This window comes from Rhodococcus oryzae, from assembly GCF_005049235.1.
In the GTDB taxonomy this organism is placed as follows: Bacteria; Actinomycetota; Actinomycetes; order Mycobacteriales; family Mycobacteriaceae; genus Rhodococcus_G; species Rhodococcus_G oryzae.
The window spans coordinates 227,681-283,260 of record NZ_SUMD01000006.1 but is presented as its reverse complement, the minus strand read 5'-3'; the positions used below and the strand labels follow the sequence as shown (position 1 = coordinate 283,260).

General features: G+C 69.5%; 58 protein-coding genes and 1 pseudogene (2 of these 59 running past the window's edge). 22 read left to right on the top strand and 37 right to left on the bottom strand.

What is annotated here, in order from left to right; all coding sequences use genetic code 11:
- Positions 1 to 414, bottom strand: the 5' portion of a protein-coding gene (locus FCG67_RS14970) for an NADP-dependent oxidoreductase (RefSeq protein WP_136910522.1). The gene continues 621 nt to the left of window position 1, outside the view; 414 of the gene's 1,035 nt are visible here — the first part of the coding sequence; the start codon lies at positions 412 to 414; its stop codon lies off the left edge, out of view.
- 98 nt (positions 415 to 512) lie between these two features.
- Between FCG67_RS14970 and FCG67_RS14965 the strand changes: the two genes are divergently transcribed.
- On the top strand, positions 513 to 1,394 hold the full coding sequence (locus tag FCG67_RS14965) for a polysaccharide deacetylase family protein (RefSeq protein WP_169310535.1): 882 nt from the start codon (positions 513 to 515) through the stop codon (positions 1,392 to 1,394).
- 11 nt (positions 1,395 to 1,405) lie between these two features.
- Here the strand turns inward: FCG67_RS14965 and FCG67_RS14960 are convergent, their stop codons facing one another.
- Entirely contained in the window at positions 1,406 to 2,803 is a 1,398-nt protein-coding gene (locus FCG67_RS14960; RefSeq protein ID WP_136910521.1) for an acyl-CoA synthetase, read from the bottom strand.
- Between the two features lie 104 nt (positions 2,804 to 2,907).
- Between FCG67_RS14960 and FCG67_RS14955 the strand changes: the two genes are divergently transcribed.
- Positions 2,908 to 3,414 (top strand): DUF6790 family protein, encoded by a 507-nt coding sequence (locus tag FCG67_RS14955; RefSeq protein WP_136910520.1) that lies wholly within the window; start codon positions 2,908 to 2,910, stop codon positions 3,412 to 3,414.
- Positions 3,415 to 3,438: 24 nt separating this feature from the next.
- On the opposite strand, the gene FCG67_RS14950 is transcribed toward FCG67_RS14955, so the two are convergent.
- The 10 genes from FCG67_RS14950 to FCG67_RS14905 all read right to left on the bottom strand — a co-directional run bounded on the left by FCG67_RS14950 (position 3,439) and on the right by FCG67_RS14905 (position 13,533).
- Positions 3,439 to 3,891 carry a hypothetical protein gene (locus FCG67_RS14950; protein WP_136910519.1) on the bottom strand — a complete coding sequence of 151 codons (453 nt, stop codon included), beginning with the start codon at positions 3,889 to 3,891 and terminating at the stop codon, positions 3,439 to 3,441.
- Between the two features lie 104 nt (positions 3,892 to 3,995).
- A complete protein-coding gene (locus FCG67_RS14945) occupies positions 3,996 to 4,223 on the bottom strand; it encodes a hypothetical protein (RefSeq protein ID WP_136910518.1) in 228 nt (75 codons plus the stop codon).
- The gene (locus FCG67_RS14940) at positions 4,223 to 5,377 is read right to left on the bottom strand and encodes a 3-ketosteroid-9-alpha-monooxygenase, oxygenase component (RefSeq protein ID WP_136910517.1); all 1,155 of its coding nucleotides are present in this window, start codon (positions 5,375 to 5,377) and stop codon (positions 4,223 to 4,225) included. The genes FCG67_RS14945 and FCG67_RS14940 overlap by 1 nt, the downstream gene beginning before the upstream one ends.
- Positions 5,378 to 5,501: 124 nt before the next feature.
- Entirely contained in the window at positions 5,502 to 6,473 is a 972-nt protein-coding gene (locus FCG67_RS14935) for a proline dehydrogenase family protein (protein WP_136910516.1), read from the bottom strand.
- Positions 6,474 to 6,475: 2 nt separating this feature from the next.
- Positions 6,476 to 8,119, bottom strand: a complete 1,644-nt coding sequence (pruA, locus tag FCG67_RS14930) for an L-glutamate gamma-semialdehyde dehydrogenase (RefSeq protein ID WP_136910515.1) — start codon at positions 8,117 to 8,119, stop codon at positions 6,476 to 6,478.
- A gap of 105 nt (positions 8,120 to 8,224) precedes the next feature.
- Complete coding sequence (gene dapC, locus FCG67_RS14925) at positions 8,225 to 9,337, bottom strand: succinyldiaminopimelate transaminase (protein WP_136910514.1); 1,113 nt, start codon at positions 9,335 to 9,337, stop codon at positions 8,225 to 8,227.
- A gap of 16 nt (positions 9,338 to 9,353) precedes the next feature.
- Positions 9,354 to 9,677 carry a ferredoxin gene (fdxA, locus tag FCG67_RS14920; protein WP_097212554.1) on the bottom strand — a complete coding sequence of 108 codons (324 nt, stop codon included), beginning with the start codon at positions 9,675 to 9,677 and terminating at the stop codon, positions 9,354 to 9,356.
- A 188-nt stretch (positions 9,678 to 9,865) separates the two neighbouring features.
- Complete coding sequence (locus tag FCG67_RS14915) at positions 9,866 to 10,648, bottom strand: hypothetical protein (RefSeq protein ID WP_136910513.1); 783 nt, start codon at positions 10,646 to 10,648, stop codon at positions 9,866 to 9,868.
- Positions 10,645 to 13,230, bottom strand: coding sequence for a bifunctional FO biosynthesis protein CofGH (locus FCG67_RS14910; protein ID WP_097212624.1), 2,586 nt, complete (start codon positions 13,228 to 13,230; stop codon positions 10,645 to 10,647). The genes FCG67_RS14915 and FCG67_RS14910 overlap by 4 nt, the downstream gene beginning before the upstream one ends.
- 108 nt (positions 13,231 to 13,338) lie before the next feature.
- Positions 13,339 to 13,533 (bottom strand): hypothetical protein, encoded by a 195-nt coding sequence (locus tag FCG67_RS14905; protein WP_136910512.1) that lies wholly within the window; start codon positions 13,531 to 13,533, stop codon positions 13,339 to 13,341.
- A 154-nt stretch (positions 13,534 to 13,687) separates the two neighbouring features.
- Between FCG67_RS14905 and FCG67_RS14900 the strand changes: the two genes are divergently transcribed.
- The 5 genes from FCG67_RS14900 (at position 13,688) to FCG67_RS14880 (ending at position 20,616) form a co-directional block, all read left to right on the top strand.
- A complete protein-coding gene (locus FCG67_RS14900; protein WP_136910620.1) occupies positions 13,688 to 14,167 on the top strand; it encodes a PH domain-containing protein in 480 nt (159 codons plus the stop codon).
- Between the two features lie 134 nt (positions 14,168 to 14,301).
- Positions 14,302 to 15,765: a PH domain-containing protein gene (locus FCG67_RS14895; protein ID WP_136910619.1), complete on the top strand. Its 1,464-nt coding sequence runs from the start codon at positions 14,302 to 14,304 to the stop codon at positions 15,763 to 15,765.
- A gap of 33 nt (positions 15,766 to 15,798) precedes the next feature.
- The gene (locus FCG67_RS14890) at positions 15,799 to 18,810 is read left to right on the top strand and encodes an alpha-mannosidase (RefSeq protein ID WP_136910511.1); all 3,012 of its coding nucleotides are present in this window, start codon (positions 15,799 to 15,801) and stop codon (positions 18,808 to 18,810) included.
- A 147-nt stretch (positions 18,811 to 18,957) separates the two neighbouring features.
- The gene (locus tag FCG67_RS14885; RefSeq protein WP_246045086.1) at positions 18,958 to 19,830 is read left to right on the top strand and encodes an esterase/lipase family protein; all 873 of its coding nucleotides are present in this window, start codon (positions 18,958 to 18,960) and stop codon (positions 19,828 to 19,830) included.
- A gap of 93 nt (positions 19,831 to 19,923) precedes the next feature.
- Positions 19,924 to 20,616: a uracil-DNA glycosylase gene (locus tag FCG67_RS14880; protein ID WP_136910617.1), complete on the top strand. Its 693-nt coding sequence runs from the start codon at positions 19,924 to 19,926 to the stop codon at positions 20,614 to 20,616.
- Between the two features lie 28 nt (positions 20,617 to 20,644).
- Here FCG67_RS14880 and FCG67_RS14875 read toward each other — a convergent pair whose 3' ends face one another.
- The 6 genes from FCG67_RS14875 to typA form a co-directional block, all read right to left on the bottom strand.
- Positions 20,645 to 21,064 (bottom strand): hypothetical protein, encoded by a 420-nt coding sequence (locus tag FCG67_RS14875; protein ID WP_136910510.1) that lies wholly within the window; start codon positions 21,062 to 21,064, stop codon positions 20,645 to 20,647.
- A gap of 23 nt (positions 21,065 to 21,087) precedes the next feature.
- Entirely contained in the window at positions 21,088 to 21,246 is a 159-nt protein-coding gene (locus tag FCG67_RS25025; RefSeq protein WP_169310534.1) for a hypothetical protein, read from the bottom strand.
- A gap of 107 nt (positions 21,247 to 21,353) precedes the next feature.
- The gene (gene gad, locus FCG67_RS14870; RefSeq protein ID WP_136910509.1) at positions 21,354 to 22,730 is read right to left on the bottom strand and encodes a glutamate decarboxylase; all 1,377 of its coding nucleotides are present in this window, start codon (positions 22,728 to 22,730) and stop codon (positions 21,354 to 21,356) included.
- Between the two features lie 147 nt (positions 22,731 to 22,877).
- Positions 22,878 to 23,756: an N-acetyl-1-D-myo-inositol-2-amino-2-deoxy-alpha-D-glucopyranoside deacetylase gene (gene mshB / locus FCG67_RS14865; RefSeq protein ID WP_136910508.1), complete on the bottom strand. Its 879-nt coding sequence runs from the start codon at positions 23,754 to 23,756 to the stop codon at positions 22,878 to 22,880.
- Positions 23,753 to 25,537: an ABC transporter family substrate-binding protein gene (locus tag FCG67_RS14860; protein WP_136910507.1), complete on the bottom strand. Its 1,785-nt coding sequence runs from the start codon at positions 25,535 to 25,537 to the stop codon at positions 23,753 to 23,755. The genes mshB and FCG67_RS14860 overlap by 4 nt, the downstream gene beginning before the upstream one ends.
- A gap of 87 nt (positions 25,538 to 25,624) precedes the next feature.
- A complete protein-coding gene (typA, locus tag FCG67_RS14855) occupies positions 25,625 to 27,532 on the bottom strand; it encodes a translational GTPase TypA (protein ID WP_136910506.1) in 1,908 nt (635 codons plus the stop codon).
- A gap of 338 nt (positions 27,533 to 27,870) precedes the next feature.
- Between typA and FCG67_RS25020 the strand changes: the two genes are divergently transcribed.
- Positions 27,871 to 28,047: a hypothetical protein gene (locus FCG67_RS25020; RefSeq protein ID WP_097212563.1), complete on the top strand. Its 177-nt coding sequence runs from the start codon at positions 27,871 to 27,873 to the stop codon at positions 28,045 to 28,047.
- 27 nt (positions 28,048 to 28,074) lie between these two features.
- Here the strand turns inward: FCG67_RS25020 and FCG67_RS14850 are convergent, their stop codons facing one another.
- Complete coding sequence (locus tag FCG67_RS14850) at positions 28,075 to 29,286, bottom strand: lipase family protein (RefSeq protein WP_136910505.1); 1,212 nt, start codon at positions 29,284 to 29,286, stop codon at positions 28,075 to 28,077.
- A gap of 113 nt (positions 29,287 to 29,399) precedes the next feature.
- Positions 29,400 to 29,801: a (deoxy)nucleoside triphosphate pyrophosphohydrolase gene (locus FCG67_RS14845; RefSeq protein WP_425467837.1), complete on the bottom strand. Its 402-nt coding sequence runs from the start codon at positions 29,799 to 29,801 to the stop codon at positions 29,400 to 29,402.
- 30 nt (positions 29,802 to 29,831) lie between these two features.
- Here FCG67_RS14845 and FCG67_RS14840 point away from each other — a divergent pair, with 30 nt between their 5' ends.
- On the top strand, positions 29,832 to 30,122 hold the full coding sequence (locus tag FCG67_RS14840; protein ID WP_136910616.1) for a 4a-hydroxytetrahydrobiopterin dehydratase: 291 nt from the start codon (positions 29,832 to 29,834) through the stop codon (positions 30,120 to 30,122).
- Here FCG67_RS14840 and FCG67_RS14835 read toward each other — a convergent pair.
- Positions 30,064 to 31,326: a mannosyltransferase gene (locus FCG67_RS14835; protein ID WP_136910615.1), complete on the bottom strand. Its 1,263-nt coding sequence runs from the start codon at positions 31,324 to 31,326 to the stop codon at positions 30,064 to 30,066. The two genes, FCG67_RS14840 and FCG67_RS14835, sit on opposite strands and share 59 nt — an antisense overlap.
- A 361-nt stretch (positions 31,327 to 31,687) precedes the next feature.
- Between FCG67_RS14835 and FCG67_RS14830 the strand changes: the two genes are divergently transcribed.
- From FCG67_RS14830 to FCG67_RS14820, 3 genes are all read left to right on the top strand, one after another.
- The gene (locus FCG67_RS14830; RefSeq protein ID WP_097212566.1) at positions 31,688 to 32,446 is read left to right on the top strand and encodes an Rv1157c family protein; all 759 of its coding nucleotides are present in this window, start codon (positions 31,688 to 31,690) and stop codon (positions 32,444 to 32,446) included.
- A gap of 81 nt (positions 32,447 to 32,527) precedes the next feature.
- Positions 32,528 to 32,863 (top strand): hypothetical protein, encoded by a 336-nt coding sequence (locus tag FCG67_RS14825; protein ID WP_136910503.1) that lies wholly within the window; start codon positions 32,528 to 32,530, stop codon positions 32,861 to 32,863.
- 61 nt (positions 32,864 to 32,924) lie between these two features.
- Positions 32,925 to 33,446 carry a nuclear transport factor 2 family protein gene (locus FCG67_RS14820; protein WP_246045085.1) on the top strand — a complete coding sequence of 174 codons (522 nt, stop codon included), beginning with the start codon at positions 32,925 to 32,927 and terminating at the stop codon, positions 33,444 to 33,446.
- Between the two features lie 172 nt (positions 33,447 to 33,618).
- Here the strand turns inward: FCG67_RS14820 and FCG67_RS14815 are convergent, their stop codons facing one another.
- Positions 33,619 to 34,860 (bottom strand): MFS transporter, encoded by a 1,242-nt coding sequence (locus FCG67_RS14815; RefSeq protein WP_136910501.1) that lies wholly within the window; start codon positions 34,858 to 34,860, stop codon positions 33,619 to 33,621.
- A gap of 82 nt (positions 34,861 to 34,942) precedes the next feature.
- Between FCG67_RS14815 and FCG67_RS14810 the strand changes: the two genes are divergently transcribed.
- Positions 34,943 to 35,428, top strand: coding sequence for a hypothetical protein (locus tag FCG67_RS14810; protein ID WP_136910500.1), 486 nt, complete (start codon positions 34,943 to 34,945; stop codon positions 35,426 to 35,428).
- A 49-nt stretch (positions 35,429 to 35,477) separates the two neighbouring features.
- Here FCG67_RS14810 and FCG67_RS14805 read toward each other — a convergent pair whose 3' ends face one another.
- Positions 35,478 to 36,203 (bottom strand): DUF1906 domain-containing protein, encoded by a 726-nt coding sequence (locus tag FCG67_RS14805; protein ID WP_136910499.1) that lies wholly within the window; start codon positions 36,201 to 36,203, stop codon positions 35,478 to 35,480.
- 244 nt (positions 36,204 to 36,447) lie between these two features.
- Between FCG67_RS14805 and FCG67_RS14800 the strand changes: the two genes are divergently transcribed.
- The 3 genes from FCG67_RS14800 to FCG67_RS14790 all read left to right on the top strand — a co-directional run bounded on the left by FCG67_RS14800 (position 36,448) and on the right by FCG67_RS14790 (position 38,403).
- Complete coding sequence (locus tag FCG67_RS14800; RefSeq protein WP_246045084.1) at positions 36,448 to 36,690, top strand: maltose regulon activator MalT; 243 nt, start codon at positions 36,448 to 36,450, stop codon at positions 36,688 to 36,690.
- A gap of 149 nt (positions 36,691 to 36,839) precedes the next feature.
- Positions 36,840 to 37,211, top strand: a complete 372-nt coding sequence (locus FCG67_RS14795) for a PLD nuclease N-terminal domain-containing protein (RefSeq protein ID WP_136910498.1) — start codon at positions 36,840 to 36,842, stop codon at positions 37,209 to 37,211.
- A gap of 55 nt (positions 37,212 to 37,266) precedes the next feature.
- Positions 37,267 to 38,403, top strand: a complete 1,137-nt coding sequence (locus FCG67_RS14790; RefSeq protein WP_136910497.1) for an NADH:flavin oxidoreductase — start codon at positions 37,267 to 37,269, stop codon at positions 38,401 to 38,403.
- A 77-nt stretch (positions 38,404 to 38,480) separates the two neighbouring features.
- Here the strand turns inward: FCG67_RS14790 and FCG67_RS14785 are convergent, their stop codons facing one another.
- The 4 genes and pseudogenes from FCG67_RS14785 to FCG67_RS14775 form a co-directional block, all read right to left on the bottom strand.
- A complete protein-coding gene (locus FCG67_RS14785; RefSeq protein ID WP_136910496.1) occupies positions 38,481 to 39,428 on the bottom strand; it encodes an antibiotic biosynthesis monooxygenase in 948 nt (315 codons plus the stop codon).
- Positions 39,425 to 40,042, bottom strand: coding sequence for a CBS domain-containing protein (locus FCG67_RS25380; RefSeq protein WP_246045097.1), 618 nt, complete (start codon positions 40,040 to 40,042; stop codon positions 39,425 to 39,427). The genes FCG67_RS14785 and FCG67_RS25380 overlap by 4 nt, the downstream gene beginning before the upstream one ends.
- A gap of 51 nt (positions 40,043 to 40,093) precedes the next feature.
- A pseudogene (locus tag FCG67_RS14780) lies at positions 40,094 to 41,497 on the bottom strand (chloride channel protein); the annotation flags it as partial.
- Positions 41,498 to 41,562: 65 nt separating this feature from the next.
- Entirely contained in the window at positions 41,563 to 42,279 is a 717-nt protein-coding gene (locus FCG67_RS14775; RefSeq protein WP_136910494.1) for a CPBP family intramembrane glutamic endopeptidase, read from the bottom strand.
- A gap of 120 nt (positions 42,280 to 42,399) precedes the next feature.
- Here FCG67_RS14775 and FCG67_RS14770 point away from each other — a divergent pair, with 120 nt between their 5' ends.
- Together FCG67_RS14770 and FCG67_RS14765 are read left to right on the top strand one after the other, a co-directional pair.
- Positions 42,400 to 44,097, top strand: a complete 1,698-nt coding sequence (locus tag FCG67_RS14770; RefSeq protein WP_136910493.1) for a fumarate hydratase — start codon at positions 42,400 to 42,402, stop codon at positions 44,095 to 44,097.
- A 162-nt stretch (positions 44,098 to 44,259) separates the two neighbouring features.
- Entirely contained in the window at positions 44,260 to 44,883 is a 624-nt protein-coding gene (locus tag FCG67_RS14765; protein ID WP_136910613.1) for a hypothetical protein, read from the top strand.
- 16 nt (positions 44,884 to 44,899) lie between these two features.
- On the opposite strand, the gene FCG67_RS14760 is transcribed toward FCG67_RS14765, so the two are convergent.
- The 5 genes from FCG67_RS14760 to FCG67_RS14740 all read right to left on the bottom strand — a co-directional run bounded on the left by FCG67_RS14760 (position 44,900) and on the right by FCG67_RS14740 (position 50,929).
- Positions 44,900 to 46,258, bottom strand: coding sequence for an MFS transporter (locus tag FCG67_RS14760; protein WP_136910492.1), 1,359 nt, complete (start codon positions 46,256 to 46,258; stop codon positions 44,900 to 44,902).
- A 34-nt stretch (positions 46,259 to 46,292) separates the two neighbouring features.
- Entirely contained in the window at positions 46,293 to 46,643 is a 351-nt protein-coding gene (locus tag FCG67_RS14755; protein WP_097212578.1) for a hypothetical protein, read from the bottom strand.
- An 86-nt stretch (positions 46,644 to 46,729) separates the two neighbouring features.
- Entirely contained in the window at positions 46,730 to 48,676 is a 1,947-nt protein-coding gene (gene htpG, locus FCG67_RS14750) for a molecular chaperone HtpG (RefSeq protein WP_136910491.1), read from the bottom strand.
- Between the two features lie 307 nt (positions 48,677 to 48,983).
- Positions 48,984 to 50,384, bottom strand: coding sequence for a WS/DGAT domain-containing protein (locus FCG67_RS14745; protein ID WP_136910490.1), 1,401 nt, complete (start codon positions 50,382 to 50,384; stop codon positions 48,984 to 48,986).
- A 68-nt stretch (positions 50,385 to 50,452) separates the two neighbouring features.
- Positions 50,453 to 50,929, bottom strand: coding sequence for an SRPBCC family protein (locus FCG67_RS14740; RefSeq protein WP_136910489.1), 477 nt, complete (start codon positions 50,927 to 50,929; stop codon positions 50,453 to 50,455).
- A gap of 167 nt (positions 50,930 to 51,096) precedes the next feature.
- Between FCG67_RS14740 and FCG67_RS14735 the strand changes: the two genes are divergently transcribed.
- A complete protein-coding gene (locus FCG67_RS14735) occupies positions 51,097 to 51,471 on the top strand; it encodes a helix-turn-helix domain-containing protein (RefSeq protein WP_136910488.1) in 375 nt (124 codons plus the stop codon).
- 17 nt (positions 51,472 to 51,488) lie between these two features.
- On the opposite strand, the gene FCG67_RS14730 is transcribed toward FCG67_RS14735, so the two are convergent.
- The 4 genes from FCG67_RS14730 to FCG67_RS14715 are packed head-to-tail and all read right to left on the bottom strand — an operon-like array spanning position 51,489 to position 53,598.
- Positions 51,489 to 52,085 (bottom strand): ATP-dependent Clp protease proteolytic subunit, encoded by a 597-nt coding sequence (locus FCG67_RS14730; protein WP_136910487.1) that lies wholly within the window; start codon positions 52,083 to 52,085, stop codon positions 51,489 to 51,491.
- 2 nt (positions 52,086 to 52,087) lie between these two features.
- Positions 52,088 to 52,729 carry a ClpP family protease gene (locus FCG67_RS14725; RefSeq protein ID WP_269589479.1) on the bottom strand — a complete coding sequence of 214 codons (642 nt, stop codon included), beginning with the start codon at positions 52,727 to 52,729 and terminating at the stop codon, positions 52,088 to 52,090.
- Between the two features lie 34 nt (positions 52,730 to 52,763).
- Entirely contained in the window at positions 52,764 to 53,351 is a 588-nt protein-coding gene (locus tag FCG67_RS14720) for a methyltransferase family protein (protein ID WP_246045083.1), read from the bottom strand.
- 34 nt (positions 53,352 to 53,385) lie between these two features.
- Entirely contained in the window at positions 53,386 to 53,598 is a 213-nt protein-coding gene (locus FCG67_RS14715) for a DUF4287 domain-containing protein (RefSeq protein WP_136910485.1), read from the bottom strand.
- 76 nt (positions 53,599 to 53,674) lie between these two features.
- On the opposite strand from FCG67_RS14715, the gene FCG67_RS14710 reads away from it, so the two are divergent.
- Complete coding sequence (locus tag FCG67_RS14710; protein ID WP_136910484.1) at positions 53,675 to 54,001, top strand: ArsR/SmtB family transcription factor; 327 nt, start codon at positions 53,675 to 53,677, stop codon at positions 53,999 to 54,001.
- Between the two features lie 2 nt (positions 54,002 to 54,003).
- Positions 54,004 to 54,489 (top strand): SRPBCC family protein, encoded by a 486-nt coding sequence (locus tag FCG67_RS14705; protein WP_136910483.1) that lies wholly within the window; start codon positions 54,004 to 54,006, stop codon positions 54,487 to 54,489.
- A 10-nt stretch (positions 54,490 to 54,499) separates the two neighbouring features.
- On the opposite strand, the gene FCG67_RS14700 is transcribed toward FCG67_RS14705, so the two are convergent.
- Positions 54,500 to 54,865 carry a VOC family protein gene (locus FCG67_RS14700; protein ID WP_136910482.1) on the bottom strand — a complete coding sequence of 122 codons (366 nt, stop codon included), beginning with the start codon at positions 54,863 to 54,865 and terminating at the stop codon, positions 54,500 to 54,502.
- Positions 54,866 to 54,958: 93 nt separating this feature from the next.
- Here FCG67_RS14700 and FCG67_RS14695 point away from each other — a divergent pair, with 93 nt between their 5' ends.
- Positions 54,959 to 55,580, top strand: the 5' portion of a protein-coding gene (locus FCG67_RS14695; RefSeq protein ID WP_136910481.1) for a PE-PPE domain-containing protein. It continues 251 nt past the right edge of the window; 622 of the gene's 873 nt are visible here — the first part of the coding sequence; the start codon lies at positions 54,959 to 54,961; the stop codon falls past the right edge of the window.

The window sequence follows — 55,580 nt, the reverse complement described above, 5'->3', positions numbered from 1 at the left end:
GGCGTACCCAGTGAAGCCGGGCATCCCCAGCACGCCCAACCAGCTCTGCACCGGCGCGGCCTCCGGATCGAGCTTGCGCACGTGGTGTGCGTCGATCACCGAGTGCGTCTGCCAGCCCGAGAAGGACAGCACCACATCGCCCTCATGGAAGGCGGGGTCCTTCGATTCGACCACCTCGCACACGGTGCCGCCGACCATCACGTCGCCGAGCTCGACCGGATCGGCGTACGACTTCGCCGCGCTCATCCGGCCCCGCATGTACGGATCGAGGGAGAGGTAGAGGGTCTTGAGCAGCAGCTGCCCGTCGCCGGGAACCGGCACCGGGACGGTCTCGATCCGGAAATCGGACGGCTGGGGTTCGCCGACGGGGCGTGACGCGAGCACGATACGGGTGTTCTCGGCTGGCTTGGTCATGGTTATCGAGGTTAGTCGCGTCGGGCCCAAAAGGAGCCGTCTCCGCCCACGGTTCGCCTCGACGCGCGAGATCGCCTCAGCTGTCATAGCGTGTCGCCGTGCGCGCGCCCCTCACCCGCCGGTCCCTGCTGCTCGGCCTCGCCGGTGGCGTCGCGGTCGCCGCGCACCGGTTCGCCGTTGTCAGCGGGCCCACCGTCGCCAGTTCCGAGCCGCTCCCTGTCGGGCCTGCCGAGAGCCCCACCGACTACCCGTTGTTGAGTCCGGTCCGGCCCGCCGTGGCGACGGTGCAGGCCAGGTACGCGGGCGCGGTCCCCCGGGAATGGGGTGTCGCCGTCAGCGGGACCAGGACCCGGCTCGCGCTGCCCGACCGCAGGCTCGCCCTCACCTTCGATGCGTGCGGCGGCCCGGGCGGTACCGCGGTGGACTCCGATCTGCTGGGCCTGCTGGAGCGGGAAAGGCTGCCCGCCACGCTGTTCCTCAACGGCCGCTGGATCGACGCCAATCCGGCGCTGGCGGTACGCCTCGCGGACAACCCGTTGATCGAGCTCGGCAACCACGGGACGCAGCACCTCCCGCTGTCGGTGACCGGGCGATCGGCGTACGGGATCGCCGGCACCCGTTCCGTGGCGGAGGTCATCGACGAGGTACTGGTCAATCACCGAAGGCTTCAGGAGATCACCGGCGTCGCGCCGCGATGGTTCCGGCCGGGCACCGCACACTGCGACGAGGTCGCGGCCGCCATCGTCCGGGATCTCGGCGAAGAGGTCGTCGGTTTCACGCTGAACGGCGACTCCGGCGCGACCATGCCCACCTCGAAGGTCCAGGGCGCGCTGACCTCCGCTGTGCCCGGGTCGATCGTGATCGTGCACATGAACCGCCCCACGGGTGACACCGCGGAGGGACTGGCCGCCGCCCTGCCCGCGCTGCGGGCGCAGGGCCGCGAGTTCGTCACGCTCGGTGGTGCGGGCGCGTTGGCCTAGGGCCAGCCTGTTCAGCCGAGCTGGTTTTTCTGCACCTTGCCGAGTGCGTTGCGCGGCAACGAATCCACCACCCGGATCTCGCGGGGCCGCTTGTGCGCGGACAGCTCCGCCACCACGTGCTCGATCAGGTCCTCGGGCGAGGGCACCTCTCCGACCACGTAGGCGACCAGCCGCTGACCGAGGTCGGCGTCCGGCACCCCGACCACCGCGACCTCGCGGACCGCCGGGTGCCCCAACAGCGAGGCCTCCACCTCCCCCGCCCCGATCCGGTACCCACCGGACTTGATCAGGTCGGTCGATTCGCGGCCGACGATGCGATGGAATCCGTGCTCGTCGATCACCGCGACATCCCCGGTCTTGAACCAGCCGTCCTCGGTCCACGACGCCGCGGTCGCGTCCGGGCGGTTCAGATACCCGTCGAACAGCATCGGCCCCCGCACCTGCAGTCCGCCGATGCTCTCGCCGTCGTGCGGGACCGGGGTCCCGTCCTCGTCGATCAGCCGGGTCTCCGCGCCCGCCACCGGCAGCCCCACCCAACCGGGGCGGTGCTCGCCGCCGACGCGGGTGCTGACCGTGATCATGGTCTCGCTCATGCCATATCGCTCGATCGGCACCAGCCCGGTCAGGTCCGCGAGCCGCTCGAACACCGGCACCGGGAGCGGGGCGCTGCCGGAAACCAGCAGCCGGGCGCCGCTCAGCGCCTTGGCCGACACCTCGTCCTCGACGATCCGCGACCACACCGTCGGCACGCCGAAGTAGAGCGATCCGTTGGCCTGCGCATACGCCTCGGGCGTGGGCCGCACGGTGTGGACCAGCCTGCTGCCGACCCGCAGCGGGCCGAGCAGCCCCAGGATCAGCCCGTGCACGTGGAACAGCGGAAGTCCGTGCACCAGTGTGTCGTTCGCGGTCCATTTCCAGGCATCCGCGAGCGCGTCGAGGCCGGCGGCGATGGCGCCCCTGCTCAGCAGCACGCCCTTCGGTGGCCCCGTGGTGCCCGAGGTGTACAGCACGAAGGCGATCGAGGACGGGGCCGGCTCGGGATGAGAGTGCCAGTCACGGGTGTGCAACCGAACCGGCACGACAGGCAGCTCGCTCCCTTCGGGAGCCTGCCCGAGCCACGCCTGCGCCCCCGAATCGGACAGAATGTGCACCAACTCGGCCTGACCGGCGTCCGGCGGCACCGGTACGACCGTGACGCCCGCGAGCAGGCAACCGACCACCGCGATCACCGTCGACGCGGTCGGCGTTGCGAGGACGGCGACCCTCTCGGCGCCGCCGATACGTTTGGCGAGCGCTCCGGCTGCGCCGAGGAGATCGCTGCGCGAGAGTGTGGTGTCGCCGATCCGGACGGCGTCGGGGAGGTCGTCGCCGCGGGCGACAGCGAGGGCGTCTAGCGATCGAAGCAGCACCAGCCCAGCGTCTCACACGGAGCGTTCACCAAAAGGGCAACACGACGATGCCCGAGCCGCAACCATGGAATCGACGCCCGTGACGGTCCATCCGAGGAGGTCCCGTGACCACTGTGATCGCCGTTGTGCTGGCGTTGATCGTCGCCGCGATACAGGCCCGCAGGCATCGGACGGACACCGGGCCCGCGGCGGTGATCGACACCTACCTCGTGTGGTGGCTGGTGCTGGCGATCGGGCTGAGCTCGGTGGTCGGCGCCGCCTTCCACGTGTTCGACGGCCCGGCCATCGCCGAGATGATCGGATACACCAGGGGCGACGGCGGATTCCAGTTCGAGAACGCGATGGGTGACCTCGCGATCGGTGTCGCCGGCATCCTGTGCTTCTGGTTCCGCGGTTACTTCTGGCTGGCACTGCTGACCGTCACCGCGATCCAGTACTTCGGGGACGCGGCGGGACACGTCTACTTCTGGATCGCCGAGGACAACACCAAGTCGGGCAACATCGGCGCACCGCTGTGGTTCGACATCATCCTGCCCGTCGTCGGGTTCACGCTCTACGCGCTGTCCTACCGCCGTGGCGGCGACGCACGGCCGGTCGGCGCCCGACCCTGATCGCTACGCCGTGGGGCTACCCGCTCACTGCTCGGACAGCTCGGTCACCGTGACGGAGAACTGCCCGGCGCCGACCGGGAACACGGTGCATTCGAAGGTGCTGCGGACACTCGCCCCGGAACTGTCTTGCGATTCGACCACGCCACGGACCTCGTGGCCGAGCCCCGCGAGACTCGTCTCGTGTGCCTCCGGGAAGTCCGGGTTCGCAGGCGAATTCAATCGCTCTGCCACGGCTTGCTCACAGTGCGTTTCCGCATCTCGGGCGGCCTGCGCCGCAGAGGCGCGATCGCGTGCGTCCGCCGCCGGCGGGGCGGCCAACTCCTCGGCGGTCGGCTGCGGTGTTTCCTCGCCGCGGATGACTGGAGTGATGACCACATAGCCGACGACGGCCCCGACGACGACACCGAGGACACTCAGGACTCGGCTCTTCCGTTTCCGGGGCGCCGCGACGTCTTGGACTTGCTGGGGTGCACTCATACACAAGAAATATCAGACAATCCCGGCAATCCAGGAATCCGATGCAGGCCTGCGAAACTCGCCGGGCGCGGCGTGCTCACGCCGCGCCCGGCGAGGGCGGTAGGTCATTCCGGAACGGGAATGCGTCCGTCCAGGACGGCCTTGCGGATCGATTCGCGCAACGCCGAACAGCGACCGACCCGCGCACCGCGCTGGGTCAGCGACGGGTCCTGCTGGTACTCCTCGCAGATGACCTCGGGGTGATCGGTGCTCCACTGGACAGTGGTGTGCTCCCAGCTGCTCTTCTCGACGAGCACCCGGTTGCCGCAGCGTTGGCAATCGACCGGCTCCATCAGGCCGAGGCCTCCGCGTCGGCCTTGCGGGCGATGTTGTCGGCCACTTCCTGCTTCCACGCCTCCACCGGCCTTGTGGTGTCGAGCTCGAACTCGAAGCGGTCAACCATCTCCGGCTTGACGTCCGAGACGTCCACATAGAACTGCTCGTACCAGCGGCGCAGCTGGTAGACGGGGCCGTCCTCGTTGGTGAGCAGCGGGTTGTCGATCCGGGTCTTGTTCTTCCAGATCTCGATGTCCTGCTCGAAGCCGATGCCGATGTAGCCGATCATCGCCTGCACCATCTGGTCGGCGATCTCCGCCGGGACCTCCGCGGTCTTCTTGACCTTGATGCCGTACATCAGCACGAACTGGTCCGGGCCGACCGGGTAGTGGCAGTTGATGAGGATCGACTCGGCCTTGAAGTGCTCGTAGTGGTACGTCAGGTCGTCGATCATGAACGACGGGCCGTGGTACGCCGCCGTCGAGGTGGTCGAGACCAGCTGCGGGACGTCCGGGTCGTCCCACTCGGTGATGTCCTCGCGGCCGACGCCCTCGTACTCCTGGATCGCGACGTGTCCCTCGAAGATGTTCTTGAAGTACGTCGGGAACGAGTAGTGCACATAGAAGAAGTGCGCCATGTCGACGACGTTGTCGATGATCTCGCGGCAGTTGGTGTCGATGACGATCGACTTCCACACCCAGTCGGTCCACTCCGTGCCCTCGGGGCACATCTGCGGGATCGTCACGTCCGCAGGCGGCGGGTTGCCCTCCGGGTCGTTCCAGACGAACAGCAGCTCGTCCTGCTCCATGATCTTCCATGCGCGGGTGCGGGCCAGCGGCGGGACGCGGCGGGCGTAGGGGATGCCGGTGCACTTACCGTTGCCGCCCCAGCGCCAGTCGTGGAACGGGCAGGCGATGGAGTCGCCCTTGACGGTGCCCTGACTCAGGTCGCCGCCCATGTGCCTGCAGAAGGCGTCGAGGATCTTGATCTCGCCGTTGCTGTCGGAGAACACGACGAGCTTGGTCCCGAAGGCCTCGATGGAGTGCGGCTTCCCGTCGCGGAACTCCTCCGCCAGCCCCAGGCAGTGCCAGCCACGTGCGAAGCGAGCGGGCGGGGTGCCCTGGTCGATGACGCGAACCTCATCGGTTATCTCGGTTTCCACGTTGGTCATGAAGCGTCCTCTCGTTCAGCGGCCCCGGGTGACCGCAGTGATACCGGTCACAGCTCCCTTCAATCTCCTTGGCCGAGAACCCGTTCTCCATAGCTGTTCCCACCCACCGGGCGGTTGCCCCTCCTCAGTCCCTCGTGAAGACCGAACGGACGAAGAAGCCGAGGTTGGCGGGCCGCTCCGCGAGCCTGCGCATGAAATAGCCGTACCACTGACCGCCGTACGGCAGGTAGACCCGCATCTGGGCGCCGAGCCCGGCCAGGCGGAGCTGTTCGCCGTCCCTGATCCCGTAGAGCATCTGGTGTTCGAAGTCCGCCGCGTCCCGCCCCGTGCCCGACGCCATCGAGTCGGTCTCCGCGATGATCGCCGGGTCGTGGGAGGCCACCATCGGGTAGCCGCCGCCCTCCATCAGCACCCGCAGGCAGCGCAGGTAGGAGGCGTCCACGTCGGCCTTGGCCTGGAAGGCGACCAAGTCCGGTTCCCGGTAGGCGCCCTTGCACAGCCGGATCCGCGAATCCGGGCCCGCCAGGGCGCGGCAGTCCGTTTCGGCACGGCGCAGGTACGACTGCAGCACCGCGCCCAGCCACGGATAGTCGGCGCGCAGTTCACGGACGATGGACAGGGTCGAGTCGGTGGTGGTGTGGTCCTCGGCGTCGACGGTGATCCAGACCCCGCTCCGCTCCGCGGCTGCGCAGAGCGTCCGCGCGTTCGCCAGCGCGATCTCGCGGCCGTCGACCGGCAGCGCCTGCCCCAGCGCGGACAGCTTCACCGACACCTCGAGTGGGCGTACCCCGCCGGGCTCCCTGGCCTCCGGCAGCGCCGCCAGGTCGGAGAGCAGGGCCAGGTACTCGGCGACGGCGGCCCCCGCCTGGGCCTCGTCGGTGGTGTCCTCGCCGAGGTGATCGATGCTGATCAGCCGGCCGGTGTCGAGGATCGCGCGCGCGGCCGTCAATGCGGCTGCCCTGGTCTCCCCCGCGATGAACCGTTTGACGATGGATCGGGTGACGGGCGCCCTGGTGATCGCCGCCTTGAGCGTCGTCGATCGGGCGGCCGCCAGGATCGCGGGCCGCAGCGGGTTCTCGAACACCTGAGCCACCACGGCTACTCTTCCGGCTCCATGTGCGGATAGCGGTGGTCCGTCGGCGGGACGAAGGTCTCCTTGATGGTCCGGGCGGACGTCCAGCGCAGCAGGTTGATCGGCGAGCCCGCCTTGTCGTTGGTGCCGGACGCGCGGGCCCCACCGAAGGGTTGCTGTCCGACCACGGCACCGGTCGGTTTGTCGTTGATGTAGAAGTTGCCGGCCGCGAATCGCAGTGCCGCGGCCGCCGTGTCGACCGCAACCCGGTCGTCCGCGATGATCGATCCGGTGAGCGCGTAGGGGGCGCTCGCGTCCACCACCGCGAGCAGGTCCTCGAAGGCGTCGGGCTTGTCGTCGTCGTAGACGTGCACCGACAGGATCGGACCGAAATACTCTGTGGAGAAGGCCTCGTCGTTCGGATCCTCGGCGAGCAGCACCGTCGGCCGGACGAAGTATCCCTCGCTGTCGTCGTATTTCCCGCCGACCGCGATCTGCACCCCGGCGGCGTCCCGCGCACGCTCGATCGCGGCGACGTTCTTGTCGTAGGCCGCGCGGTCGATGAGTGCCCCGCCGAAGTTCGACAGGTCCGTCACGTCGCCGTAGCTGAGCTGATCGACCTCGGCCAGGAACGACTCTCCCATCCTGTGCCACACCGACTTCGGCACGTAGGCACGGGACGCCGCGGAGCACTTCTGGCCCTGGTACTCGAAGGCGCCGCGCACCAGTGCGGTGCTCAGCACCTCGGGATTCGCCGAGGAGTGCGCGACCACGAAGTCCTTGCCGCCGGTCTCGCCGACCAACCGCGGATAGCCGCGGTAAGAGCCGATATTGGCCCCCACCTCCCGCCAGAGATGTTGGAAGGTCCTGGTCGAGCCGGTGAAGTGGATGCCGGCCAGGCGCGGATCGCTCAGCGCCACATCGGAAACCGCGGCGCCCGAGCCGGTGACCAGGTTGATGACGCCCGGCGGCAGCCCCGCCTCCTCGAGCAGCTTCATCGTCCAGTAGGCGGCGACGGTCTGCGTGGTCGACGGTTTCCAGACGACGGTGTTGCCCATCAGCGCGGGCGCGGTCGGCAGATTGCCCGCGATGGCGGAGAAATTGAACGGCGTGATCGCGTAGACGAATCCCTCGAGAGGCCGGTACTCGAGCCGGTTCCACACCCCCGGACCGGAGACCGGCTGGTCGGCCAGGATCTGCCGGGCGAAGTGCACGTTGAACCGCCAGAAGTCGATCAGCTCGCACGGCGCGTCGATCTCGGCCTGCTGGACCGACTTGGACTGACCGAGCATGGTCGCGGCGGCCAGCGTCTCCCGCCAGGGACCGGAGAGCAGGTCCGCGGCCCGCAGCAGCACGGCGGCCCGGTCGTCGAAGGACAGGGCCCGCCAGCCGGGCGCGGCGGCGACCGCGGCCTCGATGGCCGCGTCCGCATCCTCGTGGGTGGCGTTGGTGAGCGTCCCGAGCACGGCCGAATGCCGATGCGGTTGAACGACGTCCACCCGCTCACCCGCGCCCTGACGGTGCACGCCGCCGATCACGTGCGGCAGCTCGAGCGGATCCGAGGCCAGCACGGTGAGCTTGGCGGTGAGCAACAGCCGCTCGCGGCTACCCGGTGCGTACGAGTACACCGGTTCGTTGCTGGGCGAAGGAACCCGAGTGACGGCGTCCATGCTGCCTCCTGCCCGCGGGGGGACGCTGCAGGGGCGGTACCCCGGCAACGAGGAACTCCGCCCCCAGGCTAGCGCCGTGGCGGGTCCGCGGCCAGGTAACGAGGGTCAGGCAGTGAGTCGCGTCGCGGCGGCGGCAATCCGCTCGTCGGTCGCGGTGAGCGCGATCCGCACGTGCCGCCTGCTGCCGGGACCGTAGAAGTCGCCGGGCGCGACCAGGATGCCGCGGTCCGCGAACCAGTCCACGGTGTCCCGGCAGGCCTCCTCGCGGGTGGCCCACAGGTACAGGCCGGCCTCCGAGTTGTCGACGGTGAACCCGGCGGCGCGCACGGCGGGCAGCAGCACCTCGCGGCGCGCGCGGTACCGCTCGCGCTGCTCGTTCTCGTGCGCGTCGTCGTTCAGCGCCGCGGTCATCGCGGCCTGCACGGGGAACGGCATGATCATCCCGGCATGCTTGCGCACCTCCAGCAGCTCCGCGACCAGGGCGGCGTCACCGGTGATGAAGCCGGCCCGGTAGCTGGCCAGATTCGAGGTCTTCGACAGCGAGTGCACCGCCAGCAGTCCGGTGTGGTCGCCGTCGCAGACGCGGGGGTCGAGGATCGAGTACGCCTCGGCCTCCCAGGTCAGGCCCAGGTAGCACTCGTCGGAGACGACGATCGCGCCGCGCTGCCGGGCGAAGTCGACGACCTTGCGCAGGTGGTCGATGCCGAGCACCTTGCCGGTCGGGTTCGACGGCGAGTTGATGAAGATCAGCGCGGGACTCTCGGGGCCGAGCCGCATGGTGCCGTCGGCGCGCAGCACCCTGGCGCCGGCGAGCAGCGCGCCCACCTCGTAGGTGGGGTAGGCGACCTCGGGGATCACGACCAGGTCATCAGCGCCCAACCCCAGCAGACGCGGCAGCCAGGCGATCGCCTCCTTGGTGCCGATCGCGGGCAGCACGGCCGCCGGATCGAGCCCGGTGACCCCGTACCGCCGGGCCAGTGCACCGACCGCGGCCGCGCGCAGCTCTGGGGTGCCGTGCGTGGTCGGGTATCCCGGCACCTCCGACACGGAGGCCAGCGCCTCGCGGATCAGCGGGTCCACCGGATCGACCGGGGTACCGACCGAGAGGTTGACGATCCCGTCGGGATGGGACTCGGCCTTGGCCTTGGCCTCTGCCAACGAGTCCCAGGGGAAGTCGGGCAGCCCCGCGGAAACGGGGACCCGGGTGCGACCGGTCACGGTGGTACCGAACAACTCAGTGCTCGCCCATCGGCGGCAGCGCCTTGATGAACGGCGGGTCGTAATCGACCTTGCCGAGCTTGGCGGCGCCACCGGGCGATCCGAGCTCGACGAAGAAGTCGACGTTCGCGCTCACGTAGGCGTTCCACTGATCCGGCACGTCGTCTTCGTAGAAGATCGCCTCGACGGGGCAGACGGGCTCGCAGGCGCCGCAGTCCACGCACTCATCGGGGTGGATGTAGAGCATGCGGCCACCCTCGTAGATACAGTCGACAGGGCATTCCTCGATGCACGCCTTGTCGAGAACATCCACGCACGGTTCAGCAATCGTGTAGGGCACTGCTGCTCTCCCTGCCTTTCGTCAAAAACCATCACGCCGGGCGAACCCCCATGTCCGCCCAGGAGTTACCAGTATCTCCTCCCCGAGCCGGGCACACCCGCTTAGGGTGCCCTGACCGCCGGATTCGGCGCGAAACCGGGGAGCACCAACAGACTACTGGGGAGCGGCCCGCGGCACCGGGTCGAAAGTCAGACGCTCGACAGGCCCTGTACGCCCGATCTGCCCGTCGCCGTCCGCACCGTGTGGCCGTCGATCCACCGTTGGCCCTGCGCGGCCGCCCTGGCGAGGGCGCCCCGCTCACCGAAGTAGTCCGCCACCGCGCCGACCAGGGGCAGCTTCCCGAGGGTCCGATAGGGCTGGCCCGGCCTCGGCCGCTTCCCGAGCTCGTCGGGGATCGCCCGGAGCATCCGGGAGGTGGTCCACATCGCGCCGAGCAGGGCGAACGGCCGCCAGGACGAGCCGGCCCCTGGGGGCGTCGCATCCGGGTGCGCGAGCAGCGTCCTGGCGTCGGTCTGCCTGCGGCAGAGCACCGAGGCGAGCAGATCCACCTGGGCGCTGCGATCGGCGACCCCGAGCTCCCTTGCCACCGCGACCAGCACCAGCGTCTGATTCGCGAACGCCAGCAGGTCCTGGATCGGCAGCCGCCGGACGAGCGGACCGAACACGCCGGGAAAGGCCACCGCGATGGTGTTCAGCGCGCCGAGCCGGGTCACCCACCACCGGGCGCGGCGCTCGTCGCTGGCCCGTTCCCACGCCGCGGTGCCGGGCACCTCGGCGACATCGAGCAGCCAGGCCGCCGCGTCGAGCACCTTCTCGGCGATCGAGCGCTGCTCGGCGGTCGGCGTGAACGTCCGAGCCTTGATCCGCAGCGGGTCGGTGCTCATCAGGTCGAGGACCGGGTTGATCCCCCAGGCCGCGCGGTCGAGCACAGCGACGACCCTGCCGTCGCCGATCCGATCCTTCTCGCTCATGCCACTCCCACCCTCTCGGCATAACCCGTCGTGCGCTGCCGGGCCGGGCGTCCGATCCCCTCGGCGATCGCCCGCAGCTCCGCCACCGTCATCTCCGATCCGTGCTGCGAACCGGCCATCCGCGAGATGGTCTCCTCCATCAAGGTGCCGCCCAGGTCGTTGGCGCCGCCCTGGAGCATCGCCTGGGTCCCCGCGACCCCGAGCTTGACCCAGCTGGTCTGGATGTTGTGGATCCGCCCGTGCAGCATGATCCGCGCCAGCGCGTGCGCGGCCCGGTTGTCGCGCTGCGTCGGCCCCGGCCTCGACGCCCCCGCCAGGTACAGCGGCGAACTCTGGTGCACGAACGGCAGCAGCACGAACTCGGTGAATCCGCCGGTGCGGTCCTGGATTCCGCGCAGCACGTTGAGGTGCCCCACCCAGTGGTGCGGCTGATCGACGTGTCCGTACATCATCGTCGAGCTGGATCGCAGGCCCACCTCGTGCGCGGTGGTGACCACGTCGATCCAGGTGCTCGTCGGCAGCTTGCCCTTGGTGAGCACCCAGCGCACCTCGTCGTCGAGGATCTCCGCCGCGGTGCCGGGGATCGAGTCCAGGCCCGCCGCGCGCAGGTCGGTCAGCCAGTCCCGCACGCTCTGCCCGCCGCGGGAGGCGCCGTTGACGATCTCCATCGGGCTGAAGGCGTGCACGTGCATCGACGGCACCCGCGCCTTGACCGCGCGGACCAGGTCCGCGTAGCCGGTGACGGGCAGCTCGGGATCGATGCCGCCCTGCATGCAGACCTCGGTGGCCCCGGCGACGTGCGCCTCCCAGGCCCGGTCGGCCACCTCGGCGGTGGACAGGGTGAACGCGTCGGCGTCGCCCTTGCGCTGCGCGAAGGCGCAGAACCGGCAGCCGGTGTAGCAGATGTTGGTGAAGTTGATGTTCCGGTTCACCACGTAGGTGACGTCGTCCCCGACGGCGTCGCGGCGCAGGGCGTCGGCCAACGCGACCATCGCCTCGAGGCCCTCGCCGTCGGCGGTGGCCAGGGCCCGGTACTCGTCGTCGGTGCAGGCGCCGGGGTCGCGCTCGGCGCTGCGCAGCGCCGCCAGCACCTCGGAGTCGAGCCGCACGGGCGCGCCCTGGTTGGACAGCTCGAGGACCTGCTCGCGGACCGAGTCCCAGTCCCCGAACGCGCTGCCGAGGTCGCTGCGGGTCTCGGTGTTGCGACCCTCGGTGTCGATCGCGGTGTTCAGGTCGATGCGCCCGGCCGACACCCACGCCTCGTCCGGCTCCTGCCAGGGCAGGCCGGTCGGCCGGGTGTCCGGCCTGGCCAGCCCGGTCACCGGGTCGGCGAGGGCCTGGACATGCGCGGAGATGCGGGGGTCGATCCACGGCGAGCCTGCGAGCACGTACGGCGGCTGCGCGGCCGTCCGCTCGGTGAGCGTGTAGCCCGCCTCGGCTGTGATCGCGGCCAGCGTGTCGAGGTTCGGCCACGGCCGCTCCGGGTTGACGTGGTCCGGGGTGAGCGGCGAGACGCCGCCCCAGTCGTCGACGCCGGCGGCGATCAGGGCGAGGCACTCGTCGGCCGACACCAGGTTCGGCGGTGACTGGATCCGCATGCCGGGGCCGAGCAGCAGCCGGGCGACGGCGATGGCTGCCCGGAACTCCTCGATGCCGGCGTCCGGCGCGTCGCGCATCGCGGTGTCGTCCTTGGCCAGGAAGTTCTGGATGATGACTTCCTGGATGTGACCGAACGCCTTGTGGGACTTGCGGATCGCGAGAATGGACTCGGCACGTTCGGTCATCGTCTCGCCGATGCCGACCAGGATGCCGGTGGTGAACGGAACCGAGAGCCTGCCCGCGTCGGTGAGGGTGCGCAGCCGCACGGCCGGATCCTTGTCGGGGCTGCCGTAGTGGCATTCACCCTTTTCGGTGAAGAGCCGGGTGGAGGTGGTCTCGAGCATCATGCCCATCGACGGCGCGACCGGCTTGAGCCGTGAGATCTCCTCCCAGCTCATCACGCCCGGGTTCAGGTGCGGCAGCAGTCCGGTCTCCTCGAGCACCCGGATCGACATCGCTCGCACGTAATCCAGGGTGGAGTCGTAGCCCCGGGACTCGAGCCACTCCTGTGCTTCCGGCCACCGTTCCTCGGGCCGGTCGCCGAGGGTGAACAGCGCCTCCTTGCAGCCGAGTTCGGCGCCCCGGCGGGCGATGTCGAGCACCTCGTCCGGGTCCAGGTACATCCCCCGCCCCTCGGCCCGCAGCTTGCCGGGGACGGTGACGAAGGTGCAGTAGTGGCACTTGTCGCGGCACAGCCGGGTCAGCGGGATGAACACCTTGCGCGAGTAGCTGACCGTCTTCGGCCGCCCCGCCGCCTCGAGGCCGGCGTCACGGACCCGTGCCGCCGAGGTGCACAGATCCTCGAGGTCGGCGCCGCGGGCGTGCAGCAGCACCGTCGCCTCGTCGACGTTGAGGGTGGCGCCGTCGCGGGCGCGGCGCAGCGCCCTGCGCATCGCGGACGCCGACGGGGCCGCCAGACCTGCGGGCGGAGCCGGTGCACCCACCTGCGCGGATCCCGACGGCATCGCGGGATCGGGCAGCATCGCGGGCGTGGTCGAGGGGGCGTCGTCAGTGCTCACGCGTTCGATCATGCGCCATCACCCGTTGGACCTGCCAGGGGGAGGCCTCCCCACCGCAGCAAACGCGCCCGCTCACCCGTGCGGATACTCGTCGTCGTCCGGCACGACACGCGCCTGTTCGGCCGCGTCGGCGTCGTTGACCTCGAGCGAGCCCGGCGACTCTTCGGCCGTGGTGTCCGCGTCGTCCTGCTCGACGACGGGGGTCTCCTGCTCGGCCCGGTCGGCCTCGGGGACCTCGGGTCCGGAGGCGGGATCGAATCGGTCCATGGTCGTTCCTTCCCTCGCCTCTCCCAGGCTAACCCTCCCGCGGACCCGTGGGAGGGTTGGCGACATCGACCGAAACCGGCGGATGATCGCACTGTGACGGCACCGGATCGGGCAGGCTGGAGAGGTGAGCACTCCCCCGCCCCCCGTCGTCACCATGGCCGACCCCCAGTGGCGACCCAGCACCCGCGCCCCGCAGCTGTGGGCGATCAACGCCGCGCTGATGTGGATCCCGGTCTTCATCGCCCAGATCGTCTGGGGATCCGTCGACGGGCGCTGGACCACGTGGCCGCACGTCGCGGTGTTCGTCGTCAGCCTCGTGGTTGCGGCGACGCACGTCCTGGTCGTCCCGCAGTGGCGGTACCGCGTGCACCGCTGGGAGATCAGCGCCGACGCGGTGTACACGAAGACCGGATGGTTCACCCAGGAGCGCCGCATCGCGCCGATCTCCCGGGTGCAGACCGTCGACACCGAGCGCGGACCGATCGACCGGATGCTCGGCCTCGCCACGGTCACCGTCACCACCGCCTCGTCCGCGGGCGCGGTCACCATCACCGCGCTCGACCGCGAGGTCGCGGACCGGACCGTCGCGCAGCTCACCGAGATCGCGGGCCGCAACGTCGGGGACGCGACGTGAACGCACCAGGGCATCCGGCCCCGACTCACTACGCGACACCGCACCCCGCGCCCGGTACCGCCCCACCGGAGGCCTCTGGCGCCGCCGCGTTGGCGGCCGAGCAGGAACAGCCGTGGCTGCGGCTCGACAAGCGGATGCTGCTCGTCCATCCGGTCGACGAGGTCGTCAAACTGCTACCGGTGCTGCTGATCTCACTGGTCGTCGGCACCCAGAGCGGCAACCACACGTTCGGTCTGATCGTCGTCGTCGTCCTGGTGGCGTACGCGCTGCTGCGCTGGTTCACCACCAGTTACCGGATCGGCCCGGTCCACGTGCAGCTGCGCACCGGGGTGTTCCAGAAGAACCTGCTCTCGGTCCCGCGCAACAGGATCCGCTCGGTCGACGTGGAATCCGGTGTGCTGCACAGGGTTCTGGGCCTATCTGTCGTCCGGATCGGCACCGGCCAGCAGTCCGGACACGGCGACTCCAAGAGGTTCGAGCTGAACGCGCTCGATTCCGCCCTTGTCCCCGCCCTGCGCGCGGCCCTGCTGGCCGGGCACCGGGAACCGGCAGCGCCTGTTGCCGATGCCGAGGCGGCGCCGGTGGGAGCGGACGCGGGCACCCCGCGCCCAGAAACGGAGATCGCGCACTGGACACCCGCCTGGGTCCGCTACGCACCGTTCTCCGTCACCGGGGTGCTGACGGTTGCCGCGGCGATCGGCCTCGCCTTCCAGTACGGGCTCGGCAAGTGGATCGCCGACTCCTCGGCGGTGAGCCGGGGGGTCGACTCCATGCAGCACCTCGGCATCGCCGCCGCCGTCGTGCTCGGGCTGGTCACGCTCCTCGTCGTGGCGAGCGGGCTCTCGTGCGTGCGCTACCTGATCGCGTTCGGCAACCTCCGGGTCACCGACAACGGCAAGGTGTTGCACGTCAGCCACGGCCTGCTCAAGACCAGGCAGACCACCCTGGACCGGGCCCGGCTGCGCGGGACCTCGCTGCGCGAGCCGCTGCTGCTGCGGGCCGCGGGCGGTGCCCACCTCGACGCGATCATGACGGGGATCAGCGCAGGCAAGGGACAGTCCACCCTGCTGATGCCGCAGTCGCCGCGGGCCGAGGCCGAGCGGGTGGCGGCCGTGGTCCTCGGCGGCGACCACTCCCCCGTGGCGCTCGCCCCACACGGCCCGGCGGCCAGGCGCAGGCGGTACACCCGGGCACTGCTCCCGGTGGCGGCTTTGGCCGTCGCGACCGCGGTCGCGACGGCGCTGGGCGTGCCGCTGCGGTGGCAGGCGTGGGCCGGCCTCGCGGTCCTGGCAGTGGCCGCCACCGCGCTGGCCTGGGACCGCTATCGGGGCCTCGGTCACGCCGCACCGCCCGGATGGCTCATCACCAGCAGTGGCTCGCTGGACCGCAGCCGGGCCAGCCTCGAGGCCGACGGCATCATCGGGTGGACCGTGCGGCAGAGCTGGTTCCAGCGGCGCGCCGGGGTCGCCACCGTGGTGGCGGCAACCCCGGCCGGTGCCGGCCACTACGAGGTCCTCGATCTGCCCGCCGACCGCGCCTGGGCCCTGATCGAGACGGTGACCCCTGGCGCGGGCGACATCTGGACCCGCACCACCTGAGCCGATCCCCTCATCGACGCACGGAGGACACCGATGCACGACGATCGCGAAATCGTGGAGGAGCGGCTGCGGCGGTTCGTCGATCAGCGGCTCGGCGGGGCGCTCTACCGGGACACCACCCCTGCCGAGATCACGGCGTGGCAGGTGCCCGGCGAGCCGGTGCCCGTTGCGGAGGCAGTGCGGCAGGAGTTCGCGCCCATCGCAGTCGGGACCCGCTGGGGCAGGCCGTGGGGGACGATGTGGCTCCACGTGACCGGGCACGTGCCGGATCGCTGGCAGGGCCTGGGCGACGACGTCGAGGTGGAGCTGGTGGTCGATCCCGGGTTCACGGGCGGCCCCGGTTTCAACGCCGAGGCGCTCGCCTACCGCCCCGACGGCACCGTCATCAAGGCGATCTCCCCGTTCAACACCTACCTACCGGTTGACCCGCACCGGCCGGTCGACCTGTACCTCGAGCTGGCCGCGAATCCCGATGTGGCACGGAGTTTCGGCTTCCAGCCCACTGCGCTCGGCGCCCCGGAGACCGCAGGCGAGGAACCGATCTACCAGCTCCGCCAGGTCGACTTCGCGCTTCGTGACCGCACGGTGTGGGAGCTGACCCAGGACATCGCGGCGCTCAGCGGCCTGATGCACGCGCTGCCGTTCGACCTGCCGCGCAGGCACGAGATCCTGCGCGCCCTCGAGCGGATGCTCGACACCGTCGACCCGGACGACATCGCAGGCACCGCCGCGGCCGGCCGCAAGCAACTGCGCGAGGTGCTCGCTCGACCGGCCTACGCCAGCGCACACAACCTGATCGCCGTCGGGCACGCGCACATCGATTCTGCCTGGCTGTGGCCGGTGCGCGAGACCATCCGAAAATGCGCCCGCACCTTCTCCAATGTCGTTGCGTTGATGGACGATCACCCGGACTTCCGGTTCGCCTGCTCGTCCGCGCAACAGCTCGCCTGGGTCAGGGACGGCTATCCGGAGCTGTTCGAACGGATCCGGGACAAGGTCGCGGCCGGCCAGTTCGTCCCGGTCGGCGGCATGTGGGTGGAGGCCGATACCAACATGCCCGGTGGCGAGGCCATGGCGCGGCAGTTCGTGGCGGGAAAGCGGTTCTTCCTCGACGAGTTCGGCGTCGACACCCCCGAGGTCTGGCTGCCCGATTCGTTCGGCTATTCGGCCGCGCTGCCCCAATTGGTCCGGCTGTCGGGGTCGCAGTACTTCCTCACCCAGAAGATCTCCTGGAACACGACGAACCGGATGCCGCACCACACCTTCCGATGGGAGGGCATCGACGGCACCCAGGTCTTCACCCACTTTCCTCCGGTCGACAAGTACAACTCGGACCTGTCCGGACACGACCTCGGTCACGCCCAGCGCAACTACCGGGAGCAGGGCGCGGGGACGGTGTCCCTGGTCCCGTTCGGGTGGGGCGACGGCGGCGGCGGGCCGACCCGCGAGATGCTGGCCGCGGCCGAGCGGACCCGTTCGCTTGAGGGCTCACCCACCGTGACGCTGGACTCGCCCGTGAACTTCTTCCGCCGGGCCGAGGCCGAGTACCCCACCCCGCCCGTGTGGTCCGGCGAGCTGTACCTGGAGTTGCACCGCGGGACCTATACCTCGCAGGCCAGGACCAAGCAGGGCAACCGGCGCAGCGAGCACCTCCTGCGCGAGGCGGAACTGTGGGCGACCACGGCCGCCGTGCGGGCCGGGGCGCACTATCCGTACGACGAGCTCGAGCGGCTCTGGCATCTGGTGCTGCTGCAGCAGTTCCACGACATCCTGCCGGGCAGCTCCATCGCGTGGGTACACCGCGACGCCGAGCGGAACTACGCCGCCGTCGCGGCCGGCCTGGAGGAGATCATCGCCGACGCGGCGGGGGCACTGACCGGAGCGGGCTCGGCGCCCCTCACCCTCAATGCGGGCCCCCAGCCGCGCGACGGCGTGCCCGCGCTCGGCATCGCGACCGCCGTTCCCGAGGCCGCACCCACCCGGATCACCGAGCGCGGCAAGGGGTTTGTCCTCGACAACGGCCTAGTCCGGGTCACGATCAACGGCGAAGGCCTGATCACCTCGCTGACCGATGCCGACACCGGGCGCGACGCCATCGCACCCGGCGCGGTCGGCAACCTGCTGCTGCTGCACCGGGACGTGCCGAACCAATGGGACGCCTGGGACATCGACGAGTTCTATCGCCGAACGGTGACCGACCTGCGGGATGCCGACTCCGTCGATCGTGACGGCGACGTCGTGGTGGTGCGCAGATCGTTCGGGGACTCGACCGTCGTGCAGCGGCTAGAGCTCGCCCCCGGCGCCCGCGCCCTGGAGATCAGCAACGAGATCGATTGGCACGAACGGCAGAAGCTGCTCAAGCTGGCCTTCCCGTTCGACGTGCACGCCGACCGCAGCGCCGCGGAGACACAGTTCGGCCACGTCTTCCGACCGACGCACTCCAACACGTCCTGGGACTTCGCGAAGTTCGAGATCTGCGCGCACCGCTGGGTGCACGTCGGTGAGCCCGGGTACGGCGTCGCGGTGGCCAACGACTCCACCTACGGCCACGACATCGGACGCTCCGCCCGGCAGGGCGGCGGCAGCACCACCACCGTGCGCCTGTCGCTGCTGCGGGCGCCGCTGTACCCGGACCCCACCTCCGATCAGGGCGCACACACGTTGCGGGTCTCCGTCCGGCCGGGTGCCACGATCGGCGACGCCGTCGCCGAGGGCTATCGGATCAACCTGCCGCCGCGCACGATCACGGGCGGCGCGCCGGTCGAACCGCTGCTGCGGGTGTCGAATCCCGCGGTGGTGGTGGAGGCCGTCAAGCTCGCCGAGGACCGCAGCGGCGACGTCGTGGTCCGGCTGTACGAGTCCACCGGCGCCAGATCGACCGCGCGGATCGACGTGGACTTCCCGCACGCGGGCGTCGAGCCCGTCGACCTGCTCGAACGGCCGGTGGCCGCCCCCACCGGCGCCACGATCGACGGCGACGCGATCACGGTGACGCTGAGGCCGTTCCAGGTGCTGACGCTCAGAGTGCGAGCAGCGTCGGACTGACCGAACGGGGCATTCTCCTGCGCCGACCCCGTCGGGGGTGTTACAGATGACGGCTGCACGGCGTACCACTTCCCCGTAACCAATCTCAGGAGTACTCACGTGAATGCCCGGCTCCGCGCTGTGGCGATGGGCCTCGCGGCCGTCGCCGTGTTCGCCCTCGGCACCACGCTCGTCCCCTCAGCATCGGCACAGTCGGCATCGACCGGATCGGCGGCTACCGAAGACCAGGACCCGCCCGCGGGTGCGAATGACTGGTCCTGCCGTCCGACTCAGCAGCACCCGCGGCCTGTCGTGCTCTTGCACGGCACCGGATGGAGCATGAAGCAGAGCCTCCCCGTGCTGACGAGCACCCTCAAGGCCGACGGCTATTGCGTCTACGCGCTGAACTACGGCGGCACCAGGGAGTATTTCGGCCTTTTCGGTCCGTACAAATGGGGCACCGCAGCGATCGGGGACTCGGCGCGCGAGCTGGCCAAGTTCGTCGACCGCGTTCGCGAGAGCACCGGCGTCGCGCAGGTCGACATCGTCGGGCATTCCCAGGGCGGCATGATGCCTCGCCAGTACCTGAAATTCGACGGCGGCGCTGATCTCAACGACCCTGCACGCAACAAGGTGCGCACGCTGGTCATGCTGGCTCCGTCGAACCACGGGTCGACCTTCAATGGTGAATCCGTGACGGGGGTGGCCATGAACCAACAGCTCGCGGGCTCGGAGTTCTTACAGAATCTCAACGCCGGCCAGGAGACATATCCGGGGATCGACTACACCGTGATCGCATCGGAGACCGACAAGACGATCACCCCACCCAACAGCTCATTCCTGATTCCCGCCCCGGGAACCTCTGTCCGCAACCTGTTCGTGCAGGAGGTGTGCCCGAACGATTCCCTCGACGTCGCGCATTCCGGCCAGGTGCTCTATCCGGACAAGGGCAAGGGGATGCTTGACCACCCGGTTTCGCTGTTCCTCGTCCGCCAGGCTCTCGACCCGACCCTCCAGGGCCCGGTCCCCTGCTCCGGATAGTCACTGACCCGCACCCGTGCGGCGGGCCCGTCGGGCCGGCACCGCCGCGCGGGTACCGTCGGACCTGTGGCAACCCACACCACCCTCGCCGAGATGGACGGTGAGCTGATCGACTGCAGGCGTTGCCCCCGCCTGGTCGCCTGGCGCGAGCGCGTGGCCGTCGAGAAGCGAGCCGCATTCCGCGACGAGACGTACTGGGGCAGACCCGTTCCCGGGTTCGGGCCTGCCGATGCCGCGCTGCTGATCGTCGGGCTCGCCCCCGCCGCGCACGGCGGGAACCGGACCGGCCGGATGTTCACCGGCGACCGCAGCGGGGACATGCTGTACGCGGCGCTGCACGCGGTCGGGCTGGCGAACCAACCGACCGCGGTCAGCCGCGACGACGGCCTGCGCCTGCGCGGGGTCCGGGTCACCGCACCCGTGCACTGCGCTCCCCCGGACAACAAGCCGACGCCCACCGAGCGGGACACCTGCCGCCGCTGGATCGACGAGGAACTGCGACTGCTCTCGCCGACCCTGCGGTCGGTGGTCGTGCTCGGCGGATTCGGTTGGCAGGCACTGTTTCCCGCGCTGACCGACGCCGGCTGGGCGGTACCGAGGCCGCGGCCGAAGTTCGGCCACGGCACCCACGTTGTCCTGCCCCCGACAGGTGTCGGCAGCGCGCTGGAGGTGTTCGGATGCTTCCACGTCAGCCAGCAGAACACCTTCACCGGCAGGCTCACGCAGGCGATGGTCGAGGCGGTGTTGTCCGACGCCGGTCGTGCTGCGGGGTTGCTGCCCCAGTAGCCGACACTCCCGTACCCGCCCGCCGCTCCTAGACCCGGCGGGCGGAGTTGCCGCGCGCGACGGCGTCCTCGGAGGCGAACCTCAGCAGGAGCAGCCCCGCGGGCACCACCGCGAGTCCGAGCAGCAGCAGGGTCACCGGGCTCGCGAGCAACAGGGCGTCCCCACCCGGACCGCCGAACATGCACAGCACGAAGCCGAGGAACCAGCCGACCAGCGGCAGCGCCGCCATCGAGGCCCGGTCGGTCACGGTGCGGGCCCCGAGCACCAGCAGCACGTTGACGACGCCCGCGGCGAGAGCGCTGATCGGAAACGGCACCGAACCCAGGTAGGTGGGCAGGAACAGCACGGCCAGCACGGCCGTGAGCGCGCCGTCGAACATCAGCAGGCCGAGAATCGCCGAGTCGAGGATGCGGCGCCCGGTCGGTGCGGGGCTGGTGCCGGATGTCATGGCACCAATCGTAGGCGGGGCCTTCAGCCCACCGGCGGGTAGCCGAGGAGCGTGAGCAGGTGACTCTGCATGTCGACGAAGTTGTAGAGCGCGTTCATGTACATCTCGTGATGCTGCTCCGAGTGGGGGCGCAGCGAATCCACGAATGCCACTATCGCGTTCTGAACACTCCAGTTGTACATCGACATCCTTCCGTCAGCCCGACCCGGCTATGACCCGCATCACAGTCTAATCGGATTGGTGTCGGCCGTCACAGCCGACCCCATGCCTCGGGAGAGACCCGAACCCGTCAGTGATGGAACCCTTCCCTCGCCTCGTCGGACGGCGTGCCTCCGGCCAGCCGCGCCAGCGATCGACGGATGTCCTCGGCCAGCAGGGAGATCACATCGCGGGAGATCCCGTGCCGAACCAGGACCCGCTGGATGACCGTCTCCTGTCGGTTCGCGGGCAACGGGTACGAGGGCACCTGCCAGCCGCGCCTCCGCAGCTCATCGCTGAGGTCGTACAGCGAGAAGCCCGCCGTCGCCGGGTCGGTCAGGGTGTAGGACACCGCGGGCAGCCCGCCGGTCCCGTCGTAAAGCAGGGTGAACGGCCCCATCGTCTTGATCTCCGCGGCGAGGGCCTGGGCGGTTTCGGCACACGTCTGCTGAATCATGCGATAGCCCTCGCGACCGAGGCGCAGCAACAGGTAGTACTGGGCGACGATCTCGCCGCCCGGCCGGGAGAAGTTGAGCGCGAAGGTCGGCATGTCGCCGCCGAGATAACTCACCCGGAACACCAGGTCTTCGGGCAGCAGGTCCGCCGACCGCCACACCACCCAACCGACCCCGAGCGGGGCCAGTCCGTACTTGTGACCGGAGGTGTTGATGGAGGCGACCCTCGGGATCCGGAAGTCCCACACCAAATCCGGCTGCACGAACGGGGCGATGAACCCCCCGCTGGCCGCGTCGACGTGAACGGGCACGTCCAGCCCGGTGTCCGCCATGATCGCGTCCAGCTCCGCCGCGATCTCCTCGACGGGCTCGTAGTCGCAGGTGTAGGTCACGCCCAGGATCGCGACGACACCGATGGTGTTCTCGTCGACGTACTCCCGCAATTGGTGCGGACGTATCCCCGTCGCGCCCGGCTCGAGCGGGATCTGGCGCAGTTCCACGTCGAAGTACCGGGCGAACTTGTCCCAGCAGATCTGCACCGGCCCGCACACCAGGTTCGGGCGGTCGGTTGGCTTGCCCTCCGCCTGCCGCCGCTGGCGCCAGCGCCACTTGAGGGCCAGCCCACCGAGCATGGCGGCCTCGCTCGATCCGGTCGTGGAGCAGCCCATGGTGTCGCGTTCGGAGGGTGAGTTCCAGAGGTCCGCCAGCATGTGGACGCACCGGGACTCGATCTCCGCAGTCTGCGGGTACTCGTCCTTGTCGATCATGTTCTTGTCGAGGCAGTCGTTCATCAGCCGGTGGACCTCGTCCTCCGACCAGGTCGAGCAGAACGTCGCGAGGTTCTGCGAGGAGTTGCCGTCCAGCTGGAGTTCGCTGTGGATCAGCGCGTAGGCGATCCGCGGGTCCGACGCTTCTTTCGGCATCTGGTACTTCGGCAACACTTCTCGGCTGAGCGGCGTCGAGTAGATGTCTTGGGCGTTCCCGCCCCTGTCGGTGACCCTGTGCAACGCCATCGGGCTGATCCCTTCGTGATCCGGAAATCGATAATCGATCTGGATACAACGTGCGAGAAACTCAGGTACGACTGATGAAGCACACCGAGGGTAACCCGGATCGGGTCACCCCGTGGGGCGACTGGAAGCCTTCGGGTCAGCCGCTTGCTAAAAAGCGATGCCGGAGAACAGGTCCCGCTCGCGACCGTCGGCGTCGACCACACCGCGGGCGCCGCGCACCAGAACGTAGTGTTCCTCGACCAGGATCGGCTGCGCGACATTGTTCGACAGCGCATACTCCGAACCGGTCTCCGACACCGTCACCTGCGTCGCGTGCGCGGTCAGCGCCGACCGCTTCGCCCCGAGCACCGCCCGCACGTCCACCGCGGCGGTCACCGTCTCGTCGAGCACACAGGGCAACTCCCCCGGCTCCGGCATCCGCCACGACGACGGGATCTCGGTGATGCACTCGATCCCCTTCGCCAGCGAGTTCGCCTCGGTGACAGTCCAATAGACCTTCGCCGGCTCCCAGGGCAGGCCCGCGTCCGGATACGCATCGGTGCCCGCGGCCTGGGCCGCGGCCATCGTGAAGCGGTGCGCCTGGATGTGATCGGGGTGACCGTAGCCGCCCTCCGGGTCGTAGCAGATCACCACGTGCGGACGGACCTCCCGGATCACCGCGACGAGAGCCGCGACGGCCTCCTCGGGATCCGCGTTCACGAACGCGCGCGGGTTGGCGGCGGAGGGAGTGCCGAGCATGCCGGAATCGCGCCAGCGTCCTGCCCCGCCCAGGAACCTGGGGCCGTCGGCACCCAGCCTTGCGATCGCCTCGGTCAGTTCGAGGATGCGGTAGCCGCCGAGCTGATCGGCCCGGTCCGCGACGAGGCCGGCCCACCGCTCACCGATCACCTCGCCCTCCTCGCCGAGCGTGCAGGTCAGCACGGTCACCTGCGCGCCCTCGGCGGCGTACCGCGCGATGGTGCCCCCGGTGGTGAGGGTCTCGTCGTCGGGATGGGCGTGCACCAGCAGCAGTCGACGTTCGCTCACTGGGGGCTCCTCGACCAGCCGGCGGCATCGGCGAAGATGCCGACCTGGATCGCGCCGGTCAGCGATACACCCTGGACGCCTGGCCCGGCAGCGACCACGGTCGTGTCCTGCAGGACGGGCAGCACGGCGGCGAGATCCCACAGCTTCGGCTCGGCCTGCGCGATCACGTGTCCGACGTCCGCGGTCCCGCGAAGCGCCTCGTCGATGCCCGCCTGCAGGGCCGAGTCACAGAGTCCCGACAGATTGCTCGGGGCAAGCGGATCGGGCACGATGTCGGGCTCGGCGTCCGTCGACTCGGCGTCGCCGGACGGGGCCGGGGCAGGCATCGCAGGCGGGGGGCAGGCGAACCGGGAGGCCATCGAGGTCGCCGGGTCGGAGCCCGCGCGCGACCAGCCGACCACGGCATCGACCTCGCCCTCGACGAGCGACTTGCCGTACAGCTCGTCCGGACGCATCGTCGTCACCGAGGCATCCACCCCGGCGCCGCGGAGCTGGTCGGCCGCGGTGTTCGCGACGGCGATGGCGGAGTCGTCGCCCTCGGGCGCACCGATGACCAGGGCCAGCTGCTCGCCGTCCTTCGCGATCGTGGCCGTCGCCGTCTCCCCCGGGCCTTCGACGGACGTGTGAACCCAGCCAGCCTCGGCGAGCAACCCGAGCGCCTGCTCGCGGCTCGGCGCGGGCGGGGCGGTCGGGACGTAGCCCGGATCGGATGGCGCCAGCACCTGGGCCCGAGCCGGCGTCGCGTTCGCGCCGGTCGGGGTGCCGACGGAGGCCAGCAGGTCGGGGCTGAGCAGCCCCATCAGACCGCGACGCAGCCGCTGGTCGGCGAGCGCGGGGACCCTGCCGTTCAGGGTCAGCTCCAGCACCCGGGGCGCGGGGGTGACGGCGGCACGCACCGAGGGGATCGCGGCCAACTGAGCCTGCAGCGGGCCGTTGCCCCGCACCTGCGCGACCTGGGCGTCACCGGAACGGATCGAGTCCGCCAACTGCGCGGACGAACCACCGCGACGCATGAGGATCTGATCGGGGGTGGCGGGCTTGCCCCAGAACCGGTCGTTGCGTTCGAGCAGGATCTCGTCGCGGCCGCGGTCGATGGACTTGATGTGGAAGTCGGCGCCGGACACCGGGATGTTCTCCGCCAGTCCGCGGGTGAACCCGCCTGGCGAGTCCTTCACCAGGTGCGAGGGCAGCAGGTCCGTGAACAGCTCCCGCCACGCCGGATACGGCGAGCTCATCGTCACGGTGACGGTCTTGCCGCCGCCCGAGGAGCCGATGTCGGTGATGAGGCCGTAGCCGGCCGGATCGACGACGCCGGGCTGGCTGATCATCTGCCGCCACAGGTAGCGGAAGTCCTCGGCGGCGATCGGCGCGCTGTCGGACCACTGCGCCTCGTTGCGGAGCTGGTACGTGACCGTGAACGGATTCTGGGAGGTGACGTCCGCGGAGATCAGCAGGGACTCGTCGGGGAGCCAGTCCGTGCCGCCGGGCCGGGTCGGGCTGGGGACCGGGCGGAAGGCGCTCGGCAGCACCATCGAGCTGACCGCCGAGGTGACCGGGGACTGGTCGGAGAGCAGGTGCGGATTGAAGCCGAGACCCACGTCGTCGATCGCGACCACCACGGTGTTCTTGGTTGGCACCGCCGTCGTCGGCTTGGGACTGTCGGTGCTCTCCACCGGCGGCGGCGGGTTCGCTGTGCAGCCCGCCAGCACGAGGCCGGCGACGAGGGCTGTCGCGATCGGCAGGATCTGTCGGGTTCGTCGTCCCGCTCGATGCACTCGCACGTCCCTTTCGATCTACGGCTGTAAACGCCTGTGCGCGGCTGACGGGTCCGCAGACTCGTCAACCGCGCACAGGCGCGAAGCGCAACTCTACAGCGCGGCCTTGTCGCGGGACTTGCTGCGCGAGCGCTCGCGGGCGCGGTCGGTCTGCGACAGGTGCACCTTGCGGACGCGGACCACCTCAGGGGTGACCTCGACGCACTCGTCGCCTGCACAGAACTCCATGGCGCCCTCGAGCTCGAGCTTGATCGGCTTGGCCAGGGTCTCCATCACGTCGGCGGAGGACTGACGCATGTTGGTCAGCTTCTTCTCGCGGGTGACGTTGATGTCGAGGTCTTCCTGACGCGGGTTGATGCCCACGACCATGCCCTCGTAGGTGTCCGCGCCGGGCTCGACGAAGAAGGTGCCGCGGTCGGCGAGCTGGATCATCGCGAACGGGGTCACCGAGCCGGTGCGGTCGGAGACGAGCGACCCGGTGTGGCGGGCGCGGATCTCTCCCGCCCACGGCGCGTAGCCGTGGAAGACGGCGTTGGCGATGCCGGTGCCGCGGGTCTCGGTGAGGAAGTCGGTGCGGAAACCGATCAGGCCACGCGAGGGGACGATGAACTCCATGCGGACCCAGCCGGCGCCGTGGTTGGCCATCTGGACCATCTTGCCCTTGCGGTTCGCCAGGAGCTGGGTGATGGCGCCGAGGTACTCCTCGGGGCTGTCGATGGTGAGCTCCTCGAAGGGCTCGTGCACCTTGCCGTCGACCTGGCGGGTGACCACCTGCGGCTTGCCGACGGTCATCTCGAAGCCCTCGCGGCGCATCTGCTCGACCAGGATGGCCAGCGCCAGCTCACCACGGCCCTGCACCTCCCAGGCATCCGGGCGACCGATGTCGAGGACCTTGAGCGAGACGTTGCCGACGAGCTCCTGATCCAGACGGGACTTGATCATGCGGGCGGTCAGCTTGTGGCCGCTGACCCGGCCGACGAGCGGCGAGGTGTTGGTGCCGATGGTGACGGAGATGGCGGGCTGATCGACGGTGATCCGCGGCAGCGCGACCGGGTTCTCCAGGTCGGCGAGGGTGTCGCCGATCATGATGTCCGGGAAGCCGGCGACCGCGACGATGTCACCGGCGACGGCGACCTCGCCGGGCTGACGCTCGACGCCGACGGTCTGCAGCAGCTCGGTGATCTTGGTCTTGGTGACGACGGGCTCGCCGTCGACCTCGCGCATCCAGGAGACGGTCTGGCCCTTGCGGAGCTCGCCGTTGTGGATGCGGACCAGGGCCAGGCGGCCGAGGAAGGCGGAGGCGTCGAGGTTGGTGACGTGCGCCTGGAGCGGCGCGTCGACGGTGCCCTTGGGCGCCGGGACGTTCTCCATCAGGACCTCGAACAGGGCGTCGAGGTTCTCGGCGTCGGGGGCCTGGCCGTTCTCGGGCTGGACCTTGCTGGCCTTGCCCTCACGGCCGGAGGCGTAGAGCACCGGCAGGTCGAGGGCGAGCTCGGCTGCCTCGGCGGCCTCGTCGTCCAGGTCGGACGCCAGGTCGAGGAGCAGGTCGTGGCTCTCGGAGACGACCTCCTCGATGCGGGCGTCGGGACGGTCGGTCTTGTTGACGACCAGGATGACGGGCAGCGAGGCGGCGAGCGCCTTGCGGAGCACGAAACGGGTCTGCGGCAGCGGGCCCTCGGAGGCGTCGACGAGCAGCACAACGCCGTCCACCATGGACAGGCCGCGCTCCACCTCGCCACCGAAGTCGGCGTGGCCGGGGGTGTCGATCACGTTGATGACCGTGACCGAACCGTCCTCGTTGTGCTTATGCACAGCGGTGTTCTTCGCGAGGATGGTGATGCCCTTTTCGCGCTCCAGGTCACCGGAGTCCATCACGCGGTCGACCAGTTCGGCACGCTCGGCGAAAGCGCCGGACTGCCGGAGCATGGCGTCGACGAGGGTGGTCTTGCCATGGTCGACGTGTGCGACGATGGCAACATTGCGGAAGGTGGTGCTGGGCACGCTGCGGTCTCCTGGCTGGCTTGATTCAGCCACGCGAAACCTAGGCTCGCACGGCTCGGGCGGCCGCGTCGCGAATGCGAATCCATCAGCACAGGACGACCTGTGCAGGCATTGCGGCCAGCTAGATACTACCCGCCCGCGGCAATTCCGCCGAAAACGAGTTGTGAATCACCCTGGATCTGCTACTCGGCGAACCACCCGAACCACCCGGACCGACCGAGCAGGCCGCCGATCCCGACCGCGGCACGCTCCTGCGCCGGGCCGGTTCGTGAGGGCAAGCTAACCTCGGGTAGGCCGGGACGATCCGGTATCCGACCGGGCAGGAGGGCCGTGCCGACATGGGCAAGGTCAAGGCGAAGAAGGTCTCGAGCCTCAAGCCGAAGAAGAAGTGCTGCCGCAGCAAGACGCGGTGCCTCAAGTGTCCCGTCGTCATCATGCGGATGAAGAAGCTCGAGAACGAGGGCGTCACGGGCAAGGACTTGAAGAAGGGACTCAAGAAGGCACGCGCCTCCTGAGCCCCTCCCCGGCGCGCGTCGCCTCGATCAGCAGTTCGGCGTGGTCGGACGGCCGACGACGCGGTCGTCGAGCCACTTGTAGGCGGGCGGCATCCCGACGAACGCCCCACCGACGTGATCGACGCCGAGGCCGGGCGCGTACTGGACGTCGACCCCGCGGTTGCAGTACTCACGGACCACTCCGGTCATCCCCCAGTCCGGGATCAGCACGTCCTTGGTGTCGTGGAAGACGAACAACGGCATGTCCGGCGTGGCGGCGGTGCGCGCCAGCGAGTTCTCCTCGATGACGGCCTCGACGCTCGGGATGGTGAGGATGTCACCGACCTTCGAGTACTGGGCGAGGCTGATGCCCTTGGTCTTGCCGAGCAGGTCCGTCAGGCAACCGTCGGTCAGCGTCTCGGCGAACTCGATCCCCTCGGGGGTGAGGTATTCCTGCGGCCTGATCTTGTCCGGGTACTCCCTCGACAACCCGAGCAGGGTGCCCCAGGCGGTGAAACCGACGGCCGGCTGCTTCTCGCTGAGCCCGGCCAGGTCGCCGGGGACCCCGCCCTCGGCGACACCGATGACGTTGAGTTCCGGCGCGTAGGTGGCCTTCTGCTCGGCCGCCCATGCGGTCGCATGCCCGCCGCCCGAGTAGCCGTACATGACGACCGGTGCCTGCGAGAGCCCAAGCGGCTCAAAGCGTTGCGCGGCACGAATGCCGTCGAGCACGCCGTGCGCGGTCTGCCGTCCGGCGATCCAGGCCATCTCGGGGCCCTGGTAGTCGGAGGCGACGACCGCATAGCCGAGCGCGAGCATCGGCGAGATGAGGGCCAGGTCCTGGGACTTGCCCGCGGGCAGGGTCACCGAGGGGTTGCACGCCAGACCGAGGGCGTCCATCGCCTGCTGCTGGGAGAGCAGCGGGCGGGCCCCCGGTCCGGTCCACGGGCGGTCGGGGACCATCACCGTCGCCGTGGTGGTCACCGGCGCCCCGAACGAATCGGTGGTGCGGTAGAGCAGCTGGGTGGTCTCGACCACCGGCCACGGAGTGTTCGCCGGGAAGCGAACCTCCACCGGACGGCTGCGGATCACGTCCCCGTTCGCGTACCCCGACAGATCGGTGGGACCCTGGAACCAGTTGTCCGCCAACGGCGTCGGACCGGGAAGCGGTTCGGCGGCCGCCGCGGGGATCACCCCCAGTGTCAGCGCGGCGGCGCAGGCCGCCACCAAGCCGAGAACCGCATTCCTCGATCGCCCCATGGCAGATGCCTTCCCCTCGATTCGCCGATGATCGGTACCAGCGTGGCACGGAAACGGCTGGGGCCAACGGGTTTCCCGGCCCGACACGCGATGGACGCGGCCCGCCGCCACCGCTATTCCGCGCGCAATACCGCCATCAACTCCGCCAGCCACGCCCTGTCGTTCGGCACCAGATCGGCGGCGGCCAGCTCCGGCCCGGTCACCCAGCGCACCGCGGAATGTTCCAGCGCGGTCGGGGTCCCGTCGCACAACGACACCAGGTAGGCACGCAGGACCATGCCCTTCGGCAGCGGCACGTCCACCCCGATCCGATCGCCGACAACGGTGTCCACACCCAGTTCCTCGCGGAGCTCGCGGCGCAGGCCCTGTGCCGGGCTCTCCCCCGGCTCGATCTTTCCGCCGGGCAGCTCCCACATGCCTGCCAGTTCCGGCGGTGCGACCCGCTGCGCGAGCAACAGCCGACCGCCGACGATGATCGCCGCCGCCGCGACCTCCCGTACCGCATTCGTTTCCACCCGGGCACCATGCATGGCACCATCATTGTCATGGCCGAGTTGCTGTCGGACGCCGAGGTCGAAGCCGCGCTGGGATCGCTACCCGATTGGCAGCGGGCGGGCGCCTCGATCACCCGAACACTGAAGTGCCCGACCTTTCCCGCCGCCATCGCACTGGTCGACCGGGTCGCGGCGGCAGCCGAGGCCCGCGATCACCACCCGGACATCGACATCCGCTGGCGCACGCTCACCTTCACCTGCGCCACCCATTCCATGGGCGGGATCACCGATCTGGACGTGGGCCTTGCGCGGGAGATCGATCGTCTGGCTGCCGAAGGCTGAGTCGTCCGGCATAGATCACCCAGACGTAGAACGCGACGGCGCCCACCACGTTCACGGCGCCCAGCCAGGCCAGCACAGCCGGCCTCGAGATCAGCCAGATCGAGTCCTGGAAGAAGGACAGCACCCAGGGCACCCCGATGAGGGTCGACGCCAACCAGCAGCCGACCAGGATCTTCGACCCCAGCCGTCCCGCCAGCGGTCCGTGCACGAGCCAGATCAGCATCGGGATCAGCCACACCCAGTGGTGCGACCACGAGATCGGCGAGATCAACAGCCCGAAGAGCTGAACCACCACGAGGGTGCCGAGCCTGTCGTCGGCCCCCAGCGCCCGCCAGGCGAAGAATGCGAGCAGCGCCGCGACCGCCACCGCGACCAGCCACGGCCATCCACTCTCGACGTCGTGGCCGAGTACCCGGCTCAGCGCGCCGCGCGCCGACTGGTTCCACACCGACCCGACCGGGCCGATGCGGGATGCATCGCCGAGCAGGTGTTCGAAGTACTCGCGCGCCGACGGGCCGATCGTGAGGTAGCTGACCGCCACCGTCAGCCCGAACGCCACCGCGGAGAAGACGGCGGCCTTCCATCGCCTGCGCGCCACGAAATAGAGGCCGGTGATAGCGGGCGTGAGCTTGATGCCCGCGATGAAGCCGACCAGCCCGCCCGCGATCCACCACCGGGTGCTGCGGACGGCAACCATCGCGCCGAGCACCAGGAACACGTTGACCTGCCCGTAGTCGAGCGTGGTGCGAACCGGCTCGGTCCAGATCCCGACCGCCGTCCAGGTCAGCGCGATCGCGGTCCAGCGGGGTTCCCGGGCCGCCGCGCCGTAGATCAGTTCCAGACTGATCCGGATCACCAGGAACAGCGCCGCGATGGTGAGCAGCGTCCAGCACATCCCCACCACCGGGAAGGGCAGGTAGTGCAGCGGGAAGAACACCAGCGCGGCGAAGGGCGGGTACGTGAACGGGAGCGGAAAGTCCGGGGTCAGCTCGGCGTAGGTGAAGTCGTAGAGGTTGTCGCTGAGTAGCGCGGCCGAGCCGTCCACATAGACGTGCAGATCGACCAGGTTCATGCCGTTCGGGCTCAGCAACACCCATGCCATCCGCACCGCAACGGAGACCGCCAGCAGCAGCGGCGCGAAGCGAAGAATCGATGCCGACCGGCCATCGGTGCGAGCATCCCGAGTCTGGGGTGCGGGTGGCATCTCGGACACGTCTCGCGTTCTCCCGTGTGGTGTGGGCCGACGGGTGGAACCCGAAGCGTTCGACAGCGAGCCTAACGGCAGCCGCGGCTGGCGCTGAACCTCCCCGAAAATTGTGGATAACAGTTGCATCAACAATCTCAATTTTCACTCTAGTCACACGATATGGTCACCGGGCAAGCATCATCCGGCCAGCATTGCCATAGACTCCCGACCCGGAGTCACTCTCGGGTGACAAAGAAATAACAGGGTTGTCTCGGCTAGCGCTGTACAACCGCCTGATGGCCTGCATAGAGTGGCCCCTCGTTACCGCTGGGGGCCTGCAGGCCAACCGACGCTTGAAGAAAATAAGGATGGGACGACTGTGCTTCGTACGCGAGGACCGCGCAGAACGATCACCGCGCTAGCGATAGCCGCGGCCGCTGCCTTGGCTGCTCCGACCAACGCTGTGGCGCAGCCCGCGCCCGTGCTCCCCGAAGGCCTCAACATCGAGGCCCTGGCCTCGCTGGCACCGGCCATCATCGGTGCCGCGGCCGGCCCGTCCGACATCGCAGGCGGACCGCAGGCAGACCTGCTCGCCCAGGCGCGCACGCTGCTCGAGTCCTCCAACCTGCCCGAGTCGACGAAGGCGACCCTCTCCAAGGTCATCACCTTCCTCGACGGCAGCGGCGGCGGCGGACCGGAGCTCCCGCCGGAGAGCGGCCCCGTGATCGCCCAGTTCCTCTACCCGACCCTCGGCAAGGGCTGCATCTCGGCCACCGCCGACTCGGTGGGTACCGCGCTGGCCGTCCCCGGCCCCGCGCACCTGCCCCCTCCGGGACCGAAGGCAGGCCAGGCCGGGTTCGTCTTCACCGCGCTGGGCACCAAGAAGCCCGCCGACGTGCAGCCGGTCCCGCTCACCGTCAGCTGGGTCAACATCGACAACCAGAAGTCGGCGACCCAGAACCTGACGTCCGAGTCGAAGATCAACCCGGACGGACCGGCCACCCTGTCCGCCATCGCCGACACCGGTCGCGGCCGCGTTCTCGCGGTGATCTCCGGTTCCCTCACCACCCAGGCCGAGGGTGCCGCGCCGATCACCTGCAGCTTCCTGCCGACCGTCGGAATGGTTGTCGTTCCGTAAGGCACCAGCCATCCCAGAAGGGCCCTTTCGCATCGCGAAGGGGCCCTTCTGCTTTACCCGGCCCTGTGGTAAACCTCAGCGATGGCCTCCGTACCGCACTCGGTGAAGTCCGTGCACTCGCGACGCTCGATCCTGTCCATCCGATCCGAGGGCTCGATCCTCTCGATCGGCTCGGCCTACTCGATTCTCTCGATCGGCAGCGTCGGCTCGATCCTCTCGATAGGCTCCATCGGCTCGGCCGGTTCCGCCCTGTCCTCCGGCTCGTTCGGCAGCCTGGGTTCGGCGCTGTCCGGACTGTCGAAGTGGTCGGTGCTGTCCTGGCGTGCCGACGCCACGAGCCCGAGCGACCGCCCGCTGCACGTGCTGGCGGAAGAGCCAGGACTCGCGGTATCGCCGATGTCGCACACCCAGACCTGACCGGTTCCGACGCGTTACCCAGAACTGACAGCCGCACAAGACGATTCGACGGAGGATGCACGTGACCGAGGCGGACCAGACCGACAACCGGACGTGGACGAGGGCTGAACTGGAGTCGGCCTTCGAGGGCTACCAGCGCACCGTCGAGAAGGCCACCGCGACGGGCGACTGGAACCTCTTCGCCGACATGTTCACCGAGGACGCCACCTACATCGAGCACGCCTACGGGAACTTCAGTGGCCGGGAACAGATCCGGGAGTGGGTGGTGCGGACGATGACGAGCTTCCCCGGCAGCCACATGACGGAGTTCCCCGCGGCCTGGTACACGATCGACGAGGAGCGCGGCTGGGTGATCTGCGAGATCCGCAACCCGATGCGCGATCCCGGCGACGGCACGCTCCACGAGGCGTCGAACCTGACGATCCTGCACTACGCGGGCGACGGGCTGTGGTCCTGCGAGGAGGACGTCTACAACCCGATGAAGTTCCTGAAGATGGCCAAGAAATGGTGCCGCGCCGCGGAGTCGTCCGGAGGACTTCCGGACGAGGCCCGCCAGTGGCTCTCCGCGGTTGGCGGCGCCTAGGGCGCGTCGCGCACTAGGGGTTCTGCGGTTCCTGCGGGGCCACGGATCCGCTCGACACGCGGTCGTAGATGTTCGCCGCGAGGGCGTACACGATGTTGATGAGTTGTTCCACGTCTGTCCTCTCTCGAATGGTTCCGCTGACGCTACCTGCAGCAGGCCCGACCTGCGGTGCTCACACGCGGTCGTGTCGGCCGGCCCGCGCGGCCGCGACCCAGAGCCTGGCCACGTACCCCGCCAAGCCGATCGCCATGCCCACCACCGCGACGGCGGTGAACCCGGCCGCCGGTCCGGCACGGTCGACCATCGCACCGGCGAGGGGCGAACCGACCGCGCCGCCGAGGGTGAACGAGGTCCCCTGCCAACCCATCGCCTCGCCCCTCCGGTCCTCCGGAACCAGGTCCGCGATCGCCTCGCCCGTCGCCGCCATCACCGGCGCGCAGAACAGCCCGGCCGGGATGGCGAGGGCCGCCAGCGTGAAGGTCGAGGTGGCGAAGGCCATCGGGAGCGTGAACAGGCCGAGTAGGAACAGCAGCAGCGCCGGGCTCACGGGGCGGTGCATCGCGCCGTAGATCAGACCGCCCACGATCGACGACGCGCACCAGAAGAAGAACACGACACCGAGGGACTGCACCTCCCCGCTCGCCCGCAGCGCGGCCAGGATGCCGACGTCCGTGCCCGCCAGGATCAGGGTGGCACCCGCCGAGGCGGCGAACACCCCGACGGCGGCAGCGGTGAGCCAGCCGGGGCGCGTCGCGGCGCTGAGGGTGGCGGCCGTCGCGTCGTCGACGGCGGGTGCGACCGCCGCCTCGGCTCCGGCCGCGACGGCGGCGGTCTCGCTGCGGGTCGGTGGGTTGAACCACATCAGGAACAGCCCGGCCACCACGACGGACACGCCGATCGCGATGAGGGTGTACCGGGTGCTGAAGTGGGTGCCGAGGAAGACCCCGGTCGCCGGGCCGACGATGAACACCAGCTCGGTGCCGATCGAGTCGAGGGCGTACGCGGTCCGCCGATCCGCCTCGCGGACGAGCACGCTGATGCTCTGGCGGACCACCGTGAAGATCGGCAGCGCGAAGGCCCCGCAGACGAAGGCGACCGGGATCAGCGCCTCATAGGGCACGAAGGCGGCGATGGGCCACAGCACGCCCTCGGCGATCACGGAGGGCAGCAAGGTTCTCCGCAGCCCGATCCGGTCGATCAGCCTGCCGCGCCAGGGCGAGCCGACCGCGATGCCGATGGTCAGCGCCGCCGCCGCGAGTCCCGCGGCGGCGTATCCCCTGCCGAGGGTCTGCACGACGTGCAGGGTGAGGATCAGCCCGGCCGCGGAGTGCGGCAGCCGCGCGATCATCCCGACCAGGATCAGCCTGCGGACCGGCCTGCGTGCCAGCAGTGCGGCGTAGCGACCGATACCCATGCGAGAAGTCTGTCATCGAGTCGTGATCGGACTGCGCTCGTCTTGCGCCGAATCCCCCGCCGTCGCGGCTAGGCTCGACCGCATGAGAAAAGCAGCAGCAGTGCTCGCCGCCTCCACCGCCGCCCTCGCGCTCGCCCTCACCGGCTGTAGTTCCGACGAGGCCACCGACAACGCCCAGACCGCCAAGGACAAGGCGTCGGCCGCGATGTCGTCCGCCGCAGGCGCGGCGGAGGGCGCGATGTCGTCCGCCGCCAACGCCGCGGAGGGCGCCATGTCCTCGGCGAACGCCGCGGCCAGCACCGCGGCCTCGAAGGCCAAGGGCGCCCTCGACAGCGCAAAGGTGGCGACGTTCACCGCGGCGTTCAAGGTCGCGAATCCCGATCTGGCCGAGGGCCGAGACGACGACGCCATCGAAGACATCCTCGCGCAGACCTGCGCCGACATCGATGCAGGCCAGTCTGAGCAGGAGATCGTCGCCGGTCTCGAGTCCAGGGCCGAGAACAACGGCGTCAAGGCCACCCCGGACGAGGCGCAGCAGATCTACAACATCGCCAAGCCTGCCTGCTGACCGTCCCAGCACTCCGCCGCGCCCCGCATCGCCGGGGCGCGGCGTTCGGTCAGGCCAGCGACCACTGGCCGTAGTCGGCCTTGAGGATCGCGTTGAGGTCGATGCCGACACCGTCGACGGCCCGCTTGTCGATCTCGTACTGATGTAGATGCGCCTCGGGGTGCACGAAACCCGACGGCGTGCCCCAGTTGTGCTGCCAGTAGAACGCGCCCAGGGCCTCGGCCACCAGCAGGTCGAGGGTCGGGGAGTTCGCGTAGACCCCCGTGTTCTCGTGCCCGACAACCGATTCCCAACCCTGGATGTACGGGGCGATCAGCTCGGTGAACTCGTCCTCGCTCGGGTTGTCGTCGATGGACGCGTAGATCGGCCGGTTCTCCGGGCCGCCTGCAGCCAGGTGCAGCTCGAGTCCGCGCTCGGCATGCTCCACGCCCGCCTCGAATCCGCCACGCCAGTCCGCGGTGTCCGCCTTGCCGAACTGGTAGCAGGAGACGACCTCCAGCCCGGACTCGGCGAGTGCTGTCGCCTCCGCCTCCAGCATCGGCTTGCCCTCCATCCACTCCGCCCCTGGCCGACGGTCCGAGACGTAGCGGATGGCGCCGACGTGTCCGGCGGCGAGGATGGCCTCCGCGGACGGAACCCCACCCGCGTAGTCGATCAGGGTGCCGAGGTTCGGGGAGGCCTGCGCGAGCAGGGAATTGGATCCGAGCGCCGTGACGCCAAGAGCGGCGGATCCGGCGGCCACGTACTTGAAGAGTTCTCGACGGGAAACCTGCACGACGCCCTCACATCACTGATTGCTGTCGTCACCGGCACGCCCCGACTGCCGACGAGGGGCCACGGTGACCTGGGTGGTTCGGCCATTCCATCACAATCACTCTGGTGTCGCCAGTCACATTAGTATCTCTAGCAACACCTGTTGCGGCGTCGCCGCAGCGTATCGGCCCTTCGACGCCGAATCGGGACGCCCGCCCGGTGTCGATCGGCGGTAACGTCTGACCTGTCCGCACAACTTCTCCCGGATGGGACTCGAGGTCATGGGCAATCAGACGTGGTGGGTCATCGCGCCCGAGAGTGGATTCGCGTTCGAGCAGCGCGTCAACGGCGACATGGTGGTGGTCGACGAATCCGCGGCCGAGGAACACGTCCTGCACGGCTATGAGTGGATGCACGTCAAACACCCCGATGCCACCGAGCAGCAAATCAAGGTGCACGGTGAGGGCCCGCCGCCCTTTGGTAAGTGGATCGTCCTCGACGAGGGATGACCGGGATCACAATCTGAGCAAAGCTCACGAATTGGCGCCCTCAACACATATTCTCCCCGCGGGGGTCATCCCGGCACCGTAGCCATGCGCGCGCGGCCGGGTGACGCGGCGCAACAGGGCGCCGTGCTGGACTGGGGAGGATATTTTTCATGCCGTACGCGGCTTTCGGACTCGTGATGATGGCGCTGTGGATCTTCTGCATCGTCGACGTGCTCACCTGCGAAGACCACGAAGTACGCCACCTTCCCCGGATCGGCTGGATCCTGATCGTGCTGTTGATCCCGACGGTCGGCTCCCTGCTGTGGCTGATCCTCGGCCGCCCGCAGGGCGCGCGACCGCAACGCGGGCGACCGCACCCCTCCGCCTACGGCGAGTACGACCGCCCCGGCAGGCAGCTCCCGCAGAATCCCGACGACGACGAGGCCTTCCTGCGGCAGTGCCGAGAGCGGGCCGAGGAACAGCGCCGGATCGGCAAGCAGCAGCGGATCGAACGCGAGAGCCGCGAGCGCGACCTCGACTAGCCGGGCGTCGACCACCCCTGGAATAAGTTGCGCCTGCACGTAGTTACCCAGGGTCATGACCGAATCACACGTCCCCCTGCCCGTCGACGGACTCTTCGAACCGTTCGCGGTCAAGTCCCTGACCCTGAAGAACCGTTTCGCGATGGCTCCGATGACGCGGGGATTCTCGCCGGACGGGATCCCGGGCGCGGACGTGGCGGAGTACTACCGTCGCCGCGCCGCGGGTGGGGTCGGCCTCATCATCACCGAGGGGACCTACATCCCTGACCCGGCCGCGGGCCCGCACACCCGGGTGCCGCACCTCTATGGCACCGAGAGCTTGGCGGGCTGGCGCGGCGTCGTCGACGCCGTGCACGCAGAGGGCGGCGCGATCATCCCGCAGCTCTGGCACCTCGGGGTCGAGCGAGGTGAGTCCCCCCGCCTCAACCCGGAGGCGACCACCGTCAGCCCGTCCGGCCTCGCGCTCGACGGCTCCCCGAGCGGTCGGGCGCTGACTGCCGGCGACCTCGACGACCTCCGCGAGGCCTGGGTCGCGGCCGCGGTCAACGCGAAGGACGTCGGGTTCGACGGCATCGAGCTGCACGGTGCGCACGGCTACCTGCTCGACGAGTTCCTCTGGGCGGGCACCAACCGGCGCTCGGACGGTTACGGGGGCTCGCTGCAGTCGCGGACCCGGTTCCCCGCCGAGGTGGTGGCGGCCATCCGCGCGGCGGTCGGCGAGGACTTCCCGATCGTCTACCGCTTCTCCCAGTGGAAGTCGAACCACTACGACGCGCGGATCGCGCAGTCACCCGCGGAGCTCGAGCAGGTCCTCGACCCGCTGGTCGCCGCCGGTGTCGACGTGCTGCACGCGTCCACCCGCAGGCACTGGGAACCCGCGTTCGCCGAGCTCGACGGCTCCGACGGGAAGCTCGGCCTGGCCGGGTGGACGAAGAAGCTGTCCGGGCTGCCGACGATCACGGTCGGCTCGGTCGGACTCGACAAGGTGTTCACCACGGCGTTCTCCGCCGACGCCGCCTCGAACACCGTCGGCATCGACCGCGTGCTCGAGCAGTACGAGAATCAGGAGTTCGACCTCGTCGCCGTCGGACGGGCGCTGCTCGCCGACCCGGAGTGGGTGAACAAGCTGCAGGACGGGCGCGTCGACGAGCACGTGCCGTACGCCAACGAGCACCGCGAGGTGCTGCGCTGAGCTGAGAAGCCACGAACGGGCGGTTTCCCGCTCCGTCACTCGACGGATGACAGGGAAACCGCCCGTTCGTCGGAGGCTCAGTCCATGTAGTCCCAGAACTGCAACCAGTGCACCGTCGCGAAGGTGGTCAGCGTCGCCGTGTACACCACCGCGACCGCGACCGCGCCGATCAGCCCCACACGCGGCCCCGCGCCGTCCACGGGATCGAGCCAGCGCCGGAACCACCGGGTGACCGTGGGCATGAGCAGCCAGGTCATCAACCCGACACTGACGATCTGGCTGAGCCACATCGACAGCCAGGGCGGCAGGCCCCACGCGTTGAGCACCGGGCCGAGGAAGCGCGAGAGCGTCATCACCGTCGGGTAGAGCACGAGCAGGATCAGCATCGCCGTGCGCCACTGCGGCGTGATCCGCGTCGTGCCGTCCTGCACCCGCAGGATCGACCCGAACGGTGTGCTGCGGGCGACCACCGAGAAGTCCTCCGACAGCTGCGAGCGGAGCTCCGGTAGCGCCTCGGCGCGCTCCTTCGAGCGCATCCAGGCCGCCAGCTGGCGGTCGGTGCGGAACCGGAGCACCGACATCCAGGTGCCCGAACCCCCCGGCCGCAGCACCGTGGTGCCCTCGAACCCCGAGAAGGTGGCGATCAGCGCGGACAGCCGCACCTGAGTCGCCTCGAAGGCCCGTTCACGCCCCGGCGCCACCGGGTGCTCGAAGACCGCGGTTCCGGGTGGCAGACAACCCTCGAGCAGGATCAGGTCCGAGCTCGCGCGCCGGAATCCCAGGCTCTCCCCCGCCGCGATCAGCCCCGCCCGCCCGGCCGAGTCCAGCCAGCGGTGCAGGTGTTCCTCGGAATCGAACGTCACCGACACCGCCCAGTCCAGTTCGGGCGCCTCGTACGCGGCGACCCTGGCGTCGACGAAGCCGTCCGCGTCCCGTGCTGCGGCCCCCATGCCATCGGCCCACCCGGCGAAACGGGCGGCGTCGGGCGCCCGGTGGAACACCGTGACTGCGGTCGCGGCGCTCATCGGTCTCCTCCCGCGGATTCACCCTCGACCAGCAGGCGGACCGACTCGCTCTGTTCGGGCGGAACCAGGACGGTGACGAGATCGCCTGCGCGCAGCCTGGTCGCGGCGGTGCCGGGGAGCACCGCATCGCCGCGCCGCACCGAGACCACCAGCGACCCCGCGGGAAGGGCCCTGTCCGCCAGCCGTTTTCCCAACACGGGCGAGTCTTCGGCGGCGCGCACGTCCAGCACCTCGACGTGCGTCCCGACCCGCTCCACTCGCCGCTGCTCGGCCAGGACCTCGATCCGATAGCCGTGGACGACGTCCGGCACCCCGACGATGCCGCACACCCGCCTGTGCCCGTCGAGCACGGTCAGCCATCGGGCCTCGTCCGGCAGCGCCTCCAACGCCTCGTCGAGGGTCGCGGTGACATCGACCGTCGGCGCCCCCGCATCGGCGCGCCGCGCGAGGGTCGCATCCGGTGCCGCGGCCGCGAGTTCCGACGGCGAGACCGCGCCGATGAAACGCCCCTCGCCGTCGACGACGGGTGCTCCCGGCACTCCCGCCTCCCGCAATCGCGCCAGCGCGTCGGCGACGTCGGTGCCGCCGTCGAGGACCAGCCGCGGGGGCGACATCGCCTCGCCGACGCCGACCCGGCCCAGCAGCGGCATCCCCGCCATCAGCCGTGCCGCACGGGCGTCCTCGCGGGTGCCCAACTGGGCCCGGTAGATCGTCTCGCCGGAGTGACGCACGATGAGGTAGGCCAGCCCGACCGCGACCATCGCGGGCGTGAGGATGGTGAGACTGCCGGTCATCTCGGCGACCATCAGCATCACCGCGATCGGTGCGCGGGCGATGCTGCCGAAGCAGGCCATCATCCCGACGATGACGAACGGCGCGGGCGAGTCCGGGACCGCGGGCGCGATCGGTTCGAGGAGCCGCCACACCGCCGCGCCGGTGAAGGCGCCGATCACCATGCCGGGCCCGAAGATGCCCCCCGATCCTCCGGTCCCGATCGAGAGCGAGGTGGCCAGGATCTTCGCGAACGGCAGCACCAGCACCACCCAGAGCGGGATCGCCAGCAGACCCGTCCGGTCCAGCGACTGCTGCACCCAGCCGTATCCGCTCCCGAGCACCTCGGGCAACGCCAGGGCCATCAGGCCGACCAGGAGTCCGCCGATTGCGGGCTTGAGGATCCGGCTGCAGCGCACCCGGCCCGATATCGCGACGGTGCCGTAGAACGTCCTGCTGTAGAGCAGCCCGACGAGCCCCCCGAGCACGCCGATGGCCGCGAACCACACCAGCTGCAGGGGGTCGTCGAATCGGTAGCCGGACGCGGCGTAGCCGAACAGCGGCGCGAAGCCCAGCAGGGACCCGTAGACGGTGTAACCGACGATCGAGGTGATCAGCCCCGGGATCACCGCGTCGAACTCGAAGTCGTCCCGGTAGGCGATCGACCCGGCGAGCAGGGCGCCGCCGAGCGGAGCCCCGAAGATCGCGCCGATGCCGGATCCGATGCCGACCGCGACGGCGACCCGGCCGTCCTTCGGCGACAGGTCGAGGGTGCGCGCGAGCAGGGAGCCGAACCCGGCGGAGATCTGGGCGGTCGGGCCCTCGCGGCCACCGGAGCCGCCCGAGCCGATCATGATCGCCGAGGCGACGAGCTTCACCAGCACCGCTCGCATGCGGATCATCCGCGGGTTCCGGTGGATCGCCTCGATGGCCGCGTCGGTCCCGTGTCCCTGCGCCTCGGGGGCGAAGGTGAACACGATGATCCCGGAGGCCAGCCCGCCCAGGCAGACGACGATCGGGATGGCCCACGGGCGGGTCGAGTCGCCGCTGCCTGCGCCGCCGCCGTCCCCCGCAGCCTCCGGCGGCGTGTAGCCGCCGAGCACGCCGAGCAGCAGGTGGGTGGCCTCGGAGAGCGCGAGAGAGAAGACCACGGCACCGAGCCCCGCGATGATGCCGATGGCGGTGCCGAGCACCAGCCATTTCTTCAGGTAGCTCGCGTGCTTCACCCAGCGACCCGCGGCGGTCCCGGCCGAGCGCAGCCCTGTCGCCGCGAGAAGCCGGCGATCGCCGGCCGTCATACTCTGCAAGCGTAGTCAGCGTCGACGCGCGCCGACGGCTGTTTGACCTGGGTGTCGGCCCGAGGTCAGGCCACGGACATCTGCCACACCACGGCGGCGGCGAGCGCGCCTGCCCCGTTCAGCGACCAGTGCAGCGCGATCGGTGCGATGAGGCTGCCGCTGCGGCTACGCAGCCAGGTGAAGACGAATCCCGCCGCGGCGGTTGCGAGCACCGCGCCCGCGATACCGAGCACCTGCCCCCACACCCCACCGCCGAGGATCCCGGTGAGCCCGCGGTTCCCGCTCGTCAGTCCGAGCGACGACGCGATGTGCCACAGGCCGAACAGCAGGGACCCAGCGGCGAACACCCCGCGCGCACCCCAGGCGCGATCCAGGGTGCCGTGCAGCACCCCCCGGAACGCGAGCTCCTCCGGGATCACGGTCTGCAACGGGATGACGATCATCGACGCGATCAGGGCGCCCGAGATGGTGGCGTAGCGATCGGCCATGAAGAACGGCCGGGTGATCGGGAGCAGGGCTCCGATCGCGACGACCGCGACGACCACCCCGACCGCGGCGAGCGCGTAGAGCGACCCCGTACGCCAATGCCGCCGCGACAGGCCCAGCTCCGACCAGCCCAGACCCCGACCGCGGATCAGGGCGACCAGCGCGATCGCGGCGATCGGCACGGTGGCGATGCTCGCCCAGGCGTTGGTGAAATGCGCGACCAGGTTGGTTCCCACCAGGACCAGCACCACGACGGCGACGTCGAGGTAGGCGTGGAGCCTGGGGTGGGTGTGCATCTCGTCAAGTGTACGGACCGCCCGCGCGGGCGACGGGCTCGTTCCCGCCCCCGGATCGGGGCGCGGGAGCAGCGCCGCTAGCCTGAACGTGCATCGCACGCCCCGTGTACAGGAGAGATGATGGCCGACTTCCTCTATGAGGACCTGCTGCCGATCGGTGACGACAACACCGAGTACCGGCTGCTGACCACCGAGGGGGTGTCCACCGCCCTGGGACCGGACGGGCGCACCTTCCTGAACGTCGAGCCCGAGGCGCTGCGGCTGCTCACCGAGACCGCGCTGCACGACATCTCGCACTACCTGCGCACCGATCACCTGACGCAGCTCGCGAGCATCCTCGACGACCCGGAGGCCTCGAACAACGACAAGTTCGTGGCGCTCGACCTGCTCAAGAACGCGAACATCGCCGCGGCGGGCGTACTGCCGATGTGCCAGGACACCGGCACCGCCATCGTCATGGGCAAGCGCGGCCAGCAGGTGCTCACGCCCGGGGACGACGAGCAGGCCATCTCGCGCGGTGTCTACGACGCGTTCACCAAGCTGAACCTGCGGTACTCGCAGATGGCCCCGGTGACCATGTGGGACGAGAAGAACACCGGCAGCAACCTGCCCGCGCAGGTCGAGCTGTACGCGGACACGGCCAAGGGCCACGAGAACTCGTACAAGTTCCTGTTCATGGCCAAGGGCGGCGGCAGCGCCAACAAGTCCTACCTGTTCCAGGAGACGAAGGCGATCCTGAACCCGGACTCGATGATGCAGTTCCTCGAGGCCAAGATCCGCTCGATCGGTACCGCGGCCTGCCCGCCCTACCACCTCGCGATCGTCGTCGGCGGCACGTCCGCCGAGTTCGCACTCAAGACGGCCAAGTACGCGTCCGCGCACTACCTCGACGAGCTGCCCTCCGAGGGCGCGATCACCGGCCGCGGTTTCCGTGACCACGAGCTCGAGAAGAAGGTCTTCGAGCTCACCCAGAAGATCGGTATCGGCGCGCAGTTCGGCGGCAAGTACTTCTGCCACGACGTCCGCGTCGTCCGGCTCCCCCGCCACGGTGCGTCGCTGCCCGTCGCGATCGCCGTCTCCTGCTCGGCGGACCGCCAGGCGAAGGCGAAGATCACCCCCGAGGGCATCTTCCTCGAGCAGCTCGAGTTCAACCCGGGCCGTTTCCTGCCCGAGGTCACCGACACCCAGCTCGACGCCGAGACCGACGGCATCTCGGGTACCGGCAAGGGCGCCGCGGTCAAGATCGACCTCACCAAGCCGATGCCCGAGATCCTCGCGGAGCTGTCCAAGCACCCGGTCAAGACCCGGCTGTCGCTGACCGGCCCGCTGGTCGTCGCGCGCGACATCGCGCACGCGAAGATCAAGGAACGCCTCGACGCCGGCGAGGAGATGCCGCAGTACCTCAAGGACCACCCGGTGTACTACGCCGGTCCGGCCAAGACCCCCGAGGGTCTCGCGTCCGGCTCGTTCGGCCCCACCACGGCCGGCCGGATGGACTCGTACGTCGAGCAGTTCCAGGCGGCGGGCGGCTCGATGGTGATGCTGGCCAAGGGCAACCGGTCCAAGCAGGTCACCGACGCCTGCGACACGCACGGCGGCTTCTACCTCGGTTCCATCGGCGGGCCCGCCGCGCGGCTGGCGCTCGACTGCATCAAGAAGGTCGAGGTCATCGAGTACGAGGAGCTCGGCATGGAGGCGGTCTGGAAGATCGACGTCGAGGACTTCCCTGCCTTCATCGTGGTCGACGACAAGGGCAACGACTTCTTCGCGCACACCGGTGAGGTCACCCTGACGGTGGGCAAGCGTCCCGGCCTGTGAGCTGAGACGACACGACCCGAGGCCCGGCGGAGCTCACGCTCCGCCGGGCCTTTGTCGTTCCGATCCACCATTGCCATGCGCACCCGGTGGGAGGAGGGTGAGGCATGGAGGGGGGTTGACCGGTGGCGCCCGCCGGGTGCTGCCTCGAGAACAAGGAGGTGGATCGTGTTTGCACGCTCAACCACTATCCAGGCCCACCCGTCGTTCATCGACGCGGGAATCAAACATATTCGCGACACGGTGATGCCTGCACTCGCCGAACTCGAGGGCTGCGCGGGACTGTCCCTGCTGGTCGACCACGACAGCGGGAGGTGCATCGCCACCAGCTCCTGGATGGACGAGGAATCGCTGCGCAGGAGCGAGGGGCCCGTCCTGCAGCTTCGCGACGAGGCCGCCAAGGCCTTCAACGGCACCACCACGGTCGAACGCTGGGACATCGCGATCCTGCACCGCGACCACCATTCTGGCCACGGCGCGTGTGTGCGGGCAGTGTGGCTCAAGCTCGAGCCTGGCCGGATGGACCACGCCATCGACGTCTACAAGATGGTGTCCATGCCCGCGATGGAGGACCTCGAGGGGTTCTGCAGCGCCAGCCTGCTCGTCGACCACTCGGCGGGACGTGCGGTGTCCTCGGTGACCTTCGACAGCCACGAGGCGATGGACAACAATCGCGAGCTGGCCCAGGAAATCCGAGCAGCAGCGGTCCGCGAGATGGGCAGCGAGATCCTCGAGGTGTGCGAGTTCGAACTGGCCATCGCCCACCTGCACGTACCGGAGATGGCCTGAGAGGAGGCCGGGTTCGTCAGCGCTCGGCCAGCGCCTGACCCTTGAGTTCGGGCAGCGCGAGGGTCGCGGCCGCGGCGAACCCGAAGGACACCGCGAACACCCCGAACACCAGTCCGTTGCCGCCGGTCAGCAGCCACGGCACGATCAGCGGCGCGATGATGGACGCGATCCGTCCGAAGGCAGCAGCCGCGCCGGTGCCCGCTCCCCGCACCGTCGTGGGGTAGAGCTCCGGACCGATCGCGTACAGCGCGCCCCACGCGCCGAGATTGAAGAACGACAACGCCATACCCGCCGCGACGATCTGCGTCGGTGAGTCCGCCAACCCGAACAGGCCGGCGGCGACCGCGGATCCGAGGAGGAAGGTCGCCAGGGTGCCGCGGCGGCCCCACGCCTCGATCAGCCAGGCCGCCACGGCGTACCCGGGCAGCTGGGCGAGGGTGATGACCAGCGTGTACTGGAAGGACTTCACCAGGTCGAAGCCCTGCGCGAGCAACAGGCTCGGCAGCCAGATGAAGGCGCCGTAGTAGGAGAGGTTGATGCAGAACCAGATCGCCCACAGCGCGCCCGTCCGCCTGCGCAGCCGCGGCGACCAGATCGACTCGACGACCGTGTCGTCGGCAGGCGGATCCGGTCGCCCCGACTCGGGCTCGGGCTCGGTCGCGGTGTCGGTCGCGGTCCCCTGCGTCCGGCGGATCGGCGCCGACTCCTCGAAGGACCGCACGGCCGCCTCGGCCTCGGCATACCTGCCGCGGCCCTCGAGGAAGCGCACCGATTCGGGCAGGCCCATCCGAACCACCACCGCGTAGGCGGTCGGCACGATGCCGACCGCGAGCGCCCAGCGCCAGCCGTCGTCGGAGAGCGGGATCACGAAGTAACCGATCAAGGCGGCCAGGATCCAGCCCACCGCCCAGAACGCCTCGAGCGCAACCACCATGCGGCCCCGCTGATTTCGCGGCGCGTACTCGCTGACCAGGGTCGATGCGACCGGCAGCTCGGCGCCCAGCCCGAGCCCGACCACGAACCGGAGCGCGATGAGCACCGCCAGCGACCCCGCGAGCGCAGTGGCACCGGTGGCGAGACCGTAGACGAGCAGGGTCGCCGCGAACACCTGCCTGCGGCCGATCCGGTCCGCGAGCAGCCCACCGACGCTGGCCCCGATGGCCATCCCGACGAAGCCGATCGAACCGACCCAGGACAGCTGTGTCTTGCTCAGGTCCCAGTGCACAGCCAACGCGGCCATCACGAACGAGATGAGGCCGACGTCCATCGCGTCGAGCGCCCAGCCGATCCCGGAACCGACCAGCAACCTGCCGTGCCGACGGGTGAACGGTAGCTCGTCGAGTCGCTCTGTGCGGGTTCTGGTTTCGGGTCTCACCGAGATGACCTACCTGGAGCCGTGCCTGCCCCGGCTACGTCCAGAGCGCGGCGATCAGAGCGGTGATGATCGCGAGCACCCCGGCCGCGTGCGCCAGGTTCGGGTTCGCCTCGCCCCGCTTCTGCTTGGCGCGACCGATCTCGGCGAGCGCGACGATCACGAGCGAGAGCACCAGCTTGGTCGCGATCTTGGCGGTGATGTACTCCTTGTCCAGCGCACCCTCGCCGATCCCGACGATGATCAGTCCGGTCAGGAACTGGACCCGGGCGCCCCACACCATGACCTCGGACACCCGCGGCTCCGCCAGCACGGCGAAGTAGCCACCGACGATGGCGGCCATACCGAGCAGGTGGATGGCGACGAAGACGTTGTATACGACAGACATACCCGCACTGTATCCGCCGGAACGAAGGAGCGCCGCGCCGATTCGCTATCCCACGAGATCGGCGCGGCGCGTCGGCTACCGCGGGTCTAGACCGTGCGGGCCAGTCGGTCGGCGAGCATGCCGGTGAACCGCGCTGGATCGTCGAGCTCGCCGCCCTCCGCGAGCAGCGCCATCCCGTAGAGCAATTCGGCGGTCTCCGCGAGCGCCGGATCGTCGTCGCGGTCGGCCTGGGCCGTCCGCAGCGCCGCCACGAGCGGGTGTTCCGGGTTGAGCTCGAGGATCCGCTTGGTGGGCGGGAGCACCTGTCCCGAGGCGCGGTACATCTTCTCCAGGGTCGGCGACATGCTGAACGCGTCACCGACGATGCACGCCGGGGAGGTGGTCAACCGGGTGGACAGCCGCACCTGCTTGACCTGCTCGCTGAGCGCCTCGGTCATCCAGGTGAGCAGGCCCGCGAAGTCCTTCTCCTTTTCCTCGCGCTCGGACTCGCTGGCCTTCTTGTCTTCCTCGGTGTCGAGGTCGACCTCGCCCTTGGCGATGGACTGGAAGACCTTGCCCTCGTATTCGGGCACCGCGCCGACCCACAACTCGTCAACGGGATCGGTCAGCAGAAGCACCTCGAGGCCGCGGGCGCGGAACGCCTCCATGTGCGGCGAGCTCTCGAGCAGCTGCCGCGTCTCGCCCGTCGCGTAGTAGATCTGCTCCTGCCCGTCCTTCATGCGCGCCAGGTAGTCGTCCAGGGTGGTCGGCTCGTCCTCGCTGTGGGTGGACGCGAACGACGAGATGCCCAGCAGCGCATCGCGATTGTCCGTGTCGGACAGCAGGCCCTCCTTGAGCACGCGGCCGAACTGGGTCCACAGGGTGCGATAGTCCTCGGGGCGTTCGGTCTGGATGTCCTTGATGGTGGACAGCACCTTCTTGGTGAGCCTGCGCCGGATGGCCCGGATCTGGCGGTCCTGCTGCAAGATCTCGCGCGAGACGTTGAGCGAGAGGTCCTGTGCGTCCACCACGCCCTTGACGAAGCGCAGGTACTCGGGGATCAGCTGGTCGCAGTCGTCCATGATGAACACGCGCTTGACGTAGAGCTGCACGCCGGTCTTGGCGTCGCGCTGGAAGAGGTCGAACGGCGCGTGGGTGGGGATGAACAGCAGCGCCTGGTACTCGAAGGTGCCCTCCGCCTTCATCGCGATGGTCTCGAGCGGCTCGTCCCATGCGTGCGCGATGTGCCGGTAGAACTCCTGGTACTCCTCGTCGGAGACCTCGTCCTTCGAGCGCGCCCACAGCGCCTTCATCGAGTTGATCGTCTCGGACTCGACGGTCACCGTCGCCTCGGCGCCGTCCTCGCCCGGCACGCTGCGCGCGACGTCCATCCGGATCGGCCACGCGATGAAGTCGGAGTAGCGCTTGACCAGTTCCTTGATCTTGTACTCGGAGGTGTAGTCGTGCAGGTGATCCTCGGTGTCCTCGGGCTTGAGGTGCAGGGTCACGGAGCTGCCCTGCGGCGCGTCCTCGACCGTCTCGATCGTGTACGTACCCTCGCCGCTCGACTCCCAGCGAGTCGCCTGGCTCTCGCCGGCGCGGCGGGTCAGCAGGGTGACCTTGTCCGCCACCATGAAGGTCGAGTAGAAGCCGATGCCGAACTGCCCGATCAGCTCCTCGGAAGCACCCAAAGCCCCGGCCGCGGCTGCGTCCTTGGCCTCGCGCAGCTTCCGACGCAGATCCGCCGTCCCGGAGCGGGCCAGCGTGCCGATCAGGTCGACGACCTCCTCGCGGGACATGCCGATGCCGTTGTCGCGGACGGTCAGCGTGCGGGCCTGCTTGTCCACCTCGATCTCGATGTGCAGATCCGAGGTGTCCACGTCGAGGTCCTTGTCGCGGAACGCCTCGAGGCGCAGCTTGTCCAGCGCATCCGAGGCGTTGGAGACCAGCTCGCGGAGGAAGGAGTCTTTGTTCGAGTAGACCGAGTGGACCATCAGATCCAGCAGCTGACGGGTTTCCGCCTGGAATTCGAGCTGCTCGATGTGCGCGTTCAATCCGATTCCCTTCGACAGCCGAGGCCTCGACGTCGGGGCCTCGACACCAGATTCGTCGTCGGAATATTACGCCGACGGCGAGGGGGCCCGTCCGGGCATCAGCAACGTGCCATCCGAGGCCGGACATGCGTGAGGCCCGGCGGAGCGCATGCTCCACCGGGCCTCACGTGAGGTTGTGGGTGGTCCTTACGGTCCGACGGCCAGCAGGGTGGCCAGGTTCGCGGCCTCGGCCGGTCCGACGTAGGGAACCAGCGCATCATAAATGTAGGTCGACATCTGGGGACTCCTTCGATGACTCGTCGAGTCGTCACTGCTCTGCCGGAGCTTCCGACACCGAATGCAGGGTATCCGGGGACGGCGCGGCTCGCCACCCGATTGACCCGAATGCGGCGCTGACCTCGTCTATCGCCTCATGCAGCATGGTCTCGTAGGCGTCGAGGTCGGCCAGTACCGACGGACTGGTGCTGACACCGATCGTGACGGTGTCACCGATGCCGTGCACCCCGTGGGTCAGGCCCATGAACTGGGACAACGCCGGGAATCCGGCCGTGAATCTCACCGGTCCGCCGCCGAGGGACAGATCGGCCGGACCGCGGTCGACGCTGGAGACCACGGTGTTGCCGGTGACGGTGTCGGGGATCGCTCCGAAATCGAACTGCTCGACGCCCCACCGCACCAGGGGTCCAGGAACCGAGCGCAGCGCGCGGTCCGCGGCCGCCGCGGCCGGATGCTCGCCGCGGGTCCGGCGGGTTGCCATCGACGCGGCGATCGCCGCGGCACGGTCTCGCAGATCGGCGACGCCGGGATACAGGTCGACCGCGACGTTGCGGAAGTGGTTCCGCGACCGCGCCTGCCCGGGTTTGGCGACCGTCACCTCCGCGGCGAGGTCTGCAGGCACTGCGCTCCCCTGCGCCCGCAGGTACCGGGTCAGCGCCAACGAGATCGCGGTCATCGCCCCGACCGTGACGGTGACCCCGGGCCCACGCAGGTCCGCGGCGTCACGAACCACCATCCGCACCGACCGGCGCTCGTCCGGCCGGGCGTTGGTCGGACCCTTGGAGAGGCTCGGCGGCTGCGCCGGCAGCGCTCCCGCGGCGGTCTCGCGCTCGAGGTCACGATGGGTCCGGTGGGCGGGCACCGCGGCGGCAAGGAGGGCGGCGAGCTGCGCCGGGAGTCGGGCAGCGGCCAACGCGAGCGCCAAGGCCGGTCGCCACGGCGCGGGGCTCGGCGCCCGCCGCACGGCAGCGTCCTGCCCACCGAACAGGGCTCGGGCCAGCGTCGAGGCGCCTCGCCCGTCGGCCAGGGCGTGCGCGACCTGCAGCACCGCCACCACCGCGGGTGCGTCTCCGCACCGCGGCGACCCGTGCGCGACCGCGAAAAGATGCAGCCGCCATGGCGATTCGCGCGAGTCCAGGCGTTCGGTCAGCAGCTCCCCGACCGCCAGCAGGCAGTCCGGCCAGCTCTCGAGCGGCTCGTGGGCCACCACGTGGTCGGAGCCGACGTCCATCGGGACCCAGTGCGGGTAGTCGGCGTGGAACGGGACCTCCCGGACCTTGAGCCGCAGGTCCGGGACGAGCGCGGCGCGCGCGAGGAGCGAGCGGCGCATCGCGGCCGTCGAGTCTGCCGGGTCCTCGAAGCAGTAGAGCAGGAACTGGTCGCTGTGGATCTTGGTGGAGATCCAGTACGTCTGCGCATCAGGGGGACTCATCCGCGGCACCGACGGAAGGTATCACCGACCGATCGCCGCCGATGCGCCCGCCGTGGCCGGATCGGGAGCTATCCGGCCTCGGCGAGGGCCTTCAGCTTGGCCAGGCCGTTCTCGAAGTCCTTGCCCACCATCTTGTCCATGCTGAAGACGAACCCGAAGACCTTGAAGAACCAGTTCTTCTTGCCGGTCATCTGCCAGCGGACCGTGGTGCCCGCACCGCTGGGCTCCAGCAGGAAGGTGGTCACGTTCTCGGCGTTGAACGGCTTGAGGAACGCCAGGTCCAGCACCACCTTCTGCCCGGGGACCGACTCGGTGATGACCATCGACCCCGAACCGGCTTTGCGGTTGCCCGACCAGGAGTAGGTGGCGCCGACCCCGCGGTCGGCCCCGCCGTAGGTCCGGGTCATGGTGGGGTCGAGCTCCTCCCATGGCGACCACTCGGGCCAGCGGCGGAAATCGTCGATCAGGCCGTGCAGGGTGGCCGGGCTCGCGGCGACGTCGATGGAGCGTTCCACGAGGAAGCTGTCCGTGCTCTCGGGTGCCATTGCGGTCTCCGTTTCCGTTGCGCCCGACGGCCGGGCTCCCGGCGAATTGTCCACCCCGAACCGACGGTCGCCACCGAACCACGCGCGGTGCGGCCGCACGCATAGCCCGGTCAGCCCTCAGCGAACAACCGCGCCTGTCGCCGCGGCCCGGTGGCAGGCTTGCGGTCATGACAGCTGCGGACCGGCCGGTCGTCGTCGACATCGCCAGCAGGCGACGCGAGGGCCGACGCCCGGACCGCGACGACCGACCCGCTCCCCTGCTGCGCAAGATCTACGGCGAGATACTGCGCGATGAACGCCGCGATCAGGACCGCACCCTCGACGATGTGGCGCGCACGGTGGGCATGTCCAAGCAGTACCTCTCCGAGATGGAGCGCGGACGCAAGGAGCCGTCGTCGGAGATGCTGCGCTCGGTGTGTGACGCGCTCGGCATGCCGCTGGAGAACCTGCTGGCCAGGGGCGTGCGGCGACTGTCGGCCCCGCGACCGACCGGTCAGCACACGGTGACCGGTCCGCCGCGGGTGGAGCTGATGGCCGCCTGATCGGCGGGCGCCGTCCGCTACGCCGCGTCCCTGGAGACGATCATCTGGTCCGCGAGGCCGTAGTCGAGCGCCTCCTGGGCGGTGAAGATCCGATCCCTGTCGGTGTCCCTGCGCAGTCGTGCCACGTCCTGGCCGGTGTGCGCGCTGAGGATCTCCTCGGTCTGCGACCGGACCCGCAGCACCTCCGCGGCCTGCAGGGCGAGATCGGAAATGGTGCCCTGGCCCTGCGCGGACGGTTGATGCAGCAGCACCCGTGAATGCGCGAGCACGTGCCTGCGCCCCGGCGCGCCCGCAGCGAGCAGCACCGCCGAGGCGGAGGCGGCCTGACCCATGCAATAGGTGGCGACCGTGGGCCGCAGGAACTGCATGGTGTCGTAGATGGCGAGCATCGCGGTGGTCGACCCGCCCGGCGAGTTGATGTACAGGCCTATCTCCCGATCCGGCGCATCCGCCTCGAGGTGCAGCAGCTGCGCCATCACCACATTCGCCACACCGTCATCGATCTCGGTACCCAGGAAGATGATCCGTTCGTTGAGCAGTCGGCTGAACACGTCGAAGGATCGTTCGCCCGCCGGGGTCCGCTCGATGACACTGGGAATCGCGTACTGCGCCATGACTACAGCCCCATCCGTCCTGCGGTCGCGAACGGCGCGATCTGCGCGAACGATCCGACCACGTGATCGACCATCCCGTACTCGCGTGCCTGCTCGGGGGTGAACCAGCGGTCCCTGTCGCTGTCGGCGGCGATCTCCTCGACCGTGCGGCCGGTCTCGGCCGCCAGGATCTCCTCCGACTGCCGCTTCATGTACTCCCAGTTGTCGGCCTGGATGGCGATGTCCATCGCCGTGCCGCCGATGCCTGCCGACGGCTGGTGCATCATGATCCTGCTGTGCGCCAGGCTTATCCGCTTTCCGTGGGTGCCGGAGGCGAGCAGCACCTGGCCCATGCTCGCGGCGAACCCGAGCGCGACGGTCACCACGTCGTTGGGGATCAGCTTCATGGTGTCGTAGATGGCGAGCCCGGCCAGCACGGAGCCGCCGGGCGAATTGATGTAGACGACGACGTCACGCTCGGCGTCGGCCGTGGCGAGCAGCACCATCTCGGCGCAGGCCCGCTCGGCCATCTCGTCGTTCACCTCACCTGTCAGCATCACGGTGCGCTGCCGGAACAGTCGGTCGGTGAGTTGGTCTCGGTAGGTCAGGGCTGGTGTCGTGGTCATGTATTCCGTTGTATCCGCTTGGCGCGGTGGCGAATCGATTTGTCTGCCGAGGGCAGACGGATCCGGTCGGAGCCTAGAACACGAACGGGATCAGCCGCTTGGTCCGGCGCATGTACTGCCGGTACGGCTCGCCGAGACCCTCGGCCAGCGTCTGCTCCTCATGCGGGATCCGCACCACGTAGCCGAGGACCAGCCCGAGCACCGCGAGGGGTGCGAGCCAATTGGTGTACGCGATGGTGAACCCCAGGGCGCAGATCAGCGCGCCGGTGTACGACGGGTGCCGGATCCGCCGGTACAGGCCGGTGTCCACCACCGTCTGACCGGGCGCGACCTGGACCCTGAACGTGAAGGCGACCCCGAGTTCGTACACCGCCCGCAGGCGCATGCCCTGGCCCGCAGCCGCGATCGCCAGGCCCGCAACGAAATACCAGACCGCGCCCGTGGTGATCACCGTCGACGTGACGAGCAGGCTGATCGCCGGCCCACCGGCGTAGGCGGACAGCAGCCCAAGCCCGACCGCGAGCCCGCTGCGCGCGTCCTGGTCCCGCTCTGCGCTACCTGGCCGGGTACGCCCGATCCAGAACTCCGAGAACACAAATGCCGTGAACGCCGTCGCGAGGATCGCTCCGGCGGCGGGGTCGGACGCGAACAGCGGGAGCACGGCAACCCTCCTCGTTCGTGGGCCCGGTGCCGATCTAGCCGGCCGCGTCCTCGTCGAGGGTGTACTTGACCAGGGCGTTGGCGTGCCCGTGGCCCATCTCATGCTCGGCCTTGAGCCAGTCGACGAGCTCCTTGTGCTTGGTCAGGTCCGAGGACCGGATCTTGTTCTGCCACTCCGCGATCGGCCGGCCGTACTTCTTCTCGATCGACGGAAAGTAGGACGCCGGACCCTTCACTGCCTCAGTCATGAATGGGACGTTACCGCCAAGGGTCCTGCCATTCCCGCCATTGACACCGCCAGACCTGCGGTCAATACTGAACTAGATGGTTCAGCATTCACGGCTCGACGCCTCGTTCGCGGCGCTCTCGGATCCCACTCGACGCGGGATCCTCGAACACCTCGGCCGGACGGACGCCACGGTCAGCGAGCTGGCGGAGCGCTTCGAGATGACCCTCACCGGCATCACGAAGCACCTCCGCCTCCTCGAGGACTCCGGCATGGTCGTGACCGAGAAGCGGGGCCGCGTGCGGCACTGCCGACTCGGCACGAACCCGTTCGACCGCGAGCTCGCCTGGATCCGGAGTCACCAACTCGAGATCGAGGGCCGCCTGGACCGTCTCGGACAGTTCCTCAACCGCATGGAGGAGTAACGATGACCACACAACACACCCCCGCCGCCGCGACCGTATCCACCCCCGGCGACCGGGACATCCACGTCGAACGTGTCTTCAACGCCACCCGCGACCGGGTCTGGGCCGCGTACACCGAGCCCGAGCAACTCGCCCAGTGGTGGGGTCGCGGAAACCCGCTCGACGTCGAGCGCTGGGATTTCGAGCGAGGCGGCCACTGGCGGTTCGTCGAGCACCACGAGGGCGGAACCGACGGCTTCGAGGGACGCTTCCGGGAGATCACCCCGAAGGAGCGGCTCGTCTACTCCTTCGAGTGGGACGGCATGCCCGCGCACCCGTGCATCGATTCCGTCGAATTCGTCGATTTGGGCGACGGCCGCACCAAGGTCGTCATCGACAGCCAATACTTCACCGCCGCCGAACGCGACGGCATGCTGCAGTCCGGCATGGAGGGCGGCATGAACGAGAGCTACGCGGCGCTCGACGCGCTGCTCGCGAAGGCCGCGTGATCGCCGCCGCTCATTCGTTCAGGCACAGGCAGAAGAGGTGACCGGCCGGATCCCGGAACACCGCGAAGTCCTGGTGGTCCGCCGGTCCCTCGACGAGCTCCGCGCCCAGCCCGAGCACCCACCTCGTCGACGCATCCATGTCGTCGATTCGCAGGTCGAGGTGCACCCGCACCCCCTTCGCCGGCCAGTCGGCGGGGACGAAGTCGGGCGCGAGCTGGAACGCCAGCCGGAGCGCGCCCGGACCCTGCAGGACCACCCAGTGGTCGTCCGACCGGGCGACCTCCCAGCCGAGCACCGCGCCGTAGAAGGCGGCCAGGGCGCCCGGGTCGGGACAGTCAAGGACGGTGTACTCCATACCGATGGCGGGACGGGTCATGGCCTCGACCCTAAGCCGCGCCGGACCCCGATTGCCAGGATCTTCTCAGGCGTCCCTGAACGGATCCTTACCTGGCGCGGGCATCGTGGACTCATGTCGCAGATAACCGTGCTCGCCGTCGGTGGCACCGGGGAGTCGCACCCCGACGACCGCCGCACCGAGGTGTCCGGGCTGCTGCGCGAGGTCACCGACACGCTCGACGACCGCTTCGTCGCCCGCTGGGTCGGCTACCCCGCCTCCTACGGCCCCGTCGCCGTCGGCGGGCTCAGCTACCGGCAGAGCACCGAGGTCGGTGTGCGCCGGGTGATCGAGGCGGTCGCGGAGACCGACGGTCCGGTGATGCTGATCGGCTACTCGCAGGGCTGCACGGTGATCCGCGAGGTGCTGGGGCACATCGCCGCCGGAGACCTGGCCGCGGGCGGTATCGCCGCGGTCGGGCTGATCTCCGACCCCGAGCAGCCGGACGGCGCCGTGCCGGGCTGCCGCGGACACGGCGTCGCCGGGCCTGGGCCCGAGATACCGGACTCGATCCCGGTCCTGTGGGTCGGGCACCCCGAGGACATGATCTGCAACGCCAGCGACGACAGCTACGTGCGCGACATCGCGGACCTCACGCGCTGGATGTCACTCCGGGAACCCCGCACCTGGCTGGGCAAACTCTGGGAACTGCTCCGAGACAACAGCTTCCAGAACGCGACCAAGACCCGACTGAGCG

Coding starts and splice junctions, on each gene's coding strand:
- FCG67_RS14825 (WP_136910503.1), top strand. CDS start 32,528: ATGGCCTCCGTACCGCACTCGGTGAAGTCCGTGCACTCGCGACGCTCG.
- FCG67_RS14795 (WP_136910498.1), top strand. CDS start 36,840: ATGCCGTACGCGGCTTTCGGACTCGTGATGATGGCGCTGTGGATCTTC.
- gad (WP_136910509.1), bottom strand. CDS start 22,730: ATGGCGTTGCACAGGGTCACCGACAGGGGCGGGAACGCCCAAGACATC.
- FCG67_RS14730 (WP_136910487.1), bottom strand. CDS start 52,085: ATGGCGCAGTACGCGATTCCCAGTGTCATCGAGCGGACCCCGGCGGGC.
- FCG67_RS25020 (WP_097212563.1), top strand. CDS start 27,871: ATGGGCAAGGTCAAGGCGAAGAAGGTCTCGAGCCTCAAGCCGAAGAAG.
- FCG67_RS14755 (WP_097212578.1), bottom strand. CDS start 46,643: ATGTCTGTCGTATACAACGTCTTCGTCGCCATCCACCTGCTCGGTATG.
- FCG67_RS14815 (WP_136910501.1), bottom strand. CDS start 34,860: ATGGGTATCGGTCGCTACGCCGCACTGCTGGCACGCAGGCCGGTCCGC.
- FCG67_RS14840 (WP_136910616.1), top strand. CDS start 29,832: ATGGCCGAGTTGCTGTCGGACGCCGAGGTCGAAGCCGCGCTGGGATCG.
- FCG67_RS14900 (WP_136910620.1), top strand. CDS start 13,688: ATGGCCGACCCCCAGTGGCGACCCAGCACCCGCGCCCCGCAGCTGTGG.
- FCG67_RS14940 (WP_136910517.1), bottom strand. CDS start 5,377: ATGACCAACGTGGAAACCGAGATAACCGATGAGGTTCGCGTCATCGAC.
- FCG67_RS14910 (WP_097212624.1), bottom strand. CDS start 13,230: ATGCTGCCCGATCCCGCGATGCCGTCGGGATCCGCGCAGGTGGGTGCA.
- FCG67_RS14775 (WP_136910494.1), bottom strand. CDS start 42,279: ATGCACACCCACCCCAGGCTCCACGCCTACCTCGACGTCGCCGTCGTG.
- FCG67_RS14915 (WP_136910513.1), bottom strand. CDS start 10,648: ATGAGCGAGAAGGATCGGATCGGCGACGGCAGGGTCGTCGCTGTGCTC.
- FCG67_RS14785 (WP_136910496.1), bottom strand. CDS start 39,428: ATGAGCGCCGCGACCGCAGTCACGGTGTTCCACCGGGCGCCCGACGCC.
- FCG67_RS14800 (WP_246045084.1), top strand. CDS start 36,448: ATGGGACTCGAGGTCATGGGCAATCAGACGTGGTGGGTCATCGCGCCC.
- FCG67_RS14905 (WP_136910512.1), bottom strand. CDS start 13,533: ATGGACCGATTCGATCCCGCCTCCGGACCCGAGGTCCCCGAGGCCGAC.
- FCG67_RS14705 (WP_136910483.1), top strand. CDS start 54,004: ATGACCACACAACACACCCCCGCCGCCGCGACCGTATCCACCCCCGGC.
- FCG67_RS14850 (WP_136910505.1), bottom strand. CDS start 29,286: ATGGGGCGATCGAGGAATGCGGTTCTCGGCTTGGTGGCGGCCTGCGCC.
- FCG67_RS25380 (WP_246045097.1), bottom strand. CDS start 40,042: ATGTCGCCCCCGCGGCTGGTCCTCGACGGCGGCACCGACGTCGCCGAC.
- FCG67_RS14715 (WP_136910485.1), bottom strand. CDS start 53,598: ATGACTGAGGCAGTGAAGGGTCCGGCGTCCTACTTTCCGTCGATCGAG.
- pruA (WP_136910515.1), bottom strand. CDS start 8,119: ATGGACGCCGTCACTCGGGTTCCTTCGCCCAGCAACGAACCGGTGTAC.
- FCG67_RS14895 (WP_136910619.1), top strand. CDS start 14,302: ATGCTGCTCGTCCATCCGGTCGACGAGGTCGTCAAACTGCTACCGGTG.
- FCG67_RS14835 (WP_136910615.1), bottom strand. CDS start 31,326: ATGCCACCCGCACCCCAGACTCGGGATGCTCGCACCGATGGCCGGTCG.
- FCG67_RS14890 (WP_136910511.1), top strand. CDS start 15,799: ATGCACGACGATCGCGAAATCGTGGAGGAGCGGCTGCGGCGGTTCGTC.
- FCG67_RS14740 (WP_136910489.1), bottom strand. CDS start 50,929: ATGGCACCCGAGAGCACGGACAGCTTCCTCGTGGAACGCTCCATCGAC.
- FCG67_RS25025 (WP_169310534.1), bottom strand. CDS start 21,246: ATGTACAACTGGAGTGTTCAGAACGCGATAGTGGCATTCGTGGATTCG.
- FCG67_RS14950 (WP_136910519.1), bottom strand. CDS start 3,891: ATGAGTGCACCCCAGCAAGTCCAAGACGTCGCGGCGCCCCGGAAACGG.
- FCG67_RS14735 (WP_136910488.1), top strand. CDS start 51,097: ATGACAGCTGCGGACCGGCCGGTCGTCGTCGACATCGCCAGCAGGCGA.
- FCG67_RS14880 (WP_136910617.1), top strand. CDS start 19,924: ATGGACGGTGAGCTGATCGACTGCAGGCGTTGCCCCCGCCTGGTCGCC.
- FCG67_RS14700 (WP_136910482.1), bottom strand. CDS start 54,865: ATGACCCGTCCCGCCATCGGTATGGAGTACACCGTCCTTGACTGTCCC.
- FCG67_RS14790 (WP_136910497.1), top strand. CDS start 37,267: ATGACCGAATCACACGTCCCCCTGCCCGTCGACGGACTCTTCGAACCG.
- FCG67_RS14875 (WP_136910510.1), bottom strand. CDS start 21,064: ATGACATCCGGCACCAGCCCCGCACCGACCGGGCGCCGCATCCTCGAC.
- FCG67_RS14810 (WP_136910500.1), top strand. CDS start 34,943: ATGAGAAAAGCAGCAGCAGTGCTCGCCGCCTCCACCGCCGCCCTCGCG.
- FCG67_RS14745 (WP_136910490.1), bottom strand. CDS start 50,384: ATGAGTCCCCCTGATGCGCAGACGTACTGGATCTCCACCAAGATCCAC.
- FCG67_RS14770 (WP_136910493.1), top strand. CDS start 42,400: ATGGCCGACTTCCTCTATGAGGACCTGCTGCCGATCGGTGACGACAAC.
- FCG67_RS14945 (WP_136910518.1), bottom strand. CDS start 4,223: ATGGAGCCGGTCGATTGCCAACGCTGCGGCAACCGGGTGCTCGTCGAG.
- FCG67_RS14710 (WP_136910484.1), top strand. CDS start 53,675: ATGGTTCAGCATTCACGGCTCGACGCCTCGTTCGCGGCGCTCTCGGAT.